Genomic DNA, 57157 nt, shown 5'->3' with positions numbered 1-57157 from the left:
CCCCCGGCGGCCTCATGTCCCATCATCCATCGTCCCTGTCCAGTACACCGTCATTGTATGTGGTGGCGACGCCGCTCGGGAATCTGCAGGACATCAGCATGCGGGCGCAGGCGGTCCTGGCGGGCGTCGACGCGATTGCGGCGGAGGACACGCGGCACAGCCAGCGGCTCCTCGATGCGCTCGCGATCGGCACGCGCCTCTTTCCGCTGCACGAACACAACGAGCAGGCGGCCGTCGGCCAGGTGATCCGGATGCTCGAGGACGGAAAGCAGGTCGCGTTGATCAGCGATGCCGGCACGCCGGCGATCTCGGACCCGGGGGCGCGGGCGGTCGCGCGTGTGCGCGAAGCGGGATTCCCGGTCGTCCCGGTGCCCGGGGCGTGTGCGGCGATCGCGGCGCTGTCCGCGTCGGGATTCGTCGACAGCGGCTTTCATTTCGTCGGTTTCCTGCCGGCGCGCGCGGCCGGCCGTCGCGCGGCGGTCGAGGCTTTGCGGGACATCGCCGTCCCGCTCGTATTCTACGAATCGCCGCACCGGATCGCCGAGTGCGTCGCGGATCTCTCTGCGGTGCTCGAGCCGGTGCGCGAGATCGTCATTGCGCGCGAATTGACCAAGCTCTACGAGCAGATCGTCCGGTTGCCGCTCGCCGAGGCGGGAGCGTGGCTCGCCGAGGATCCGAACCGTTGCCGCGGAGAATTCGTGCTGATCGTGTCCGCGGCGCCCGAAGTGGAAGGACTCGACGCCCAGGCGGAGAAGGTGCTCGCGCTGCTGGTCGCGGAGCTTCCGGTGAAGACCGCGGCGCGCCTCGCCGCGGAAATCACCGGAGCTCCGAAGAACGCGCTGTACGCCCGCGCGCTCGAACTCAAGGCCGGCTGAAGCTGCCTATAATCGGAGCGCCGAGTAACGACTTATTTCAGTTCCGAACGTCGTTCTCGAATGCGGCCTGCCCGATCGATCTTTTTTCCATCGAGACCATGCAAACGATTTCCCTGATCCGCCCCGACGACTGGCACCTGCACGTGCGCGACGGCGATGCGTTGTCTACGGTCGTGCCGCACACCGCCCGCCGTTTTGGCCGCGCGCTGATCATGCCGAACCTGCGACCGCCGGTGACGACGACGGAGCAGGCTCTCGCGTACCGTTCCCGTATCCTGGCGGCGGTGCCCGCGGGCCTGGATTTCGAACCCCTGATGACTTTGTACCTCACCGACAATACCGCGTCCGACGAGATCGAGCGTGCGAAGGCGAGCGGCGCGATCATCGCGGTGAAGCTCTATCCGGCGGGTGCGACGACGAACTCCGATGCGGGCGTCACGGCGATCGACAAGGTGTATCCCGTGCTCGAGCGCATGGAACGGCTCGGCATGGTGCTGTGCGTGCACGGCGAAGCGACCGACCCCGACGTGGACGTTTTCGATCGGGAGCAGGTCTTCATCGAACGCGTCCTCGCGCCGCTCGCGGCGCGCTTTCCGGCGCTGCGCATCGTGTTCGAGCACATCACGACGGCCGACGCTGCGCGTTTCGTGCTGGATGGCGGCCCGAACATCGGCGCGACGATCACGGCCCATCATCTGCTGCTCAACCGCAACGCGATCTTCGCCGGCGGCATTCGCCCGCATCACTACTGTCTACCGGTCCTGAAGCGCGAAACGCACCGCAGGGCGCTCGTCGCAGCCGCGGTCTCCGGTAATCCCAAATTCTTCCTCGGCACCGACTCGGCGCCCCATTCGCGCAGCGCCAAGGAGGCAGCCTGCGGCTGCGCCGGCTGCTACACGGCGCACGCAGGCATCGAGTTGTATGCGGAAGCGTTCGACCAGGCAGGCGCGCTCGACAAGCTGGAAGGTTTCGCAAGTCTTAATGGTCCGGCTTTCTACGGCTTGCCGCTCAATCCGGATCGCATCGCTCTGGTCAAGGACAGCTGGGAAGTGCCGGCGGCGTACGACTATCCCGGCGACGACGTGCTCGTGCCCTTGCGGGCCGGTGAGTGCGTCGCATGGCGCCTCGCGTGAAGGAAGCCCGATGACCCGACCGGCCCTCTTGCGCTCGATTTTCGCGGCCGCCGCGCTCCCGATGCTCGCCGCGTGCGAAAACAGCGCAACGGCCTACATGATCGACGGCAGCCAGCACGCGTTGATCCTCGTTCGCGAGAAACCGTATTTCTGGACCGATACGGTCAATCAGGCGGTGATCGCGTCGCGTTTGCCGCAATGCCAGCGGCGCGTCGCGATCCACCCCGACGCGACCGAATTGACGGACATCGAAGTCTTCGAAGCGGGCGATCGTCTCTGGGCGTTGCGGCAGGGCGAGCGCTGGTATCTCGTCAGCACGACCGAGTGCCAGGTGCAGGACTGGGACAACTCGACCAACACGCCGCCGGGGCCGTTGGTCGGCACGTTCCGGATCAAGGACGGGCGTGCGGCCTTTGTTCGGGCGGGAGACTGAAGTCCGCGTATAATCGCCGACGGAAGTTCGCCAGGCAGTCGCTGCGCATCTCGGTGCGTGGAGGAAAGTCCGGGCCCCGTAGAGCAGGATGCCGGCTAACGGCCGGGCGTCGCGAGGCGACGGAAAGTGCAACAGAAAGCATACCGCCGATGGCTCCGCGAGGAGATCAGGCAAGGGTGAAATGGTGCGGAGCGCAAGCTCCGGGCGGGCGCGAGTCTGCCGGGTAAGAGCCCACCGCAGGACTGGCAACAGGACTGGCATGGCAAACCCCATCCGGGGCAAGGCCAAATAGGGGAGCAATGGCGCTGCTCGCGCTGCTCCCGGGTAGGCTGCTCGAGCGCCGTGGTAACACGGCGCCCAGATGAATGACTGCCCGGCGGTCGCGGTCACCCCGCGGCCGCTCGACAGAACCCGGCTTATCGGCGGACTTCCTTTAATTCCATTTGCGATTTTTCGCTATCCCCGGTCGTCGGTAAGCCGTGGATCGGACCTCTCCTCGTTTCTCATGAAAACACGGTATATGCCTTGATTTTTCAGGGTTTATGCCGTCGCCCCCTGCTTTCCATAAGTCACTGTGTAACAAAGGAAAAGTCGCAAGCGTCGGCTTGACCGTGCACGTCCTTTACCCTAGAGTGGGAACCAGTGGGAAAAAGTGGGTCGAAGTGTCATTCGAGGCTTCGTTTTCGCAATTCAGGGGGGTAAATGTTCCAGGGAGCCATCGCGCTCAGTCTCGATGCCAAGGGTCGCCTTGCGATCCCCGCCCGGCATCGTGATTCCCTCGTCCCCGACGGGGCGCCCCTGGTCATCACCGCCCATCCCCACCAGTGCCTTCTCGTCTATCCCCGCTCGACATGGGAAGGAATCCGCCAGCAAGTCTCCGCGTTGCCCGGTCTCGATCCAGTGACGGCATCGCTGAAGCGGCTGTTGATCGGTTTTGCCCAGGAAGAAGAGCTGGACGCGGCTGGACGCGTCCTCGTTGCGCCGTCGTCGCGTCAGTGGGCCGGGCTCGACAAGCAGGTATGGCTGGTCGGGCAAGGCAGCCATTTCGAGCTGTGGTCGGATGCGGGTTGGCAAAAACAGCAGGAGGCGATGCTGGCGTTGTCGAGCGGCGCGCTTCCGACAGGATTCGAGAGTCTCGCGCTGTGACCGCTGAGCAACAGCATGTCAGCGTTCTGCTGGCGGAAGCGGTGGAGGCGCTCGCGGTCAAGGCGAGCGGCGTGTACGTCGACGGGACGTTCGGGCGTGGCGGCCACAGCAAGGCGCTCCTCGCGAAGCTCGGCGCCGAAGGGCGCCTGATCGCGTTCGATCGCGACCCGCGCGCGATCGAGGTCGGTCGCACGATTGCCGATTCACGGCTTGAAGTGGTGCATGCACCGTTCAGCGCGCTCGATGAAGAACTCGCTCGCCTCGGGATCGACGCTGTCGACGGAGTGCTGCTCGATCTCGGTGTCTCGTCGCCACAACTCGACGAGCCTGAGCGGGGGATGAGCTTCCGATTTGATGCTCCGCTGGACATGCGGATGGATACGAGCCGCGGCCAGACCGTGGCGCAATGGCTGACCGACGCGACGGTCGCGCAAATCACGGAGGTGCTCAGGGATTATGGGGAAGAACGGTTTGCTCATGCGATTGCAAAGGCGATTGCAGCTGCTCGGGCAGGGGGGGCTGTTGCGACCACTCGACAGCTTGCCGCGATCGTGGAAAAAGCGGTCCGCACACGCGAGCCGGGGCAGCACCCGGCGACGCGGAGCTTTCAAGCTCTACGGATTTTCATCAATCAGGAGCTCGAGGAGCTGACGTCCGTTCTGCCTGACGCGGTCGCGCGTCTGAAGGCGGGAGGGCGGCTGGTCGTCATCAGTTTCCATTCGCTCGAAGATCGCATCGTCAAGCGCTACATGCGCGACGAATCGCGCCCGGCGCAGTTGCCGGCTCGGCTGCCACTGCGTGCGTCCGAGTTGCCCGCTCCGCGGCTCCGGCTCGTCGGCAAGGCGCAGCGTCCCGGTGCCGATGAAGTTGCGGCCAATCCACGCGCCCGCAGTGCAGTGATGCGTGTCGCGGAACGGACGGAGGCGCCGACATGATCCGTGTGGATGCTTTCCTGCTGGCGGTCGCGGTCTGCAGTGCGCTCGGCGTGGTCGCCGCGCAGCACCAGTCGCGCAAGCTGTTTTCGGAACTCGAGCGCGAGCAGACGCGCGCTCATGGCCTCGACGTCGAGTGGGGGCAATTGCAACTCGAACAGAGCACCTGGGCTGCCCACGCGCGCGTCGAAAAGATCGCGGGCGAGCGCCTTCGCATGCGTCCGCCCGCCCGGGGGCAGATGATTTCGATCGGAGGGCCAGTCGTGGCTGCCCCTCCGGTCGTGAAACGGTGAGGACGCCGGCATGAAAAGGCGTTCAGTGACGTTCAATCACAATCCGCTGCTGAAGAACGGGCTCCCCGAATGGCGCCCGCGTCTGGTGATGCTCGGGTTGCTCGCCTGTTCGTTCGCGCTCGTGGGGCGCGCGCTCTACCTTCAGGGCTTCAATAACGAGTTCCTGCAGGCGAAAGGCGAATCGCGCTACGCGCGGGCGATCGAAGTGCCGGCGACGCGCGGACGTGTGACCGACCGGCATGGAGACATGCTCGCGGTCAGCACGCCGGTGCGCTCGATCTGGGCGATCCCGTCCGACGCGCGCCTTTCGCCGGCCGAGGCCCGCAAGCTCGCGCAACTGCTCGAGATCGACGTCGGCGAGCTGAATCGCCGGCTCGGCGGTGGCCGCGATTTCGCGTATCTCAAGCGCCAGGTGTCCCCGGAACTCGCCGGCGAAATCGCCGCGCTGAACCTTCCCGGAGTTCATCAGCAGCAGGAATACCGTCGCTATTACCCGGGCGGCGAGGTCATGGCGCACATGCTCGGCTTCACCGGTGTCGACGACCGGGGCCAGGAAGGCGTCGAACTCGCATTCGACAAGCGGCTGACCGGCAAAGCCGGCGCGCGTCGCGTCATTCGTGACCGCCGCGGCCAGGTGGTCGAGGACGTCGAGGCGATCCGCCCCCCGCGCGACGGGGAGGATCTCGTCCTCGCAATGGATTCGAAGATCCAGTACCTCGCGTATTCCGCGCTGAGTCAGGCGATGCAGACGCACAAGGCGAAGGCCGGCGCGGTCGTCGTTCTCGATGCCCGCAGCGGGGAAATCCTCGCCCTCGCGAACGCGCCGACCTACAACCCGAACAATCGGACGAACCTCAGCGGCGCGCAGTTGCGCAATCGCGTCTTCACCGACACCTACGAACCCGGCTCGACGATGAAACCTTTCGCCGTCGCGCTCGCGCTCGAGCAGGGGAACGTGAAGCCCAGCACCGTGATCGACACGGCCCCGGGGCGCATCACGATCGGGCGCGCGACGATCTCGGATTCGCACCGTCACGGCCTGCTCACCGTCTCGGAAGTGATCCAGAAGTCGTCGAACGTCGGCACCGTGAAGCTGGCGCTGAATCTGCCGCCGGAGCAGATGTGGCGGATGTTCAACGACCTCGGCTTCGGTTCGCCGCTGAACCTCGGCTTTCCGGGAGAGGCCGGCGGACGGTTGCGCCCGGCGCGGACCTGGAAGCCGATCGAGCAGGCGACGATGTCTTTCGGCCACGGCATTTCCGTGAGTCCGATCCAGATGGCACACGCCTACCTCGCGTTCGCGCGCGACGGCGAGTTGCTGCCGCTGTCGCTGACGCGGCTCCAGGCGCCCCCGTCGGCGGGCAAGCGCATCTTCTCGGTCGAGACCGCGCTCGCGATGCGGCAGATGCTCGAACTCGCGACCCTGCCGGGCGGCACTGCGACTCGCGCGCAGATCCCGGGCTACCGCGTCGCGGGCAAGACCGGAACCGCCCGCAAGCTCGAAGGCGGGCGCTATACGACCGCGAAATATGTCTCATCTTTTGTCGGATTCGCCCCGGTTTCGAACCCCCGACTTATCGTGGCGGTGATGATCGACGAACCTTCTGCCGGCCAGTATTACGGGGGAACCGTCGCGGCGCCGGTGTTCGCGCAGATCACCGAAGGCGCGTTGCGCGCGCTGGGCGTCGCGCCCGACGCGCCGCTCGTGCCGCTGCAAATGGCACGCAAGTCCGACGCGGCCGTCCGGGAGGAAATGTGAGCGCCGCCCGCGGACGCGAAATTCTCGAGCGCCTGCGCATCGCCGGTGTGCGCCCGCGTGGCGTGACGGCCGATTCGCGTCGCGTCGCGCCGGGTGATCTTTTCGTCGCCTGGCCGGGGTTCGCGACGGATGGTCGCCGCTTCATCGCGTCGGCGATCGAGCGTGGCGCGGCCGCGGTGCTGTGGGACGATGCGGGTGGATTCCGCGCCGAATCGTTGCCCGTTCCGAACTTTGCGGTGCCCGGCTTGCGCGGGGTCAGCGGCCATCTCGCGCACGAGGTGCACGCCTCTCCGTCGTCGCATCTGTGGGTCGTCGGCGTCACCGGGACGAACGGCAAGACGACCGTCACGCAATGGCTTGCTCGCGCGCTGACCGATCTCGACCAGCGTTGTGGGGTCATCGGCACGCTCGGCTGCGGATTTCCGGGCGAGTTGGCCGACTCCGTCAATACGACGCCCGATGCGCTCGAACTGCATCGCACGCTGGCCGGCTTTCGCGCCGAAGGCGCCGCGGCGGCAGCGATGGAAGTGTCGTCGATCGGTCTCGACCAGGAGCGCGTGAATGGGGTCGAGTTCGACGTCGCGGTGTTCACGAACCTCACCCGGGACCACCTCGACTATCACGGCACGATGGAACGCTACGCCGAGTCGAAGGCGAAGCTGTTCGACCTGCCCGGCATCCGGACGGCGGTGCTGAACCTGGACGATGCGTTCGGGCTCGCACAGGGGCGCCGGCTCGTCGCGCAGGGAATGCCGGTCATCGGCTACACGCTGAACGAGGCGATGGCGAAAGCGCTTCCCGGCGCGCGCGTGCTCGTCGTCGGCGGACTGCAGGACGAGCCGACGGGCCTGCGCTTCTCGCTCGACTGGAAGGGCGTGCGCAGCGACCTGCAGGTGCGGATGGTCGCGCCATTCAACGTATCGAACCTGATGGCCGTCATCGGCGCGTTGCTCGCCCGCGACCTGCCGGTTGACGATGTGCTGCGCGTCGCCTCGCGGCTCACGCCGCCGCAGGGGCGAATGCAGCTCGTCGGCGGCGTCGCTGAACCACTGGTCGTCATCGACTATGCGCATTCGCCGGACGCGCTCGCGAAGGTGCTCGAATCGGTCCGCGACACCGTGCGCACCCGCGGCGGCCGGCTCGTCTGCGTGTTCGGCTGCGGCGGCGACCGTGATCCGGGCAAGCGGCCGATGATGGGCGAAGTCGCGCGGGAACTCGCCGACCGCGTCATCGTGACGAGCGACAACCCGCGCAGCGAGGATCCGGTGAAGATCATCGACGCGATCGTGCAGGGCACCGGGTCGCAGGCCGAACGGGTCGTCGACCGCGCGCAGGCGATCGGCATCGCGATCGGGGAGGCGGGGTCGGACGACGTCGTCGTCCTCGCCGGCAAGGGACACGAACCGTACCAGGAAACGCTCGGCGTGCGAGTGCCGTTTTCCGACATCGAGCAGGCGCGCCTTGCGCTGCTCGCGTGGAATCGAAAGCAGGGGACTTCCCGATGATGTCGTTGCAGGAAGCGGCGCAAGCCCTCGGTGTCGAGGCGCCGGGCGAGGGCCGGTTCGACTCGGTCGGGACAGACAGCCGGAAAACCCAAGCCGGGCAGCTCTTCGTTGCCCTGCGCGGCGAGCGTTTCGACGGCCACGACTTCGTCGCGCAGGCCGCGGCGGACGGGGCGGTCGCGGCGCTGGTCGACAGCAAGTGGGCGGCGACGCAGGCGGCCGCGCCGCTTCCGCTCCTCGTCGTCGAGGACACGCGTCTCGCGCTGGGGACCCTCGCCGCGGCGTGGCGCGCGCGCTTCGACATCCCGGTCATCGGCGTCACCGGCAGCAACGGCAAGACGACGGTGAAGGAGATGTGCGCGGCGATCATGCGCGCGCAGGCACGCCTCGATGGCTACCCGGACGAAGCGGTCCTCGCGACCGCAGGCAACCTCAACAACGACATCGGGCTGCCGCTGACGCTCCTCGCGCTGCGTGCAACCCACCGCACGGCGATCATCGAGATGGGCATGAACCGTCCCGGCGAGATCGCTTACCTGACCGCGCTGACCCGACCGACGGTCGCGATCGTCAACAACGCGCAGCGCGCGCATCTGAAGGGCATGGGGACGGTGATCCAGATCGCGCAGGAGAAAGGCGCGATCTACGACGGCCTCGGCCCGGACGGCGTGGCGGTCATCAATGCGGACGATGCGCACGCCGGCTATTGGTGCGAGCTCAATGCGGGCCGTCGCATCGTGACTTTCGGGCTGACGGCGAAGGCGGATGTCGTCGGGCATTTCGCGTTACGCGGGCTCGGCTCGCAGCTCGAGATCGACGCGGCCGAAGGGCGGGTGGCTCTGACGCTGCAGGTGCCGGGCGAACACAATGCGCGTAACTCCGTCGGCGCGGCGGCGGCTTGTCTCGCGGCAGGCGCGAGCCTCGCGGCGGTCGAGCAGGGGCTCGCGGGCTTCACCGGCACGCGCGGGCGGCTGCAGCGCCGTCCCGGAATGAACGGCTCGGTGATTCTCGACGACAGTTACAACGCCAACCCCGACTCGGTGCGCGCGGCGATCGACGTGCTCGCAGCGACGCCGGGGCGCAAGGTGCTGGTGCTCGGCGACATGGGCGAAATCGGCTGGACGAGCGCGCAGGTTCATGACGAAATCGGCGGCTACGCGAAGAGCAAGGGTGTCGATGCGCTGTTCGCGCTCGGCGAAATGAGTGCCGTCGCGGCGAAGAATTTCGGCGACGGCGGCCAGCATTTCGACTCCGTCGAGGCGCTCGTCGCGGCGCTGTCGCGCAAGCTCGATCCGAGCACGGTCGCCGTCGTGAAGGGCTCACGTTTCATGAGGATGGAACGGGTGGCAGACGCGCTTGCCGCAGTGCACAATAGCGCCCCTTCCCCAGACACGAATTAACCATGCTGCTCGAACTCGCCCTCTGGCTCGGTCAGGATATCCGCACCTTCAACGTGTTCGGCTACATCACGCTGCGCACGGTTCTCGCCGCGATGACCGCGCTCGCGATCTCGTTCGTCTTCGGCCCGCCGGTGATCCGCTGGCTGACGGCGAAGAAGATCGGACAGGCCGTGCGCGACGACGGCCCGAAAACGCATCTGGCGAAAGCCGGCACGCCGACGATGGGCGGCGCGCTGATCCTGATCGCGATCGCGGTGACGATCCTGTTGTGGGGCGACCTGCGCAATCACTACGTGTGGGTGACGCTGCTGGTGACGCTCGGTTTCGGGGCGGTGGGCTGGGTCGACGACTGGCGCAAGGTCGTGCATCGCGACCCGAAAGGCCTCGCGAGCCGCTGGAAATATCTGTGGACGTCGCTGATTGCGCTCGGCGCGGCCGTCTTCATCGCGCTGAGCGCGAACGAGCCGGCCCAGACCGAGCTCATCGTGCCGTTCTTCAAGGCCGTCTCATATCCGCTGGGGATGATCGGTTTCGTCGCGCTGTCGTATTTCGTCATCAACGGCACCAGCCATGCGGTCAATCTGACCGACGGCCTGGACGGCCTCGCGATCATGCCGACGGTGATGGTCGCCGGTGCGCTCGCGATCTTCGCGTACGTCGCCGGCCACGCGGGATTCTCGAAGTACCTCGGTGTCCCGTACATCGCCGGCGCCGGCGAACTCGCGGTGTTCTGCGGCGCGCTCGCCGGTGCGGGCCTCGGTTTCCTGTGGTTCAACGCGTACCCGGCCGAAGTCTTCATGGGCGACGTCGGCGCGCTCGCGCTCGGTGCGGCGCTCGGCACCGTCGCGGTCGTCGTGCGCCAGGAGATCGTGCTCTTCATCATGGGCGGACTGTTCGTTGCCGAGACGTTGTCGGTAATGGTGCAGGTGCTTTATTTCAAGATCAGCGGCGGCAAGCGTGTTTTCCGCATGGCGCCGCTACACCATCACTACGAGCTGAGTGGCTGGAAGGAGACGCAGGTCGTGGTCCGCTTCTGGATCATCACCCTGATGCTCGTGCTGTTCGGCCTGTCGACGCTGAAGCTCAGATGAAGACGCTCTCCGACAGATCCGTTCTGGTCCTCGGGCTCGGCGAATCGGGCCTCGCGATGGCGCAGTGGTGCGCGCGCAATGGCGCCCGTCTTCGCGTCGCGGACACTCGCACGGCGCCGCCGGGACTCGAGGCGCTGCGCGCCGCGGCCCCTTCGGCCGACGTCGTCGCGGGCCCGTTGTCCGATGCGCTGCTCGAGGGCATCGATCTCGTTGCGCTCAGCCCGGGCATCGACGCGCGCATCGCGCTGCTCGCCGAAGCGCGCCGGCGCGGCATCGAGATCGTCGGCGAGATGACGCTGTTCGCGGACGCGCTGAGCGCGCTCGACGCACGCAAGAACACGCGCATCCTCGCGATCACCGGCACGAACGGAAAGACGACGACGACGACGCTCGCTGCTGCGCTGTGCAAAGCGGCGGGTGTCGATGCCGTCGCCGCCGGCAACATCAGCCCTGCGGCGCTGACGGTGCTGATGGAGCGCCTGGACGGCGGGCGCCCGTTGCCCGAGTGCTGGGTGCTCGAACTGTCGAGCTTCCAGCTCGAAACGACCGTGGGCCTCGATGCCGACGCGGCCACCGTCCTCAACGTCACCGACGACCACCTCGATCGGCACGCCGATCTGTCGACTTATGCGGCGGTGAAGGCGCGGATCTTCGCCGGCGACGGCGTGCAGGTTCTGAACCGGCAGGACCGTCGCGTGATGGCGATGCGGCTTCCCGGCCGGCGGGCAGCGTCGTTCGGCACCGATGCGCCCTCTGCGCCCGATGATTTCGGTCTCGTTTCCGCCGTTGATGGCGTCTGGCTCGTACTTGGGGACGAGCGCCTCGTGCGGATGGACGATTTGAAGATCGCCGGGCTGCACAACGCCGCGAATGCGCTGGCCGCGCTCGCGCTGGGGACGGCGATCGGTCTGCCTCGCGATGCGATGATCTCCGGCCTGACGGCGTTCCGGGGTCTGCCTCATCGCGTCGAGCCGGTCGCGCAGCGCGCTGACGGCGTCGTTTTCTATGACGACTCGAAGGGTACGAACGTCGGCGCGACGCTCGCCGCGCTCGAAGGACTCGGACGGCCCGTCGTGCTGATCGCAGGCGGCGACGGCAAGGGGCAGGATTTCACGCCGCTCCGTGACGCGGCAGCACGTCATGCCCGTGCCGTCGTGCTGATCGGCCGTGACGCAGGGCGGATCGAAGCGGCGCTCGATGGCTCCGGGATCCCGGTCGAAAAGGCGGCCGATATGGACGCCGCGGTCGCGCGCGCCGCCGTCGTCGCGCAGCCCGGTGACGCCGTCCTACTGTCGCCCGCCTGCGCGAGCCTCGACATGTTCCGCAATTACGCGCATCGGGCGGAAGTGTTTGTCGCCGCGGTGCGACGCGTGCCGGGAGTCGTTGCGACATGAAGATCGTCTCGGCACTCTCCGGACTTTTCGCGGCGCGCGAGACGAGCGGCGGCGTGCAGACGAGCCGCGCCGTCGACCGGCTGATGCGTCCATCGGACGCGCTACGCGAACTCGATCCGTGGCTGATCTGGTCGGCGGCCGGTTTGCTGCTGATCGGCATGGTCATGGTCTATTCCTCGTCGATCGCGACTGCCGAAGGCAGCAAGTTCACCGGCTATCAGTCGCATTACTTCCTCACGCGCCATGCGCTCTTCCTCGCGGTCGGCGTGGGCGCCGGGCTCGCCGCGTTCCAGCTGTCGATGCGCCAGTGGCAGCAGTTCGCGCCGTGGCTGTTCCTCGGCGGCGTCGTGCTGCTCGCGGTCGTGCTGATCCCCGGCGTGGGGCGCGAAGTCAACGGCGCGCAGCGCTGGCTGCCGCTCGGCTTCATCAACCTGCAGCCGTCCGAACTGATGAAGCTTTTCGTCGCGCTATATGCGGCCGACTACACCGTGCGCAAGCTGCCCGACATGGGGAGCTTCCGGCGCGGCTTTCTGCCGATGGCGATCACGATCGTGTTCGTCGGCTTCCTGCTGCTGCGCGAGCCCGACTTCGGCGCCTTCGTCGTCATCACCGCGATCGCGTTCGGCGTGCTGTTTCTGGGCGGCATCAACGTGCGCGTGTTCGCGCTGCTCGCGCTCGTTGCGGTGATCGGCTTCGTGCTGCTCGTATGGCTGTCGCCGTACCGGCGCGATCGGCTGTTCGGTTTCATGGATCCGTGGCAGGACGCGTTCGGCAAGGGATACCAGCTGTCGCACGCGCTGATCGCGTTCGGTCGCGGCGAATGGTTCGGTGTAGGACTCGGCGCGAGCGTCGAAAAGCTCTTCTATCTGCCGGAAGCGCACACGGACTTCCTGCTCGCCGTCATCGCGGAGGAACTTGGCTTCGCCGGCGTGCTGCTCGTGATCGCGCTGTTCGCGATCCTGATCCACCGCGCGCTGATCATCGGCCGCGAGGCGGTCAAGCTCGAACGCTACTTCCCGGGCCTCGTCGCGATGGGCATCGGCCTGTGGATCGGCGTGCAGTCGTTCATCAACATGGGCGTGAACATGGGCCTGCTGCCGACGAAGGGCCTGACCCTGCCGCTGATGAGCTTCGGCGGCTCGGGCGTCGTCGCGAACTGCCTTGCCCTCGCGATCCTCCTGCGGGTCGATTGGGAAAACCGCCAAGTCATGAGGGGGCGCTCATGACTTGGCGGTTTCGCGGAGCGCCGCAAGCTTTTCCCGCGGGGGCGCGCACGCAAATCTCCTCCTCTCTGAGGGGGCGCTCATGACGACCCTGCTCGTGATGGCGGGCGGCACCGGCGGCCACATCTTCCCGGGGATCGCGGTCGCCGAGGAACTGCGCAAGCAGGGTTGGCGCATCGTGTGGATGGGGAATCCGGACGGGATGGAAGCGCGCATCGTGCCGCAGCGCGGTTATGACCTCGTGTGGGTCCGATTCGGCGCGTTGCGGGGCAAGGGCCTCTTGCGCAAGCTGCTGCTGCCCCTGAACCTGCTGCGCGGATTTTGGCAGGCGCTCGTCGAGCTGCGCCGGATCCGGCCCGACGTCGTCCTCGGCATGGGCGGCTACGTGACTTTTCCGGGCGGCATGATGGCGGCGCTCCTCGGGCGTCCGCTCGTGCTGCACGAGCAGAACTCCGTCGCAGGACTCGCGAATCGCGTTCTCGCCGGCGTCGCGGACCGCGTGCTGTCGGGGTTCCCGGAGACCTTGAAGAAGGCCGGCTGGGTCGGCAACCCGGTGCGCGCGGACATCACCGCAGTCGCGGAACCCGCCGAGCGCTTCGCGGGCCGCAGCGGGCCGCTGAAGCTGCTGGTCGTCGGCGGAAGCCTCGGCGCCGCGGTGCTGAACGAAACCGTGCCGCAGGCGCTCGCGCGGATGCGGCCCGAGGCGCGCCCTCGCGTCACGCACCAGGCGGGCGCAAAGCAGATCGACGCGCTTCGCGCCGCGTACGCCGCGGCTGGCGTGGACGGCGAGCTGGTGGCCTTCATCGACGACATGGCTTCGAAATACGCCGAAGCCGACCTCGTCGTCTGCCGTGCGGGGGCTCTGACGGTCGCCGAACTCGCGGCCGTCGGCGCGGCGAGTCTGCTGGTGCCGTTTCCGTACGCGGTCGATGACCACCAGACCGGCAATGCGCGCTTCCTCGCCGACCGCGGCGCCGCGTACCTGTTGCCGCAGCCCGAGCTCGACGCCGAGCGGCTCGCGGGCATTTTCGAAAATCTCGACCGCGGTCGGCTGCAGGACATGGCGACGAAGGCGCGCGCGCTTGCGAAGCCGCGCGCGGCCGAAGCCGTCGCGCGAGTCTGCGAGGAACTCGCTTCCGGCACGAGGCCGGGGAGAAATACGTGAAACACAAGGTCAAGCACATTCATTTCGTCGGCATCGGCGGCGCCGGCATGAGCGGGATCGCCGAAGTGCTGGTGAACCTGGGCTATTCCGTCAGCGGCTCGGATCTCGGCGAGAACGCGGCGACCCGCCGGCTGCGCGCGCTCGGCGCTCGCGTGCTGACCGGCCATTCGGCCGAGAACATCCTCGACGCGGACGCCGTCGTGATCTCGACCGCCGTGCGCAACGACAACCCGGAGGTCGTCGCGGCGCGCGCGCGCCACGTGCCGATCGTGCCGCGCGCGCAGATGCTCGCCGAGCTGATGCGCCTGAAGCACGGGATTGCAATCGCGGGCACGCACGGCAAGACGACGACGACTTCGCTCGTCGCAAGCATTCTCGCGGAAGGCGGCATGGATCCGACCTTCGTGATCGGCGGCAAGCTCAACGCGGCGGGCGCGAATGCGCGACTCGGCAAGGGCGATTTCCTCGTCGCCGAGGCGGACGAGTCGGATGCATCTTTCCTGCTGCTGACGCCGGTGATCTCGGTCGTGACGAATATCGACGCCGACCACATGGATACCTACGGTCACGACTTTGCGCGGCTCAAGCAGGCGTTCGTGGACTTTCTGCAGCACTTGCCGTTCTACGGCGTCGCGGTGTTGTGCGACGACGATCCGCACGTGCGTTCGATCATGCCGCTCGTATCGAAGCAGATCGTGCGCTACGGCCTGTCGGAGAGCGCGACGATCCGGGCCGAGAACGTGCGTGCCGACAGTGGACGCATGTTGTTCGACGTTGTCCGCGTCAACGGGTCCGAAACCCGGCTCCCGATCGAGCTGAATCTGCCCGGGATGCACAACGTGCTGAACGCGCTCGCGGCGATCGCGGTCGCCACCGAACTGCAGGCCACGGACGACGCGATCGTGAAGGCGCTGTCCGAATTCCGCGGCGTCGGCCGTCGTTTCCAGCGCTATGGCGAAGTCGCGCTGCGCGACGAGAGCGGCGCCGAACGCGGCAGTTTCACGCTCGTCGACGATTACGGCCACCACCCGGTCGAGATGGCGGCGACGCTCGCCGCCGCGCGCGGGGCCTTTCCGGGACGCCGCCTGGTCCTTGCCTTCCAGCCGCACCGCTACACGCGCACGCGCGACTGCTTCGAGGATTTCGTCAAGGTGCTGTCGACGGTCGATGCGCTGTTGCTCGCCGAAGTCTATGCCGCAGGCGAAGCGCCGATCATCGCCGCCGACGGGCGCTCGCTCGCGCGCGCGATCCGTGTCGCGGGCAAGGCGGAGCCGGTGTTCGTCGAGGACATCGAGGAGATGCCCGCGACGGTCCTCGCGGCGGTCCAGGACGGTGACGTGGTGATCACGATGGGGGCGGGCTCGATCGGAGCCGTGCCCGGAAAACTGACGAGTGGCGAGGAGCCGGCGTGAACGGCGCCGGCGATGCTGACGGGATGAAAGTGAATCGGAAGTTCGGAAAGGTCGCGGTGCTGCTCGGCGGCACGTCGGCGGAACGGGACGTTTCGCTGATGTCGGGGAACGCAGTGCTCGCGGCGCTGCGCGCTGCCGGCGTGGACGCGCACGGCTTCGACCCGGCGGAGCAGGATCTGCATGTGCTGAAGGAGCAGGCTTACGAGCGCGCCTTCATCGCGCTCCACGGGCGCGGCGGCGAGGACGGCACGGTACAGGGGATGCTCGAGCTGCTGGCGATTCCCTACACCGGCAGCGGCGTGATGGCCTCCGCGCTCGCGATGGACAAGTGGCGCACGAAGATGGTGTGGGCCGCTTGCGGTCTGCCGACACCGCGCTACGCGATTCTGACGGCCGATACGGATTGGGAGGCGGTGGCGACCGACCTCGGGCTGCCGATTTTCGTCAAGCCGGTGCATGAAGGTTCGAGCATGGGCGCGACGAAAGTCGTCCAAGCCGGTCAGCTGAAGGCCGCGTGGGAACTCGCCGCGCGCTTCGACGATCTCGTGATCGCCGAGGAATTCATCAGCGGCGCCGAACTGACGATTCCGTTCCTCGACGACCGCGCGCTGCCGGTGATCCGCATCGAGGCGCCGGACGGCAAATACGATTACCAGAACAAGTACTTCAACGACGACACGCGCTACCTGTGTCCGAGCGGCCTGCCGGCCGCGCAGGAGCAGGCGCTGCAGGCGCTCGTGATGAAGAGCGCGCAAGTCCTCGGCTGCCGCGGCTGGGGCCGCGCCGACTTGATGCTGACCGACGACGGCCGGCCGTATCTGCTCGAGATGAACACGTCGCCCGGCATGACCGGCCATTCCCTGGTGCCGATGGCGGCAAAGGTCGCCGGCATGGATTTCACCGAGCTGTGCCTCGCGATCCTCGAAGGGGCGCGCCTTGGCTGACTTCCGCCCCCGCTCCGCGAGTGCCGAACGCGTGCCCGGCATCCGCCGGGCGCCGTCGCGCGCGCGCGAACGCGAGGGCCTGTGGCACAAGCCGGGGCTGCTGAACCTCGTCTCCGACCTGCTGATGCTCTTCGCGGCGGTCGCGCTCGGGTATGCGCTGGTCGTCTGGTTCATGTCCCGGCCGCTCTTTCCGCTGCGTGAAGTGGTCGTGCTGACGCCGCCGGCGCAAGTCACGAGTTCGCAGCTCGAATATGCCGCCCGCACCGCCATCCGCGGCAACTTCTTCTCGGTCGACCTCGAAGCGGTGCGCGCGAAATTCGAGAAGCTGCCGTGGGTGCGGCGCGCCGAGGTTCGGCGGCGCTGGCCGGACGTCCTCGAGCTGCGGCTCGAAGAGCATCAGGCGATGGCGTACTGGACGGTGTCCGACAGCGGCGAATCGCAACTCGTCAACAAGCAGGGCGAAGTCTTCGTCGCCGCGAGCAACGCCGACATGCCGGCGTTTTCCGGCCCGCAGGGGTCGGCCGCGTACCTGCAGGCGAAGTACCACGAGTTCAACCAGACGCTCGCGCCGCTCGGTGTCCGCCTCGTCGGCGTCGAATTGTCCGCGCGCGAAGCGTGGCAGCTGCGGCTCGCCGACGGCATGGTCATCGTCCTTGGTCGCGACCAGGAAAAGGCGCCGATCGACCAACGGCTCGAACGCTTCGTCTCGGCGTGGCCGCAGGCGCAGGAAAGCATAGGTGTGCAGATCGCGATGGCGGATCTGCGCTATCCGAGCGGATTCGCCCTCACTCCCGTGGCGGAAGAAAAAGGATCGAAAGGCAAGAAATGACGAAGGAATACAAGGACCTGATCGTCGGACTCGATATCGGCACCGCGAAGGTCACCTGCATGGTGGCCGAGGCGCGGCCCGACGGGCGCCTGAACGTGATCGGGCTCGGGACGCAGCCGACGAGCGGCCTCAAGCGCGGCGTCGTCGTCAACATCGAAGCGACCGTGGACGCGATCTCGCGCGTGATCCAGGAAGTCGAGCTGATGGCCGAATGCAAGATCCGCGATGTCTATACCGGGATCGCCGGCAGCCATATCAAGAGCTTCAACTCGAACGGCATGGTCGCGATCAAGGACAAGGAGGTCACGCCGATGGACGTCGAGCGCGTGATCGAGGTCGCGCGCGCGATGCCGATCCCGGCCGAACAGCAGATCCTCCACATCCTGACGCAGGAATTCATCATCGACGGCCAGGGCGGCGTGCGCGAGCCGATCGGCATGAGCGGCGTGAAGCTCGAGGTCAAGGTGCATATCGCCACCGGCGCGGTGTCGGCGGCGCAGAACGTCATCAAGTGCGTGCGCCGCTGCGGGCTCGAAGTGATGGACCTGATCCTGCAGCCGCTCGCGTCGAGCTACGCGGTGTTGACCGAGGACGAGAAGGACCTCGGCGTCTGTCTCGTCGATATCGGCGGCGGCACGACCGACATTGCGGTATTCACGCACGGCGCGATCCGCCACACCGCGGTGTTGCCGGTCGCCGGCGACCAGATCACGAACGACATCGCGATGGCGCTGCGCACGCCGACGTCGGAGGCCGAGGAAATCAAGATCCGCCACGGCGTCGCGATGCACACGCTCGCCGACCCCGAAGAAATGATCGAGGTGCCCGGCGTCGGGGATCGGCCGCCGCGTCCGCTGTCGCGTCAGCGGCTCGCGGACGTCATCGAGCCGCGGGTCTCCGAACTGTTCGAACTCGTGCAGGCCGAGCTGCGCCGCAGCGGCTACGAGGAACTGTTGTCGTCGGGCATCGTGCTGACCGGCGGCTCGTCGGTGATGGCCGGCATGGTCGAACTGGGCGAGGAAGTGTTCCACATGCCCGTGCGCATCGGGTCGCCGCAGTACGGGGGCGGACTGGCCGACGTCGTGTGTCACCCGCGTTACGCCACGGCGATGGGGCTCGTGATGGAAGGATATGCGCAACGCCGGCGCGGGATTCTCGCGCGGGAGACGCGCAGCGTGCGCCAGATGTTCGGACGCATGAAATCGTGGTTCGAAAAGAATTTCTGACAGGGTGGACGAGTGGTCCGGAAAATTTGAAATGAGTACCTGTGGCGGGCCCGCATTTAGTAATAAGATTCGCGGTTTTTACTAGATATGGGTCCGGCTGGGGATTCAGGTCGCTACAGCAGTTCTACAGGAGGCGCGGCAAATGTTTGAAATCGTTGAGAGGGAGCAGACCGGCACGATCATCAAGGTGATCGGCGTCGGTGGGGCCGGCGGCAATGCCGTCGATCACATGATTCGCGAAGGCGTGCACGGTGTCGAATTCATCGTCGCGAACACGGACGCGCAGGCGCTCAAGCGCTGCCTCGCGCCGAACAAGATCCAGCTCGGCAGCTCCGGCCTCGGTGCCGGCTCGAAGCCCGAAGCCGGTCGCGCCGCAGCACAGGATTCGCGTGACGCGATCGCCGCCGCGCTCGAGGGGGCGCACATGTGCTTCATCACCGGCGGCATGGGCGGCGGCACCGGCACGGGCGCGGCGCCGGTCGTCGCCGAGATCGCGCGCGAGATGGGCATCCTGACGGTCGCGGTCGTCACGAAGCCGTTCGACTTCGAGAACCGCCTGCGCGTCGCCGAGAGCGGTGTCGAGGAGCTCACGCGCCACGTCGACTCGCTGATCATCGTGCTCAACGACAAACTGCTCGAAGTCTACGGCGACGACGCCGGCTTCGAGGACTGCTTCCGCTCGGCCGACAACGTGCTGCGCAGCGCCGTCGGCGGCATCGCCGAAATCATCAACGTGCCGGGCCTCGTCAACGTCGACTTCCAGGACGTTCGCACCGCGATGGGCGAGATGGGCCGCGCGATGATGGGTTCGGCCGAAGCGTCGGGCATGGATCGCGCGCGGATCGCCGCCGAACAGGCCGCGGTGAGCCCGCTGCTCGAAGGGACCGAACTGTCCGGCGCGCGCTGCGTGCTGATCAACATCACTGCGAGCCGCTCGCTGAAAATGTCGGAAGTGCGCGACGCGGTGAAGACGGTTCAGGCGTTCGCGGCGCCCGAAGCCTTCGTCAAATACGGCACCGTGTTCGACGAGTCGATGGAAGACACCGTCCGGGTGACGGTCGTCGCGACCGGTCTCGGTTCGCCGCGCTCGGCGCGCCAGCCGGTGATGCAGATCGTGCAGGGCACCGGCACGTATGGACCGTCGATGGGCACGATGAACACGCAAAACCTCGACGTCCCCGCGGTAATCCGCAGCGGCCGGCGCACGACGGTCGAAGCGATGAGCGCGAACGGCATGGGCACTTACGACATCCCGGCGTTCCTGCGCAAGCAGGCCGACTGAGTCGTTTTTGCGTCGCGCCCGACGGGCGCCTCGATGCGGACCGCTGCCTCCGGTCCGCATCGGGCGCCCGTCGCCATTTCGTCACGCGGCGCACGCTTCGCGCAATTGATTGTTGCCTCGCGGCTGCGACGGGCACCGGTCCGGCGCGTCGAAGCCTCGTGATAAACTGCTGGCGTGAAACAGGAAATTAACAAGTGATGCGGCAGCGCACCCTCAAATCGATCGTCAAGGCCACTGGCGTCGGCCTGCACGGCGGACGCAAGGTCCAACTCGTGCTCCGTCCGGCGGCGCCGAACACCGGAATCGTCTTCCATCGCGTCGACCTGACTCCGCCGGTCGACCTGCCTGCCGACCCGTACTCGGTCTGCGACACGCGAATGTGCTCCGGGCTCGAGCGCGAGGGCGCGAAAGTCGGCACCGTCGAGCACCTGATGTCGGCCCTGGCCGGTCTGGGCATCGACAATCTCCATGTCGACGTCGACGCCCCCGAGATTCCGATCCTCGACGGCAGCGCCGGGCCGTTCGTCTTCCTGCTGCAATCGGCGGGCATCGAGGAACAGAAGGCGCCCAAGCGCTTCCTGCGCGTGAAGAAGGCTGTCGAATACCGTGAAGACGACAAGTGGGTGCGGCTCGAACCTTACGACGGTTTCCGCCTGACATTCTCGATCGTCTTCAACCACCCCGCGATCGAAAAGACGTCGACGAGCGTGACCGTGGATTTTGCCGAGCAGTCGTACGTCCGCGACGTCGCCCGCGCGCGCACTTTCGGCTTCATGCAGGACGTCGACATGATGCGCGCCAACGGCCTGGCGCTCGGCGGCAGCCTCGACAACGCGATCGTGATGGACGAATACCGCGTGCTGAACGCGGACGGGCTGCGCTATGTCGATGAGTTCGTCAAGCACAAGGTGCTCGACGCGATCGGCGACCTCTACCTGTGCGGCCATCCGCTGCTCGCCGCGTACAGCGCGCACAAGGCCGGGCACGCGCTGAACAACCAGATCCTGCGGGTGCTGCTCGAGGATCGCTCGGCGTGGGAAATCGTCACGTTCGAAAAGACCGCTTCGACGCCCGCGGCGGTGACTCATCAGTTCGAGCTCGTGCCGGCGGGCTGAGGATCATGCTCGTCATCCGGCTTTTCGGCGTTCTCGCGCTGATCGGGATCGGCGGTTCGCTGATCGCCTGGATGCTCACCGGCAACCCGCGCTATCGCGTGTGGGCGTGGAATTTTTTCCGCGCCGCGCTGATCGTCGTGTTCGTGTTTCTCGCGCTGCTGGCGCTGGAGCGGGTCTTTCTGCCGCTCGCGTGAGCGTTTCAGCCGCCGCGGCTACGCGCGATCAGCCGTTCGAGCGATTCGCGCAGCGGCGAGTCCGCCGGCAGCGATTCCGAAAAGTCGGCGAGACTGCGGCGCCCGACGTCCGACAGCTTCCGCTCGGGCGGCGGTCGCGGCGCGTCGTGCTGCTCGATGATCCTGACCTTGACCTGCACGCTCTTCACCGGCAGTCCGGCGGCGGCGAACTGTTCGGCCAGCGTCGGCGCGATCTGCTTCAGTCGCGCGGCGACGGCGCCGCCGTGCGCGAGCAGCACGAGCGTGTCGCCCTTCAGGTTCGCGACCGAGCACGCAGTCGCAAGCGCCGGCGGCACGTGCTGCTCGAGCACCGTCTGCAGCCGCCGCAGGCGGGCGGCATGGTCGCGGAGCCGCGCGAGCGCGTCGCCACTGCCGAGAAAACGCTGGATCAGCTGAGTCATCGATAAATGTCCGTATCGCCGGCGATGGTAGGGACCGCACGGCAGCGGCGCAAGCGTTCATGACGCACATGCCGCCTGACGTCCCGCCCCGTCCGCAACCGGCCCGGATACGACCCCCATGCTAAACTGCTGCCTTTGCCGAATCGACCCACCGACACCTCATGATCTCCGGCCTTCTCAAGAAAATCTTCGGCAGTCGCAATGACCGCCTGGTTCGCCAGTATTCGCAGACCGTCCGCGCAATCAACGCGCTCGAGCCGGAAATCTCCGCGCTTTCCGACGAGGCCCTGCAGGCGAAAACCGTGGAGTTCAGACAGCGCGTGGCGGATGGCGAGTCGCTCGACAGCCTGCTGCCGGAGGCCTTCGCGGTCGTGCGCGAGGCCGGCAAGCGCGTGCACGGGATGCGGCATTTCGACGTACAGCTGATCGGCGGCATGGTGCTGCACAACGGCAAGATTTCCGAGATGCGGACGGGCGAAGGCAAGACGCTCGTCGCGACGCTGCCCGCGTACCTCAACGCGCTCACCGGCAAGGGCGTCCACGTGATCACCGTGAACGACTACCTCGCGAGCCGCGATGCCGACTGGATGGGCCGAATTTTCGGATTCCTCGGCCTGACCACCGGCTGCAACCTCTCGCGGATGGCGCACGGGGAGAAGCAGGCGGCGTACGCGGCGGATATCACGTACGGCACGAACAACGAGTTCGGCTTCGATTATCTGCGCGACAACATGGTGTATTCGGTCGGCGAGCGGGTGCAGCGCGGGCTGAACTTCGCGATCGTCGACGAGGTGGACTCGATCCTGATCGACGAGGCGCGCACGCCGCTGATCATCTCCGGCCAGGCCGAAGATCACACCGATCTCTACCTCAAGCTGAACCAGGTCCCGCCGATGCTCACGCTGCAGGAAGGCGAGGGCGACGACGTCACGAAGCCCGGGGACTACACGCTCGACCTGAAGGCGCGCCAGGTGCTGCTGACCGAACAGGGGCACGAGAACGCCGAGCAGATCCTGACCCGCATGGGCCTGCTCGCCGAGGGCACGAGCCTTTACGACCCGGGCAACATCCTGCTGGTGCATCACCTGTACGCCGCGCTGCGCGCGCACGCGCTGTATCACCGCGACCAGCATTACGTCGTGCAGAACAACGAAGTCGTGATCGTCGACGAATTCACCGGCCGTCTGATGGCCGGGCGCCGCTGGTCCGACGGCCTGCACCAGGCGGTCGAAGCGAAGGAAGGCGTGCGCATCCAGGCGGAGAACCAGACGCTGGCGTCGATCACCTTCCAGAATTACTTCCGCATGTACGGCAAGCTCGCCGGCATGACGGGGACGGCCGACACCGAAGCGTTCGAGTTCCACTCGATCTACGGCCTTGAAACCGTCGTCGTGCCGACCAATCGGCCGATGGTCCGCAAGGACGAGAACGACAAGGTCTATCGCACCGCGAACGAGAAGTGGGACGCGGTGATCGCCGACATCCGCGGCTGCGTGGAGCGCGGCCAGCCGGTGCTCGTCGGCACGACTTCGATCGAGATCAACGAGTTCATGTCCGGCGAACTGAACCGGGTCAAGCTGCCGCACCAGGTGCTGAACGCGAAACAGCACGAGCATGAAGCCGAGATCGTCGCGCAGGCCGGGCGGCCCGGCGTCATCACGATCGCGACGAACATGGCCGGCCGAGGCACCGACATCGTGCTCGGTGGCAGCATCGAACGGCAGATCGCGGCCGTGCGGGCCGATGCCTCGCTCAGCGACGAGCAGAAGGAGTCGCGCATCGCGACCATGCGCGACGACTGGAAGAAGGTGCATGACCAGGTGCTCGCCGCGGGTGGTCTGCACATCATCGGCACCGAACGGCACGAGTCGCGCCGCATCGACAACCAGCTGCGCGGCCGCGCCGGTCGTCAGGGTGACCCGGGGAGTTCGCGTTTCTACCTGTCGCTCGAAGACCCGCTGATGAAGATCTTCGCCGGCGAGCGGTTGAACGCGATCATGGTGCGGCTGAAGATGCCCGAAGGCGAGGCCATCGAGCACGCGATGGTGACGCGTTCGCTCGAATCGGCGCAGCGCAAGGTGGAGCAGCGCAACTTCGACATCCGCAAGCAACTTCTCGAGTACGACGACGTCGCGAACGACCAGCGCAAGGTGATTTACCAGCAGCGCAACGAGCTGCTTGCGACCGACGACATCTCCGAGACGATCCGCGCGATGCGCCAGGGCGTGTTGCACGACACCTTCCGGATCCACGTCCCGGCCGACACCGTCGAGGAGCAGTGGGAGGTCACCGCGCTCGAACAGGTGCTGGCCGCGGAGTTCCAGCTCCGCGTGCCCGTTGGCCGCTGGATCAAGGAGGAGCCCAATCTCGACGACGAGACGATCCTCAAGCGGATTCTCGATGCCGGCGAAGAGGCGTACTCGACAAAGGTGGCGCAGGTCGATCTGGCCGCGTGGCATCAGTTCGAGCGCAACGTGATGCTGCAGAGCCTCGATACGCACTGGCGCGAGCATCTCGCCGCCCTCGACCACCTGCGGCAGGGCATCCATCTGCGCGGCTACGCGCAAAAGAACCCGAAGCAGGAATACAAGCGCGAAGCGTTCGAGCTCTTCGAAACCTTGCTGGATACGGTAAGGGCCGATGTCTCGAAACTGCTGATGACGGTTCAGGTGCGCACCGAGTCGCAACTCGAAGAAGCCGAGACGCCGCCCGAACTCGACAACGTGCAGTACCACCACGCGGACTATGACGAGGCGCTCGGGGGAGGCGGCGACGCGGCCGCGGTTGCCGCGCCCGTACAGGCCGGCCCGAAAGTCGGTCGCAATGACCCGTGTCCCTGCGGATCGGGCAAGAAGTACAAGCATTGCCACGGCAAGCTGAGCTGATCGGCCATGGTGAACGCAGTGGGGCGGCGCGAGCGCGCTGATCGCCGACACGGCGCTGCTCGCCGAGCCTACAGTTGCGGGTTCGAGCATGGCGAGAGGCGCTGACGCGGTTCCGCCCAAGCCGGGTCCGGCGCTTTACCCGGAACTCTCGCTCGGCATCCCGGAGGAGACTCTGCCGTCGGGGCGGCGCGAGAAGCGGACGCTCGCCCACTGGGTCACCCACATCCGCGAGCAGGAAATGCCCGCGCTCGGTGCGACCGTCGCACTGATCCATTCGGTGGCTGACGACGAGAAGGCGTCGACGAACCATCTCGCGCAAGTGATCCTGCAGGACGCGGCGATGACCGCGAAAGTGCTCAAGCTCGCGAACAGCGCGCTGTACAACCCGTCGCGCCAGACGGTAAGCACGATCAGCCGGGCGATCGTGGTGCTCGGATTCAACGTCGTCGTCGAAATCGCGGTCGCGATCCGGCTCGTCGATGCGCTGCTCGCGGGAGGCGTGCGCAAGCGGGTGATCGAGGAGATGGCACGCGGCTTTCACGCTGCCGTTCAGGCCCGGTCGCTTGCCAGCATGCGCCGGGACGGGCGCAGCGAGGAGGTGTTCATCGCCGCGCTGCTGTCGCGGGTCGGCGACATGGCGTTCTGGTGTTTCGGCGGCACCGTCGCGCAGTGTCTCGACGAGGTTCTCAAAGCGGGCGGCCAGACGTCGGACGAGGCGCAGATGAGCGTGCTCGGCTTTCGTCTGCGGCAGCTCACCGCGGGCCTCGCGCGCGAGTGGAAGCTCGGGCCCTTGCTGCTGTCGGTCGTCGAAGGCGGCGGCCGCGGCGGGCCGGAGCAGGCGATCGTCTTCGGCCAGCGGCTGGCGGTCGAAGTCGAGAGCGGTTGGGATGCGCCGGGAACGCGCAAGCTGATCGAGGAAATGGCTTCGTTCGCCGGCGTGGCACCGGAGGCGTTGCGCGAGACGCTCGCCGAGAACGGCATGGAGGCCGCGCGGATCGTCAGCTATTTCGGGGCACCCGAGGTCGCGCACCGTATCCCGCAGGCCGGGCGAATCGCGGCTGAAGAGCCGGTCGCGGTCGACGACGCCTTGACGCCCGATCCGCATCTGCAGCTGAGGATCCTGCGCGAAATTTCCGGCCGAATCGCCGCGGGGGCGAACCTCAACGAGATCCTGAACCTCGTCCTCGAAGGCATTTACCGTGGCGTCGGCTTCGACCGGGTCCTGTTCGCGCTGTTGTCGCGCAACCGTTTGCAGCTGATCGGCAAGACCGCGCTCGGCGCGGGAGCCGAGGGGCTGCGCCAGCGCTTCATCTTTTCGCTCGACGATACGCCAGGCGACTTGTTCAACGAGTTCTTTCGCAATCCTCGGGCGCTGCGCCTCGGTGCGGGGCAAACGCCTCCCGTGTTGCGCGTCGATCGATTGCAGCTCGTCACGAACACGACCCTTGCCTGCATCGCGCCGATCCAGGTCCAGGGACGCGCAATAGGTATGTTCTACGCCGACCGGCTGAACCCCGCCCGCGGTCTCGATGACGAAACCTTCGAAGCCTTCCAATTGTTCGCGCAGCAGGTTTCGCTCGCGGTGACCGCGGCGGCCTCGGCGCGACAAACCCAGTAAGACGCCGCCGTTCGTTCGGCGGCCCCGCGAATCGACATCACAACCCGAGGCTTCCGCGAAACCTCGACCAGAACATGGAGAACTGCCGTGCCCGTCAACCTGCCCGTCCTGCAGCCTGCCGACCTTCTGCCGGTCCCGGGTGTCCGCCTCGGAGTCGCCGAAGCCGGAATCCGGAAAGCGAACCGCCGCGACCTCACGCTGATCGAGCTCGCGGCCGGCAGCCGTGCCGCCGGCGTCTTCACGCTCAACCGTTTCTGCGCGGCACCCGTGCAGCTGTGCAAGCAGCACCTTCCGGGCGGCAGGATCCAGGCACTCGTGATCAATACCGGTGTTGCCAACGCGGGCACCGGTGAGCAGGGTCTAGCGAACGCGCATGCGACCTGCGTCGAGGCCGGCCGCCTCCTCGGTATCGCGCCCGAGCAGGTGCTGCCGTTCTCGACCGGTGTGATCCTCGAGCCGCTGCCGGTCGATCGGCTCGTCGCCGGACTGCCGGCGGCGCAGGGGGACCTGCGGGCGGACGGCTGGTTCGACGCCGCGCACGCAATCATGACGACCGACACGGCGCCGAAGGCCGTGTCGCGCCAGATCCAGATTGGCGGACGCACCGTGACCTTGACCGGTATCAGCAAGGGCGCCGGCATGATCAAGCCGAACATGGCGACGATGCTCGGCTTTCTCGCGTGCGACGCATCGGTCGCCCAGCCGCTGCTCGATTCGCTCGCCAAAGAGGCCTCCGAGGTGTCGTTCAACAGCATCACGATCGACGGCGATACCTCGACGAACGATTCATTCATCGTCATCGCGACCGGACAGGCCGGCAACGATGAAATCGCCGATCCGCTCGGCGCCGACTTCCACACGCTGCGCGAAGCCGTCATCGACGTGTCGATCCGGCTCGCACAGGCGATCGTGCGCGACGGCGAGGGCGCGACGAAGTTCATCACGATCGTCGTCGAAGGCGGTGTCGATCGCGACGAATGCCGCAAGGTGGCCTACGCGATCGGGCAATCTCCGCTCGTCAAGACGGCATTCTTTGCATCCGACCCCAACCTCGGCCGGATCCTCGCAGCGATCGGCTATGCCGGCATCACCGATCTCGATGTCGACCGACTGCGCGTGTGGCTCGGCGCCGCGAACGAAGAGGTGCTGGTCGCCGAACGCGGCGGCCGCGCCGCAACCTATCGCGAGGAGGACGGCGCGCGCGTGATGAAGGAGTCCGAAATCACGATCCGCGTCGATCTCGCGCGCGGCCAGGCCGGCGCCATCGTCTGGACCTGCGATTTCTCGTACGACTACGTGAAGATCAACGCGGACTACCGCAGCTAGCACGGTTCCCGCGACTCGCCCCGGGGCGCCGACGTGTCGACGACGGGAGCCGGGGCGATCGGCCTTACTCGCGCGGCGGCGGGACCGCCCAGTCGGTCAGTCCGGCTTTCGGTAGATCGGCGGCCCCATCTCCGTCACGTGCTGGAATGTTGTCGCTCCATCGGGTTCGATGATGCCTGCGAGCGCTGCATATTGTCGGGAACCCGGATAGAACTACCGAGACGCGCCGCGACTTTCTACGCGGCCCGCTGAAAGCGCCAGCGCGACGAGTTCGGCGATCGAGCGCTTTCCCGTCTTGTGCATGATGCTTGCCCGGTGGGTTTCGACCGTGCGCTCGCTGATTCCGAGTTCCGCGGCGATCGTCTTGGTGCGCTTGCCGGCGACGATCCCGTCGAGCACGTTGCGCTCTCGCGGCGTGAGGCTCGCGACGCGGACGGCCGCGCCGCCATCGGGCGATCGACGCTGGACACGACACTGGGAACAGGCCCGCAAGGCGTCGCGAGTGCGCTCGATCAGGTGCTGGACGTTGAACGGCTTTTCGAGAAAGTCGAACGCGCCGAGACGCATCGCGCGAACTGCGGTCGGGACGTCTGCGAAGCCGGTCAGGAAGATCACCGGGATGTCCGCGTGAACCCTCCGCAACCACTCGTGGACTTCCGGGCCGGACACCGCGGGCATCCGCACGTCAAGGAGGACGCAAGTCGGCCCGTCCGGCTTCCAGTGTCGGACCAGCAGGTCCCCCGACGCGAATTCGTGCACTCTCAAGCCGAGGCTCGTGAACACTTCAAGCAGAAAGGCCCGCATATGAACGTCGTCATCGACGATGCAGACCGATCCGTTCAGCGCCCAGGAATGCATATGGAGTTCGAGTTCGACGGAAATGGCGCGGATTGTAGCGGCTTTTGATGTCTATGGAGTTACGCCAATGACATATAACGAATGCGTTCGCGGAGCGGCCCGCGGCGGCGTGCGGGATATAATGACAGGAGCAAATAATTGGCAGGGAGATGTCTTGGTGAACTTTCCATTCTTGCATCAGGCAGGAGTCCGGGACGGACTCGAGCCGCTATTCGACGCGATGCTCGAGGGTGTGATCGCGCGCGACGGAGAGGGAAGGGTTCTTGCATCCAACTCGGCGGCTCATCGCATTCTCGGCCTGTCGCGCGAAGTGCTGCAGCAACATGATATCCAGAGTCTGCCGTTGAGCTATCTGCGCGAGGACGGGTCGCCCTTTCCGGCTGACCTGCATCCGGCGCTCGTCACGCTCCGTTCCGGGCAACCGCAGCGCAAGATCGTCATGGGCGTCGTGCAAGACGACCGGGAGCCGGTGTGGGTTCTCGTCAACAGCCAGCCTATGCGGGACGCAACGGGCCGGATGGCGGCGGTCGTCACGACCTTTGCCGACATCACGGGAATGAAGCACGCGGAGTCCGCGCTGCGGGCGACGGAAGCCCGCGGCCGGACTCTCGCCGAGGCGATCGCGCAGTCCGGAAGTGCCGTCATCATTACCGACCGCCACGGCTGCATCGAGTACGTGAACCCCGCCTGTTGCGCGGCGTACGGATATGCGGAGGGGGAGCTCATCGGCGCCTCGCCGAGAATCTTCAAGTCCGGCGAAACGCCGGCCGAGGTCTATGCAGCGCTATGGAGCACGATCCTCGCCGGCGGAACGTGGCGTGGCGAACTATCCAACCGCAGCCGCGATGGGCGTCTGATTCGCGAGACCGTGTCGGTGTCGCCGGTGCGGGATGAGGACGGGGTCGTGCGTCATTTCGTCGCCGTGAAGGAGGACATCACACAGTTGCGCGAAGACGAACGGCGACGCCACGAGTTGTTCGAGCGCGTCGCCCGGCTCGAGCGGACCGAACTCGTCAGCACGCTGACGAGCGGGATCGCACACGACTTCAACAACATCCTTGCGGCCATCCTCGGTTATACGCAACTCGCGGAAAACCAGATCAGGGCCGATGGGCGTCTGCCCGAGGTCGCGCGCCACCTCGATGAAATCCGCACTGCCGGACAGCGCGCGCGAGCGCTCATCCAGCAGTTGCCCGGTTTCAGGCAGACGGGATCTTGTTCCGCCCGAGCGACGCGTCTCGACGCCCTTGCCCGCGAAGTCGCCGGCCTGTTGCGTGCGACGCTGCCCGATACGGTCGCGCTTGTCACGGACATCGATCCGGCGCTGCCGTCGTTATCCGTCGACCCCGGCCACGTCCATCAGCTTCTTATGAATCTTCTCGTCAACGCGAGGGATGCGATCAACGGCGCCGGTACGGTCCGCCTTTCGGCCCGTCGCGAATCGATGAAGACGCATGCGGTCTGCGATTCGTGTGGTTGCGAGTTCTCGGGCGACTGGCTCGCGATCTCGGTGCGGGACGACGGACCGGGAATCCCTCCGGAACTGCGCGCTCGGCTTTTCGAGCCGTTTTTCACGACGAAGGAAGTCGGCCAGGGGACGGGGATCGGGCTGTCGGTCGTGCACAGCGTCGCGCATCTCTACCTGGGGCATGTTCGCGTCGTGTCGGCTCCGGCGACGGGCTGCGAGATACGCGTGCTGCTCCCGGCATCGATCCTGGTCAGGGAAGTGGACGCGGGCACGCGGGAAATGGACGAGGGCGCGGCCTCGGCGTGCGGTGCGCGCGCCGCAGCCGACTTCCGCGTGGCCTGACCGTCCTCAGTGCAGGACCCGCGGCATCGCGAGCATGAACGCGGGAATCTCGGCTTCGAAGCGATGTCCATCGTCGGCCGCCATTTCATAGGTGCCGTGCATCGTCCCGACCGGCGTTTCGATCACCGAGCCGCTCGAATAGGTGAACTGCTGGCCCGGAGCGAGCGTGGGTTGTTCGCCGATCACGCCCAGCCCGCGGACTTCCTGCGTCTTGCCGGTGCCGTCGGTGATGACCCAGTGACGGCTGATCAATTGGGCAGCCACGGTGCCGACGTTCGTGATCGTGATGTGATACGCGAAGACGTAGCGGTCGTCTTCGGGAGCCGACTGTCCGGCAACGAACTCGGCGGTGGCCTCGACCTTGATGCGGTATTTTTCCGATTCAGTCATGAGTTCTCTCTGACGCGGGTTGAGGTCCTGCTTCATCGGCGCAGACCGTCAGCTTGTCGAATGGACCGGCCGACGCTCGGCGGATGGCCCGGAGAGGTAAAATAGCACTTTTGCCGGAAAATCCGTTATGTCCGTTTCGTCCCTCATGGCTCTTTCCCCCCTCGACGGCCGCTATCACGGCAAAGTAGCGGGACTGCGCGATCATTTTTCCGAGCACGGCCTGATTCGCAATCGCGTCAGAGTGGAAGTCGCCTGGCTGAAGGCGCTCGCGGCCGAACCGGGGCTCGCCGAGATCGCGCCGTTCTCGGCCGCGACCGTCGCCGAACTCGACGCCGTCGTTGCGGAATTTTCCCCGGCCGACAGCGATGCGGTGAAGGCGATCGAGGCGACGACGAATCACGACGTCAAGGCGATGGAGTACTGGCTCAAGGAGCGGCTCGGGCACAACGCGGAAGTGACGAAGGTGTCCGAGTTCATCCATTTCGCCTGCACGTCCGAAGACATCAACAACACGTCCCATGCACTGATGCTGCGCGAGGGGCGTGACGCGGTGCTGCTGCCCGCGCTCGACGCGGTCATCGCGCGCTTTCGCGAGCTCGCGTACCAGCTCGCCGACCTGCCGATGCTGTCGCGCACCCACGGCCAGCCGGCGAGCCCGACGACGCTCGGCAAGGAGATGGCGAACATCGCCGCGCGACTCGTTCGTGCCCGCGGTGCGATCGCGCAGGTCTCGCTGACCGCGAAATTCAACGGGGCCGTCGGCAACTACAACGCCCACCTGTCCGCGTGGCCGGCTTTCGACTGGGAAGGTTTCAACCGCGCGTTCATCGAGTCGCTCGGCCTCGAATTCAACCCGTACACGATCCAGATCGAGCCGCACGACGCGATGGCCGAGCTGTTCGACGCGATCGCACGGACGAACACGATCTTGATTGACGCCTGCCGCGACATCTGGATGTACATCTCCTTCGGCTACTTCAAGCAGAAACTGAAGGAAGGCGAAGTCGGCTCGTCGACGATGCCGCACAAGGTCAATCCGATCGACTTCGAGAATGCCGAAGGCAACCTCGGGATCGCGAACGGTGTGCTGCGGCATTTTTCCGACAAGCTGCCGATCTCGCGGATGCAGCGCGATCTCACCGACTCCACGGTCCTGCGCAACATGGGCGTCGGCTTCGGGCACACCGTGATCGCGCTCGACTCCTGCTTGCGCGGGCTGAACAAGCTCGAAGCCGACCCGGCCCGGGTTGCCGGCGATCTCGAAGCGGCGTGGGAAGTGCTTGCCGAGCCGGTGCAGACGGTGATGCGCCGCTTCGGGATCGAAAATCCGTACGAGCAGCTGAAGGCGATGACGCGCGGCAAAGGCATCACGCGCGACGCGCTGCAGGATTTCATCAGGACGCTGGCGATTCCGGAAGCTGACCGCGAACGTCTGCTCGCGATGACCCCGGCGAGCTATGTCGGCAAGGCCGCCGAACTCGCGAGACGGATCTGACGCGTAATGTTGTGCTGGAACGCCGCCGCGGCGCGGCCTTCCGAGTTTGAGGGAACGAGGAAAATGGCATTCGCCGACAATCTCAAGCAGCTGCCGAAAGTGTCGCATCTGGCAGCGCTGAATCTGCTCGACGCGAACGACGCGATCGTCGCGTCGATCGAGAACAAACCGGGGCAGGCCGGTTCACTCGCCGTTTATAACCACCTCGCGCAGCTGTACGGCGCGATCGGACCCGAGGCGGCGAAGAAGGGGTTGGAGCTGTTCGCCGAGCATGCCGACGATGCGCGGGCGAATCCGGGCAGGCACCCGAACATCGACCGCTTGATCGGCCTCATCGAACGCCGCGAAACGCTGCGCGTGAAGCAGGTGTTCGAAGTCTAGAGGCGAGGCTGCGTCCGTCCCGCCTGTCGCATCTCCCCGCCGACCGGAAAGCACAGCGCATCCCGCTCGGTGGGGGTGGCGATTCACGAAAGCCCCATCCGCATCCGAAACGAGAGCTGCGAGCGGCCGCGCGGGTTTCCTTGCTGCCCGGCATATTTCGCGGGCGCCGACAGGGCGGTGTCGGTTCGAGCCCGAAGCTGCAACGCTCGCTTTCCGCTGGGCGGGTCCGCGGGAGGGCGAGTGCGCACGCGCCTCCTGCGCCTGCCTCCGCATCGGTCGCCGATGAACGCCAGCTCCGGCGCATCATCGCTCCGCTCCTGGCGGAATCTGTAGGTCGTTCCGCCGGATAGCGCCAAAGCGGGCACACCCGTCCTCTCGCGCGATGATCTTCATTCGACGCGATCGACTCCTCACTCGATTCGGACCCTCTCGCGTCCAGCAGAGCCCTGGCGGCTGTACGCGCCGCATCGATCCTCACGGGCTCCCCGGAGGTCGGGCCGGCAGCACGTCAATGCGTCGAAACCCATTCATTCGGCGTTCAGATATGGCGGCGTAGTGTGCGACTCCGAACCCACCGTCAGGAGCCCGTCATGAATTCGAACGTCCTTGCCCTCGCCGTCGCGGCCGCGGTCTCGATCGCAACAACCTCAGCCACCGCCGCAGTGCGGGACGCGCCGCCCTACGAGGCGGCGGTCCAGCAGCAGGATACCGGGGAGCCGTGGCGGGTCGATGCGACGGTGCGTCGCGGAATGGGGGACTTGCGCTCGACCGTCGACGCGGGGGTGGCCGGCCGGGCAATCGGCAGTATTTCGGGAGAACGCCTCGGGGAATTGGGGCGGGTCATCGAAGCGCGCGTCGGCGAGATGATCGCGTGTTGCGCGACCCGGGAAACGTCCGGGCGTCATCTCCATATGGTCCTTGCCGAAATGGCCGATGGCGCAACGCTGATGATGCAGGGCGGGCATGCCGACGCGCGACGCATGGGGCTCCTTAAGGTCGTGCAGGCGCTGAACCTTTACGGCGATCTGTTCGACCATTCCGGTTGGCAGCCACTTAACGAATCCATCGCGGTTTCCGCAAGGTAAGAGAGGGCGTCATCGCCTTGCAGTCGCGGCTTTATAGGTCGCCTCCCGAGCGGCATCGACAAGAACCCGGACCGGGGCGCGCACTCGTTTTATTCGGAGCAGGAGGAGTTTGGGAAATGAATGCAACAACCGCAAAGCAATTGCTTGCCGCTTGTGCCACCGTCCTCGTGGGGATCGCCGGCAGCGCGGAAGGCGCGCTACCCGAAAACGGTCACGATCGGAACGTCGCTTCGACCGAAAAATGGCAGACCGATCCGGCGCTGCAGCAAGGGATGCTGAGTATCCGTGACATCGTGGAGCAGAACCTGCCGGCGATTCGGGCAGGTGACTTCCGCTACCGCCAGTACAGTGATCTGGGCAAGGCGGTGGAGGCGCAGGTTGCTTATATCGCGAGCAACTGCGACCTGGAGCCCGAGGCGGACGCCGTATTGCACGATCTCCTGGCGGAACTCTGGGACGGCGTCGACGGTGTGGCGGGCAGGATGAATGTCGGCGGACGGAGCAAGGGCGCCGATCGCATCGTCAGCGCGCTGGACCATTACAGCCAACATTTCGACCACCCCGGCTGGACGGCGCTCGAATCCGGGCTCTGAGGATCGCCGCACGCGAGGCCGGTTTTCGACCTGGGCCTCGCGTGCGGCGCCGGTGACTAGGCGCCGCCCGATCCGAAGAAATCGCGGATGCCGAGCATGCCGATCTGGAATCCGATCGCGACGAGGATCAGCCCCATGAAGCGCGTGACGATCCGTTCGACGCGCGGTGTCACGAGACGCTGGCGGGACAGCGCGAGATGCAGCGTCGCCCACAGCACTAGCGCCGAGCCGGCCGCGGCGATCAGGGCGATCACCGGGAGGTAGAGGCGCGACGGGTAGGTCACCGACAGCGTGATCGCTGTCGTGATCGCGCCGGGCCCGGCGACGAGCGGCATCGCGAACGGGACGAAGACCCGATCGCGCGGATCCTCGGGGGACGCGGCGTCCTGCTGAATCATGCTCGGGCTGCCGCGCAGCATCTCGAGCCCGACGAGGATGATGACAAGGCCGCCGGCGGTGCGAAAGGCGTCGAGCGAGATGCCGAACAGTTCGAGGACGTAGCGTCCGCCGAGGGCGGCGCCGGCGAGGATCGCGAACACGGCGAGGCCCGCATGGCGGGCGGCGCGGCGCTTGCCGTCGAGCGGCAGGCCCGCGACGATGCCGAGGAATAGCGGTGCGGCGACGATCGGATTCGTGATCGCGAGCAGGCTGACGAAGGCCTGCAGGAACTCGTTCATCGCCGTCAGGCGTCAGACGACCGCCTCTTCCTTTTCCTTTTTCGGCTTGACGAACTGCTCGCGCGAGACGCCGAGCCACATCACCAGCGGGCTCGCGACAAGCACCGACGAGTAGATGCCGAACAGGATGCCGATCGTCAACGCCATCGCGAAGTAGTGCAACGTCGCGCCGCCGAACAGCAGCATCGCGAGCACCATCATCTGCGTGCTGCCGTGCGTGATCACGGTCCGCGAAATCGTCGACGTGATCGCGTGGTTCAGGACTTCGGGCGTCGTCATGTTGCGGCGCTTGCGGAAAGTTTCGCGCACGCGGTCGAACACGACGACCGATTCGTTCACCGAGTAGCCGAGCACCGCGAGGACCGCCGCGAGCACCGGCAGCGAAAACTCCCACTGGAAGAACGCGAAGAAGCCGAGAATGATGACGACGTCGTGAAGGTTGGCGATGATCGCCGACACCGCGAAACGCCATTCGAAGCGCAGCGCGAGGTAGACGACGATGCCGAAGATCACCAGCAGCAGGGCCATCGCGCCGTCGCTCGCGAGCTCCTTGCCGACCTGCGGGCCGACGAACTCGACGCGCCGCAATTCGGGCGTGGGGCCGGCGACGGCCTGCAAGGTCGCCATCGTCTGCTCCGACACGCGCGCGGAGTCGAGCCCTTCGCGGTTCGGCAGGCGGATCAACACGTCGCGGGCGCTGCCGAAGTTCTGCACCTGCGCGTCGGGATAGCCGCTGTCGGCAAGCGCGTTGCGGATCGGCTCGAGCTGCGGCGCTTCCGAGTACGTGACCTCGACGAGCGTGCCGCCGGTGAATTCCACCGACAGGTGCAGGCCGCGTGTTGCGAGAAAGAACACCGCGAGCAGGAAGGTGATGATCGAGATGACGTTGAACGTCAGCGCGTGTCGCATGAACGGGATGTCGCGCTTGATGCGGAAAAATTCCATGTCTCAGGCCTTTTGTTGCGTGAGCGGCAGCGCGCGGCGCTGCCGTGTGCGTTCGTGGTCGTTCAGTTGCCCGGCTTCCAGATCTGCCCGATCGACAGCGAAGTGACCTTGCGTCGGCGGCCATAGATGAAGTTCACGAGCATCCGGGAGATCAGGATCGCGCTGAACATCGACGTGAGGATGCCGAGGCAATGCACGACGGCGAAGCCGCGCACCGGTCCCGAACCGAAGACGAGCAGCGCGATGCCGGCGATCAGCGTCGTGATGTTCGAGTCGAGAATGGTGTCGAACGCCCGCTCGTAGCCCGCGTGAATTGCCGCTTGCGGCGTCATGCCGGCGCGCAGCTCTTCGCGGATGCGCTCGTTGATCAGCACGTTCGCGTCGATCGCCATGCCGAGCGTCAGCGCCATCGCGGCGATGCCGGGCAAGGTCAGCGTCGCCTGCATCAGCGACAGCAGCGCGACGAGCAGGAGCAGGTTCGCCGCGAGCGCGATCACCGACACGAGGCCGAACAGCGCGTAATACGCGATCATGAAGATCGCGATCGCGATGAAGCCCCACAGCGTCGAGTTGAAGCCTTTGGCGATGTTGTCGGCGCCGAGGCTCGGCCCGACGGTCCTTTCCTCGATGATCTCCATCGGCGCGGCGAGGCTGCCGGCGCGCAGCAGCAAGGCGACGTCGTTCGCCTCGGCGGTCGTCATCCGGCCCGAAATCTGCACGCGGCCGCCGCCGATCTCGCTGCGGATCACCGGCGCCGTGACGACTTCGCCCTTTCCTTTCTCGATCAGCAGGATCGCCATGCGCTTGCCGACGTTCTCCCGCGTCACGTCGCGGAAAATCCGGCTGCCGGCGGCGTCGAGCGTCAGGTGAACGGCCGGTTCGTTGGTCTGACCGTCGAAGCCGGGTTGTGCGTCGGTGAGGCGGTCGCCGGTCAGGACGACTTGCGAGCGCACGAGCAGAGGAGAGCCGCCGCGCTCGGTGTAGAGCTCGGTGCCGAACGGCACATTGCCAGCGAGGGCCGCTTCGAGTGCGCCGGGGGTGTCGTCGACCATCCGCACTTCGAGCGTCGCAGTCCGGCCGAGGATGTCCTTGGCTTTCGCGACGTCCTGGACTCCGGGCAACTGCACGACGATGCGGTCGAGGCCCTGCTGCTGGATCACCGGCTCGGCAACGCCGAGTTCGTTGATGCGGTTGTGCAGCGTGGTGATGTTCTGTTTGATCGCGAAGTCGCGGATGCGCTGCTGTGCGACCGGCGTCAGCGTCGCGATCAGCTTCAGGTCTTCGGCCCCGTCGTTGCGGTCCGTGAGCTGGAGGTCACTCGTGCTCGCTGCAATCGCGCTGCGTGCGGCCTCGCGCTGCGCCGCATCGCGGAAGCGCAACTGCACGGTGTTGCCTTCGCGCGTGATGCCGGAGTGGCGCACGTCCTTGTCACGCAACAGCGTGCGCAAGTCGCCGGAGGTCGAGTCGAGGCGCTTCGTGATGGCACCCGGCATGTCGACTTCGAGCAGGAAATGCACGCCGCCGCGAAGGTCGAGGCCGAGGTACATCGGCAGCGCGTGGATCGCGGTGAGCCACGCTGGTGAGGCCGGCAGCAGGTTCAGCGCGACGATGTAGGAGGGGTCTGAGGGATCGGGGTTGAGTCGTTTCTCGACGACGTCCTTCGCGCGCAATTGCGCATCGGGCGACTCGAAGCGCACCCGGATGCTGTTCTGGTCGACGAAGAGCCCGGAATACGGAACCTTTTCCGCTGCGAGCGCCTGTTCGACGGTGCTGGTCAGCGCCTGATCGAGCTTCACGGTTGCCTTGCCGCTCGAAATCTGGACCGCGGGCACTTCGCCGTAAAAATTGGGAAGGGTGTAGATCAGGCCAAACAACAGGACCAGACCGATGAGGATGTTCTTCCAGAGCGGATAGCGGTTCATGACTCGCGCGGGGTGAAAAGTGGGAGTGCGGCAGGACGCTCGCGGTGGAGGCGGGGCCTCCAGCCGCGCACCCCGGTCTCAGAGCGTTTTCAGCGTGCCCTTCGGGAGCACGGTTGCGACGGCCTGGGCTTGAACGACGATGTTGACGTTGTCGGCGACTTCGACGTGCAGGTAGTTCTCGCCGATCTGCGTCACGCGCCCGGCGATACCGCCTTGCGTGACGACTTCGTCACCCTTCGCGATCGCCGCAACCATCGCTTTGTGTTCCTTTGCGCGCTTCATCTGCGGGCGGATCATCAGGAACCACAGGACGATGAACATCAGGATCAGCGGCAGCATGCCCATCAGGCCGCCGGTCGGGTCGGACCCGGCTGCGGTCTGGGCGTAAGCGTTGGAAATGAACACGTCAAACTCCGGTTGGTTGCATAAGGCGGCCGATTATAGCAGCAGCAAAAGTCGCGCTCGGCGCATGGAAAAAGGGCACGGGTCCGGGGGTCAGGCCGTGCCGGTCGCACGTTCGGCGGCGAAACGCGTGACATATTGCGCGAATTCGCCCGCGTCGATCGCCGCCCGCAGTTCCGCGGTCAGCGTCTGGTAGTAGCGCAGATTGTGAATCGTGTTGAGCATGCTGCCGAGGATTTCGCCGGCGCGGTGCAGGTGGTGCAGATACGACCGGCTGAAGTTGCGGCATGTATAGCAGTCGCACGACGGGTCGAGCGGGCGCGTGTCCTGTCTATGGCTCGCGTTCTTGATCTTGATGTCGCCGAAGCGCGTGAACAGCCAGCCGTTCCTCGCGTTGCGGGTCGGCATCACGCAGTCGAACATGTCGATGCCGGCGGCGACGCCGGCCACGATGTCTTCCGGTGTGCCGACACCCATCAGGTAGCGTGGTTTGCCCGCGGGCAGCCGCGGGGTCGTGTGCGCGAGGATGCGGGCCATGTCTTCCTTCGGCTCTCCGACGGAGAGGCCGCCGATCGCATAGCCGGAGAAGCCGATTCCGGCGAGCGCCGCCAGTGAATCGTCCCGCAGGTCCTCGAACATGCCGCCCTGGACGATGCCGAACAGCGCGTTCGGATTGCCGAGGCGGTCGAATTCGTCGCGCGAGCGCCGCGCCCAGCGCAGACTGAGTTGCATCGACTGCGCCGCCTCGTCGTGCGTCGCGGGGTGGGGCGTGCACTCGTCGAAGATCATCACGACGTCGGAGTTCAGCACGGTCTGGATCCGCATCGACTCTTCCGGCGTCAGAAAAAGTTTCGCGCCGTCGACCGGGGACGCGAACTTCACGCCTTCCTCGGTGATCTTGCGCAATGCCCCGAGGCTGAACACCTGGAATCCACCCGAGTCGGTGAGGATCGGTTTGTCCCAGCCCATGAAGTCGTGCAGGCCGCCGTGCGCAGCGATGACGTCGAGCCCCGGCCGCAGCCACAGGTGGAAGGTGTTGCCGAGGCAGATCTGCGCGCCGACGTCCGCCAGCGCTGCCGGCGTCATCGCCTTCACGGTGCCGTAAGTGCCGACCGGCATGAAGGCCGGCGTTTCGACGGTGCCGTGCGCGAGGGTCAGGCGGCCGCGCCGCGCGTGCTCGTCCCGGGTGATCAGGTCAAATTGCATCGTGACGTTGGGTGACGAACATCGCATCACCGTAGCTGAAGAAGCGGTAGGAATGGGCGATCGCATGAGCGTAGGCGCGGCGCGTCGTTTCGGTGCCGGCGAATGCCGACACCAGCATCAGCAGCGTCGACTTCGGCAGATGGAAGTTCGTGATCAGCGCGTCGACGACCTGGAAGCGGTAGCCCGGCAGGATGAAGAGTTCCGTTTCACCTGCGCCCGCTTCCAGTGCGCCGTCCTGGGCCGCGCCTTCCAACGCGCGCAGGCTCGTCGTGCCGACCGCGATCACGCGGCCCCCGGCGGCGCGCGTCGCGGCGATCGCATCGACCGTCTCCTTGGGAATCACGAAGCGCTCGCGGTGCATGCGGTGCTCGCCGAGATCGTTGACGCGGACCGGCTGGAATGTACCGGCGCCGACGTGCAGCGTCAGCCACGCTCCGCGCACCCCTTTCTTCGCCAGCTCCGCGAGCATCCTCTGGTCGAAGTGCAGGCCGGCGGTGGGGGCGGCGACCGATCCCGGCTCGCGCGCGTACACCGTCTGGTAGCGCGACTCGTCGTGCGTATCGGCGGCTCGCTCGATGTACGGCGGCAGCGGCAGCTTGCCGTGCCGTTCGAGGAGGTCGAGAAGATTGTCGGAATCGGGGAAGCGCAGGTGGAAAAATTCGCCGACACGGCCGAGCACCGTGACGTCGAACGCGTCGGCGAGGTGCAGTCGCGCGCCGCTGCGCGGCGACTTGCTCGCTCGAACCTGCGCGAGCGCTTCGTGCGGGCCGACCGCGCGCTCGATGAGGACCTCGACGCGGCCGCCGGTTTCCTTTTCGCCGTAGAGCCGCGCGTGGATGACGCGGGTGTCGTTGAAAACGAGAAGGTCGCCGGGTCGTACGAGATCGGGCAGATCGGAAAAGCGGCGGTCATCCAGTTCGTCGCCATCCACCACGAGGAGGCGGCTGCCGCATCGCTCGGGTAGCGGGGCCTGCGCGATCAGTTCGGGCGGGAGCGGGTAATCGAAATCGTCGAGAGTCAAAGACATGCGCTTGCTGCGTGCGGGGATATTCGTGGATAATGCGGCGCTTCCCAGCCGGGATGGCGGAATCGGTAGACGCAGCGGACTCAAAATCCGCCGGTGGTGACACTGTGAGGGTTCGAGTCCCTCTCCCGGCACCAGTCAGGAAGAGCCTGAACGCGCGATAAAGCCGCGGATTCTATCAGAGTTCGCGTGCTGTCGAGATCGTGGCGGCATTGTTGCCGGTGGATTTCCGGCGCTGCGGTCGCCCCGGGTTTCATCGCGTTGCACGGCTGGCGCTCGGGATATTTCCGTCGCATCACGCTCCCCTTCGACGACGTGGCCGAGAGCGGTCACGCTCCGCCCGTCCGGGGGAGACCGGAGCGGCTGATCGCTAGGGTCGCCGGATGCGAAATGCGGCGCTCGACCGAGATCGCGTAGTACGCCTCCCGGACGTCTTCCGCCTCGCCGAGGCGGCGAACGTCGTGCTGACGGCAAATTTCATCCGCGATCAGCGTTGTCGCCGGAAACACCCCGACGCCGCGCTCCCCGAACGCCTTCATCAGCGCACTATCGTCGAACTCGCCGACGATCCGCGGCGCGATGCGCTGCTCTTCGAACCATTGCAGCAGCGGTCGGCGCACCGCCGCGTCGGCGCCGGGGATCAGCATCGGCGCGCGGTCTAGGCACGCGGGAAACTGGGGGCCGAGGCGGCCGGCGAGGGCCGGGGCGGCGAAGAAACTGATCGTCGATTCGCCGAGCTTGTGGCTGTACCCGCGCACGTCCATCCGGTCCGGCATCGGGCTGTCCGCGAGGACGACGTCGAGCTTGTGGATCGCGAGTTCGCCGAGCAAGCGTTCGAGCTTGTTCTCGTGACAGACGATGCGGACCGCCTCGGGCAAGTCCATCGACGGCGCGAGCAGCACCGATGCGATCGCCTTCGGCACGACGTCGGCGATGCCGACCCGGAACGGAACCGCGCGTCCGGCGGCGCGGCTCTTCAGTGCTTCCTCGAGTTCGCTGCCGACGCGGAAGATCTCCTCGGCGTAATCGAGCACCATTTGCCCGGTTTCGGTCAGCACGAGTCCGCGGCCCCGGCGGTGGAAGAGCGTCGCGCCGAGGCTTGCTTCGAGCGCACCGATCTGCCCGCTCAAAGTCTGTGGTGCAAGGCCCGAACGCTCGCTGGCGCGCACGATGCCGCCGGCGCGAGCGACGCTCCAGAAGTGATGAAGCTGCTTGTAGTTCAGCATCGACGCATCGTCACAGTACGAGAAAACCGGATAAACATTCAGTTGAACCCGTATTTTATCGAAGTGTCAGAGCCTTAGCATTCGGAACATTCGTTTGCGCTCGGCATTCACCCGGGGATCGGGTTCAATCCCGGCACGGAATGGGGGTGGGCCACCGGGTTCCGTTGCCGAACGCGCTCTTGGGCGCCGCTCGGTGAATGGGGCGCGATGCGCCGGTTCCGCGCCGCGACTGCGGATCGCGGTGACCGGGGCGCCGCGAGCAATTGATTGATTCGAATAATCGTGACTACAGGAGGTAGACGTTCCATGGAAAACCGAATCGGAACGATGACCCGTTCGGAGGCTTCGGTCCTCTCGACGAACCGGGTGATTCGCAACACTTACATATTGCTGTCGCTGACGCTGGCGTTCTCCGCGCTCACCGCGGGCGCGTCGATGGCGCTCGGGCTGCCGCATCCGGGCCTGATCATCACCTTGGTCGGCTATTTCGGCCTGCTGTTCCTGACGACGAAGTTCCGCGACAGCGGGCTCGGGATCCTGTGCGTGTTCGCGCTGACCGGCTTCATGGGTTACACGCTCGGACCGATTTTGTCGAAGTATCTCGCGCTGCCCAACGGCTCGGCGATCGTGATGCAGGCGATGGGCGGCACGGCGGCGATCTTCCTCGGCCTGTCCGCGTATGCGCTGACAAGCCGCAAGAACTTCTCGTTCATGGGCGGCTTCCTGATGGTCGGCATCCTCGTCGCGTTCCTCGCCGGACTGGGCGCGATCTTCTTCGAGATGCCGGGGCTGTCGCTGGCGGTGTCCGCGATGTTCGTGCTGCTGATGTCGGGCCTGATTCTCTACGAGACGAGCAACATCATCCACGGCGGCGAGACGAACTACGTAATGGCCACCGTGACGCTGTTCGTGTCGCTCTTCAACCTCTTTACCAGCCTGCTGCACCTGCTGGGTTTCGCCAACAACGAGTGACGAGGCGCTGCAGCGCGCCCGACGCAGACGGGGCGGTTCGCGAAAGCGGGCCGCCCCGTTTTGTTTGAAGGGCCGTCTCGCGCGGCAGAAGCCGCGGCGCGGTCGTCGAGCGTCTTGCTTGGTGAGAGCCGGGCTCCGTCGCCAAGCGCATCAGCCGATGCGTCGAATGTCGGGTCCCGAAGTCGAATCGGCCGCCTTGGTTGCGTCGAGTGATCACCCTGACCGGTGCGCGAACCGCTCCCCGTCAGGGGCGCCGCCGCGATCGCGCGGTCAGGCGAACCGGGCCCGGATCCTCACGAGCAGCTTTCTCGCCTCGTCGAGGAACAGCACGCTCGAGGCCACCAGCGCGCATGTCGCCCAGTCGATTGCGCCGAGATGTGTTGTGGTGAAGATCTCCTGCGCGGGCGGCCAGTGGACGACGACGACCTGCAGCGCGAGCACGCCGCCTAGCGCGAGCCACAGCCGGACGTTGCGCAGAAACAGCGGATTGAACGCGCTGCCGTACTCGCTGCGCGCGTTGAAGAGGTTGAAGAACTGGAACAGCACGAAGGTCGTGAAGGCCATCGTCAGCGCGTGCTCCTGCCCGTGCTCCTGCCCGTGCTCCTGCAGCGTCGAGTGGAACAGCCACAGCGTGCCCACCATCATCGTCGCGCCGTAGAGCGACAGCCGGCCCAGCCGCGCCGGCGTGAGGATGTGGGCATCCTGCGGGCGCGGCGGTGCGTTCATGATGCCGGCGCGCGGCGGTTCGACGCCGAGCGTCATCGCTGGCGGGCCGTCCATGATGATATTGATCCACAGTAGCTGGATCGCCGTGAAGGGCGACGGCAGTCCGGTCAGGGTCGCCGCGAGCACGGTCAGGATCGCGCCGATGTTCGTCGATAGCTGGAAACGGACGAACTTGATGATGTTGTCGAAGATCACCCGGCCTTCCTCGACCGCGCGGACGATCGTCGCGAAGTTGTCGTCGGTCAGGACCATCGTCGCGGCTTCGCGCGTCACCGCTGTACCGGTGATGCCCATCGCGACGCCGATGTCGGCCGCCTTCAACGCGGGCGCGTCGTTCACCCCGTCACCGGTCATCGCGACGATGTGGCCGGTCGCCTTCAGCGCCTTGACGATCCGGACCTTGTGCGCCGGCGACACGCGCGCGAAGACCGTCAGCGCATCGGCGCGCGCCGCGAGTTCCTCGTCGCTCATCGCATCGAGCTCGGCGCCGCTGACGACCCCTCCGCGCAGGCCGAGTTCGTGCCCGATCGCGGCCGCGGTGGCCTTGTGGTCGCCGGTGATCATCTTGACGCGGATGCCTGCCCGCGCGCAGCGTTCGATCGCCTCTGCGGCCTCGGGGCGCGGCGGATCCATCAGGCCGGCGAGGCCGAGGAAAGTCCAGCCGTCGGCCCACTTCCACAGGTCGCCCGTGGCGTCGAATTCGTCCTCGGAGATCAGCCGCCGTGCGACGGCGAGCACACGCAGCGCCTGTCCCGCCAGATGTTCGTTCTCGGCGGCGAGTCGCGCGCGCGCAGCCGCGTCGAGCGGCGCGGGTTCGCCGCGTTCGTCGAGCCACCGCGACGAGCGCGCGACGAGCACGTCGGGCGCGCCCTTGACGAACATCGCGATGCCGCCTTCGACGCGATGGAAGGTCGCCATGAACTTGTGGCGCGAGTCGAACGGAATCTCCGCGATCCGGGGTGAGGCGGCTTGTTCGGCCGGCGGTTCGATGCCGCCCTTCTGCGCGAGCACCCAAAGCGCCCCCTCGGTCGGATCGCCGACGAGTTCGCCCTCGCATACCTGCGAGTCGCAGCACAGCGCCATCGGGAGGAGCAGCGGAGCGAGCACGCGCGACTCGTCGACCGTGATCCCGCCTTCGGGCCGATAGCCCTCTCCCTGTACGGAAAAGCGGCTTCCTGCGAACCAGCCGGCGCGCGCAGTCATCTGGTTCAGCGTCAGCGTGCCCGTCTTGTCGGAGCAGATCACCGTCGTGCAGCCCAGCGTCTCGACCGCCGACAGCTTCTTCAGGATCGCGCGGTTTTGCGCCATCCGGCGCATGCCGATCGCGAGCGTCACGGTGACGACTGCGGCGAGGCCCTCGGGGATCGCCGCGACGGCGAGCGCGACGGCGCTCATCGCGGCCTCGGTCCAAGGGTTGCCGCGCAGCGAGTCGAGCACGAAAATCACCGTCACGACGACGCCGGCGATCGCGGCGAGCTTCTTGCCGAGCGTGTCGAGTTGGCGCTGCAGCGGGGTTTGGTCGTCGTTGCCGCTCGCGATCATCCCGGCGAGTCGACCCATCTCGGTCTGCATGCCGGTTGCGACAACGATCATTTCGGCACGGCCGCGCGTGACGACGGTGTTCATGTACAGCAGGTTCACCCGATCGCCCAAGGGAAGATCCGGATCGTCGAGCGCGTCGGTCCGCTTGCCGACGGTCTGGGATTCGCCCGTCAGCGCGGCTTCCTCGACTTCGAGGTTGTGCACGCTGATCAGGCGGCCGTCGGCGGGGACGCGGTCGCCCGCTTCGAGCAATACGACGTCGCCGGGAACGAGGTCGGTGGCCTCCACTTCGCCCAACCGGCCGTCGCGGCGCACGCGCGCGTGCGCCGCGAGCATCTCCTTGAGCGCCGCGAGCGTACGCTCCGCGCGGTGCTCCTGGTAGAAGCCGAGCGTGGCGTTCAGCACCACGACGACGAGGATGACGATCGCGTCCTCGAATTCGCCGATCGCCCACGCGAGCGCGGCGGCGAACAGCAGCACGATGACGAGGAAATTCGCGAACTGGTCGGCGAACTTGAGCCACGCGGGCCGCGGCTTCGCCTCGGCGAGACGGTTTTCGCCATACTGGCGCAGGCGGTCCGCGACCTCGGGCGAGGCCAGGCCCGTCGCCGGGTCGAGCCGAAGCGCTTCCGCAGTGGCACGCGTGGTCAGGGTGTGCCAGTCGCGGGTTTCTTCAGCATCGACCATGAAGCGGGCGCCCCGGCGCGGGGTTTTCGTGAAAGCGTGCCCCGGCGATCGGGCACGGCTGGGGTCAGTCGGGGCGGGAAGGGTCGGGTGAGTCGGCGGGCGTGGCTTCGACGGGCTTCGCGATCCGCGTCGCCAGCACCTTGTCGATGCGCTTGCCGTCGAGGTCCACGACTTCCAGGCGCCATTCGTCCCACTGCGACACGTCTCCGGTGTGCGGCAAGCGTCCGAGCAGCCACATCACCATGCCGCTCAACGTGTGGTACCGGCCGCGGTCTTCCTCGGGGACGCTCTTCAGTTCGAGCCGGTCCTTCAGTTCCGGAATCGGGATCATGCCGTCGAGCAGCCACGAGCCGTCCTCGCGCTGCACCGCCCAGGCCTCCTCGAGGCCCTGCGGCTGAAATTCGCCGGTGACCGCTTCGAGCACGTCCTGCAGCGTGACCATGCCCTGGATTTCGCCATACTCGTCGATGACGAACACCATGTGCGTGCTCGATGCGCGGAACTGGTCGAGCAGCTCCATGCCGGTCAGCGATTCGGGCACGTACACCGGCGGCTGCAGCTGTGCCGTGAGATCGGCCTGGCCGCCGCGGAGGGTCTGGTTGAAGAGCTGCTTCGACGAGATGATGCCGAGGATGTCGTCGAGACTGCCGCGGCAGACGGGGAAGCGCGAGTGGTCCGATTCGGCCATCCGCGCGAGGTTCTCGTCGAGCGGGCGATTGACGTCGAGCCAGACGAGGTCCGAGCGCGGCACCATCAGCGAGCCGATCTGGCGATCGTCGAGGCGGAACACGTTGCGCACCATCTCGTGCTCGCTCTTCTCGATGATGCCGGCCTCCGAGCCTTCTTCGAGCAAGGCGTGGATTTCTTCCTCGGTCACGCTCGGGCCGCCTTCGTCCCGCTTGCCGAGGAGGCGCAGCAGCAGCGCGGTCGACCACGTGAGCAGCCGGACGAACGGACGCGATGCGGTCGCCAGCGCTTTCATCGGGCGCGCGACCAGCAGCGCGATGCCTTCCGGATTGATCTGGCCGATGCGTTTGGGCACCAGTTCGCCGACGACGATCGACACATAGGTGATGACGACGACGACCAGCACTGTCGCGCCGACCTCGCTCGACTGTTGCTCGAGGCCGAGCTCCTGCAGCCACCTCGCGAGCGGCGCGGCGAGCGCGGCTTCGCCGAAGATGCCGTTGAGGATGCCGATCGACGTGATGCCGATCTGGATCGTCGACAGGAAGCGCGTCGGCTCTTCGCCGAGCTCGATCGCGACCTTCGCCGCTGCGTCGCCTTCTTCGGCGAGGCGGGCGAGCCGGCTGCGACGCGCGGCGATGAGCGCGATTTCAGACATCGCGAAGGCCCCGTTCAGCAGGATCAGCGCGATCAGAATCAGTATTTCCATTATTTCGGCAGATCCGGAACGGTCATCGGCAGGCCGTGCCGAAGCAGGGCGCGCGCCGCGCGTACGGGACGCTGGAAACCGGGGGGGAGAAGGTCTGCGCCGCGGGCATTGCGCAGTCGGACGACGCGCGTGTCGGAACGGCGCGCGGGAGCGGAGTGTCGAGGCGCGCGTCGTCGCGCCGGGAATATGGAAGTGTGTGTGCGAGGGCGGCGCGCAATGCGACGACCGCGCGCGGTCCCGGGCGGAGTCGCCCGAAAGAGGGGGAGTTCCGTCCGCGTACAACATCGGCCACGCGATTCGCGGGCGGCTCCGCATCGTGCCGCGGGAAGGCGCTGTCCGTCCCGACCGGCCGCGGGATATGTGTTGCGACTACTCATGGGGCGGGGAAGGGTGCTCCCCGCGGCTCCTTGCTGTTGTTCTGACCCGACGCATGATGCCTTATCGCCGTCGCGCATGTCACCTTTCCCGCTCGTTGACGGCGACGGTGGCCCGACGTCGGAATGCTTCTTCGCGTCGCGATCCGTCCGCGCGCGAAATGCAGCGGACGCAGTGGCAACGGCGCGGAAAATGTACGCAAGTGCGTGATGTGCGACGGCTTTCCGAACGGAGGCGTTACAATACCGCACATTTTTTTTGGGACCGGGTGGATGAAGACCACTTTTCTCGATTTCGAACAGCCCGTCGCCGATCTGGAAGCGAAGATCGAGAAGCTGCGCTTCGTGCAGGACGATTCCGCAGTCGATATCTCCGAGGAGATTTCGAAGCTGGAATCCAAGAGCCAGGCGCTGACGAAGGATCTGTACGGGAAGCTGACGCCGTGGCAGATCGCGCAGGTCGCGCGCCATCCGCAGCGGCCCTACACGCTGGATTACGCCCGCCTGATCTTCACCGATTTCGTCGAGCTGCACGGGGACCGCGCGTACGCCGACGACCAGGCGATCGTCGGCGGCATGGCGCGCTTCAACGGCCAGAGCTGCGTCGTCATCGGCCATCAGAAGGGCCGTGACACCAAGGAAAAGATCCTGCGCAATTTCGGCATGCCGCGCCCGGAAGGCTATCGCAAGGCCTTGCGCCTGATGCGCCTCGCCGAAAAGTTCGGTCTGCCGGTGTTCACGTTCGTCGACACGCCGGGTGCCTATCCGGGCATCGGCGCCGAGGAGCGCGGCCAGTCCGAGGCGATCGGGCACAACCTTTATGTGATGGCGGAACTGAAGGTGCCGATCATCTCGACGATCATTGGGGAAGGCGGCTCGGGCGGGGCGCTGGCGATTGCGGTCGGCGACCAGGTGATGATGCTGCAGTACTCGACGTACTCGGTGATTTCGCCCGAAGGCTGCGCTTCCATTCTATGGAAGAGCGCCGAAAAGGCGCCGGAAGCGGCGGAAACGATGGGAATCACGGCCGCGCGGCTGAAGTCGCTCGGGCTGATCGACAAGGTCGTCAACGAACCGCTCGGTGGCGCCCACCGCGACCATCGCACGACGGGACAGAACCTCAAGCGGGCGTTGCAGGACGCGCTGCGCCAGGTTTCCGATCTTTCTTCGGCCGAACTCGTCGAAAAGCGTTTCGAGCGCCTGATGAGCTATGGCCGATACAAGGAACAGAACGCCGCCTGATGCGCGGCTGACCGAGGCCGTTGCGCAGGTCCTGCAGACGGCAGGCGTCGCGCCGCGGCAAACGCTCTGCGTCGCCTTCAGCGGCGGCGTCGATTCCACCGTTCTGCTGCATCTGCTGGCCGGACTGCGCCCCCGCTTCGGCTTCGAACTCGCCGCTGCGCATGTCCACCACGGCTTGAGCCCCAATGCCGACACGTGGCTCGCGAGCTGCGCCGGGCAGTGCGCCGCGCTCGGTGTCCCGTTCCATCCTTTCCAGGTCGCGGTTCCGCGCGATCACCCGGCCGGGCTCGAAGCGGCGGCGCGCGAACTTCGCCACGCGGCGCTGTCACGCGTCGCGTGCGACTGGCTCGTGTTCGGCCATCACCTGGACGATCAGGCCGAGACGATGCTGTTCCGCCTGCTGCGCGGCGCCGGTGTGCGCGGCGCCGCCGCGATGCGGGCCGTCGAGGAGGGGGCGCCGGGCCGGTTGCGGCCGCTGCTCGGCGTGCGCCGCTCGGAGATCGTCCGCTTCGCAGAGGCGGCGTCGCTCGAATGGGTCGAGGACGAAAGCAACGCCGATCCGGGTTTCTCGCGCAACTTCCTGCGCCACCGCGTTCTGCCGCTGGCCGGCGAAGCCTTTCCGGGCGCGGTGCCGGCGCTCGCGCGCGCAGCCGACCATTTCCGCGAGGCGGGCGAGCTGCTCGACGAGCTGGCGGCGCTCGACGCGGCCGCCGGCGGCGAGGACACACTCGTGCGCGAGCGCCTGCTCGGCCTGTCGGACGCCCGCGTGCGCAACCTGCTCCGCTACCGGGTCCGAGGCATGGGATATGACGCACCCGCGCGGGCGCGCCTTGCCGAAGCGGTCCGACAGCTTCGCGACGCCGGCGAGCGGCCGCTCATCGTGTCGCTGGGTGCGGTGAACTGCTGCGCGTATCGAGGCGAAGTGTGGCTGGAGGCCGGGTTCGACGAGGCTGCGGCGGAGCCCGTCGCGTGGCGAGATGAGACGAGCCTGCGATGGGCAAGCGGGGAAGTGCGCTTCGCCCCGGTCGTCGGCGATGGTATCGGGCGGGCGGCGTTCGAAGGGCGCGATGTGATGCTGACGCCGCGCTGGCCGGGGCTCACGCTGCGCGGGGACGTCGGCCGGCCCCGTCGCACGTTCAAGAATCTTTGCCAGGAAGCCGGCATTCCCGCGTGGATGCGACCGCGCCTGCCGGTGCTCCGCGTCGGCGACGACGCGGCGTGGATCGCGGAAATCGGCGTCGCGGCGGAATTCCGCTGTGCGCCGGGCGAGCAGGGGGTGCTGCCGGTGTGGCGGCGACGGGAGCTGCCGCCGAAAGGGTGAGGCGGCGGGGACAGGACGTCCCGGCCGCGCGCTTCCGGGTCGCTCCCGGCTTCAGCCCGCGGACTTCCCGCCGAGCAGATTGATCATTTGCGCGAGTTCGACCGCGGAGCGGACCTGCATCTTGTCGAACACTTTCGAGCGGTGCGCCTCGACGGTACGCATCGAAATGTTCAGTTCGTCGGCGATCACCTTGTTGTATTTGCCGGCGAGGATCTGGTCCATCACTTCCCGTTCGCGCGCGGTCAGCAGCGCAAGCCGCGCCTCGATGGTCTCGCGGCTTGCCGCGGCGAGCTGGCGTTCGGCGTCGGTTTCGAGCGCGTGCAGCACGACGTCCACGAGGTCGCTGTCGTTGAACGGCTTCTCGATGAAGTCGAAGGCGCCCTTCTTCAGCGCGGCGACCGCCATAGGCACGTCGCCGTGGCCGGTGATGAACACGACGGGCAGCTGGTTGCCGCGCGCGCGCAGGATGTCGAAGCACTCGAGCCCGCTCATCCCTGCCATCCGGATGTCGAGCACCGCGCAGCCGCGCCAGTCCGGCTGCACCGCAGCGAGGAAGCTTTCGGCACTGGCCCACGTGGAGCAGGCGACGTTGCGCGTCTTGAACAGCCACTGCAGTGCATCGCGAATGGCTTCGTCGTCATCGATGATGTGGGCACAGACCGGACTCATTGGGTTTCCACGGGTAGCGACAGGATAAAGATGGTACCGCCCTCGGGATTGCTTTCGAAGCCGAGGCGGCCGTGATGGAGTTCGGCGATCGAGCGGCAGATGTTCAGACCCATGCCCATGCCTTCGGCCTTCGTCGTGAAGAAGGGCTCGAACAGGCGCCGCGCGGTCTCCGGGTCGATGCCGAACCCGCGGTCGGCGACGCGCACGACCAGATTGCCGCCTTCCTCGCGCGTGCTGATCGCAACCGTGCGGCGCCCGGCGGGATTGTCGCGCATCGCGTCCATGCCGTTGCGCAGCAGATTGACGACGACCTGCTCGATCATCACCGGGTCGGCCGCGATTTCGGACAGGTTCGGCGCGAGGTCGGCATCGATCCGCATCCCGCGGCTGCGCGCGTCGGCGTCGATCAGTTCGACCGCGTCGCCGATCACCTCGTTGAGGTCGAGGGCCTTGCGTTTCGGTTTCGAGCGGCGCACGAAATCATGCACGCGGCGGATGATGTCGCCCGCGCGGCTCGCCTGGCGGCCGAGCTTGCGGTGGGTGTCGCGCAGCTCCTCGCGGTCGATGTCCGGTTGCTCGAGGCGGTTCAGGCAGCCGGTGTTGTAGCTCGCGATCGCGGCGAGCGGCTGGTTCAGTTCGTGCGCGAGCGTCGACGCCATCTCGCCCATCGTGATCAGGCGCGAGGTCGCCTGCAGTCGTTCTTCCTGCTGCTGCGCGAGCTCGCGCGCTCGCTTCTGTTCGGTGATGTCGAGCATCGAGCCCATCCAGCCGGTGTGACGGCCCGACACGTCGATCAGCGGCGCCTCGAAGATCAGCGCGTCGAGCCGCTCGCCGTTCTTGCGTCGCAGCCGCAACTCGACGCCTTCGGGCGGGGACTCGCCGGCGAGGATCATGTCGTGCACTTCCTGCGTGTGCTCGAGATCGTCGGGATCCCAGTACGGCAGCGGCGGCAGGCGTCCGATCAGCTCTTCCGGCCCATAACCGACCATCTTGCAGAACGCGGGATTCACGTAGGTGATGCGGCCGGCGAGATCCCGCGCGCGCAGACCGGTCAGCAGCGAATCCTCCATCGCGCGGCGGAACAGTGACTCGCTGCGCAGCGCCTGTTCGGCGCGGTGACGGTGCGTCAGCTGGCGGCGCAGTTGCCAGACGCTCCAGACGATGATGCCCGCGAGCAGGACGATCGATGCGACGAGGAGCAGCGGCACCCAGCGGGTTTCGTCGCGATAGGCGGTGATCTCAAGGGTCAGCCCCTGGCCCGGCGGATCGAAGGGCATCGTGTAGCTCTGTTCGTTCGAGACCGGCGCGACCTTCGATTTCGCGACGATTTCGCGTCCGTCGGCATCGAGCACGCTGACGCGATAGCGCTCGGAGAACCACCATGGCAGCTCGCGCAGGATCAGGTCCTGCAGTGAGTAGATGCCGACCACGGCGCCGAGAAAGGCGTCGTTCGAGTAAACCGGGACGTGGACCTCGAACTCATGGCTGCCGTCCGCGACCTGGTATGTCGGGCTGTAGGTTCGCCTGCCGACGGCGCGGGCGAGGCGGAACACGGAGTCCGCCGGTACCGCGCCGGTGGACTCGCCGATCAGATGGTCGTCGGACATCGGCGGCATCGCGCCCTGTGTGACGCCGTCGGCGTCGAGCCACAGCACCCGTATCAGCCCGCTCTGCGGTCGCAATATCTGCCTCAGGCTCGCGTCCGTCTGGTCCTGGGGACGGCCACCCGAAAGCAGCTCGAGGCCGACCTGGTCGAGCAGCGCGACATTGCGGTCGAGCTGGAACTGGAGGTTCTGCTCCATCCACAGCACGTCGTTGATCAGGGTCATCCGTTGCTCTTCCTTGTCGTGCGAACGCGTCAGCCACACGAGGGCGACGATCACCGACAGGAACAGCGGCAGCGCGAGGTAGGGCAGCGTCCCAAGCCATTTCGTCGCCCTGGACGAATCGGTCACGCGGCGGCTGGGCATCTGATGGAGATCGGAGAAACGTCTTTTCGGCTCAGGGGTCATGGGCGGGACAAACTGCACGTCCAGTTGCGGACTTCCACAATAGTGGATCGCAGAATACAGGTACTAAAGTGCACTTGTATCTCGTGTCTTATAGCTTTTCTCGGATAACCGGCACGGGAACAAGTCGTTCCTCAGGAGGAGAAGGTAATGAAATTTCGTGCGCTTTTCGTCGGTCTGGTTGCAATGGGCCTGTCCGCCGCGTCGGTCGCCGCAGAACCGATCGTGATCAAGTTCAGCCACGTCGTCGCCAACGACACGCCGAAGGGCAAGGCCGCTGACAAGTTCAAGGAACTCGCGGAGAAATACACTAAAGGCGGCGTCAAGGTCGAAGTCTATCCGAACAGCACGCTGTACAAGGACAAGGAAGAAATGGAAGCGCTGCAGCTCGGCGCCGTCCAGATGCTCGCGCCGTCGCTCGCGAAGTTCGGTCCGCTGGGCGTGAAGGAATTCGAGGCATTCGATCTGCCGTACATCTTCGACGGCTACGACGACCTGCACAAGATCACGACCGGCCCGGTCGGCCAGAAGCTGCTTGGCAAGCTCGAAGCGCGCGGCATCAAGGGCCTGGCGTTCTGGGACAACGGCTTCAAGTCGTTCTCCGCGAACAGCCCGATCAAGAAGCCCGAGGACCTGAAGGGCAAGAAGATGCGCGTGCAGTCGTCGAAGGTGCTCGAGGAGCAGATGCGCGCGCTGGGTTCGATTCCGCAGGTGATGGCGTTCTCCGAGGTCTATCAGGCCTTGCAGACCGGCGTCGTCGACGGCACCGAGAACCCGCACTCGAACCTGTACACGCAGAAGATGCACGAAGTGCAGAAACACATGACGCTGACCGACCACGGTTATCTCGGTTACGCGGTGATCACCAACAAGAAGTTCTGGGACGGGCTGCCCGGCGAGACGCGCACGCAGCTCGAGCAGGCGATGAAGGAGTCCACCGAGTACGCGAACAGGATCGCGAAGGAAGAGAACGACAAGTCGCTCGAAGCCGTCCGCGCGTCCGGCAAGACCGAGATCTACAAGCCGACCGACGCCGAGAAGCTCGCGTTCAAGAAGGCGCTCGTGCCGGTGCATAAGAAGATGGAGTCGCGCATCGGCGCCGACACGATCAAGTCGATCTACGAAGCGACCGGCTTCGATCCGTCCAAGCTATAAATCCAGGCTGTTACAACACATCACCGAACGCCCGCCGGTCTTGGATCCTGACTGGCGGGCGTTTTCGTGACGGGAGTTCCCCCAATGAAAGTGCTCGATCACCTCGAGGAATGGCTCATCACCTTCCTCATGGGCGCGGCCACGCTGATCATCTTCGTGTCCGTCATCCACCGTTACGGCTCCGGCCTATCGATTCCGGGTCTGCAGGACTGGCTGCTGTCGCTGAACCTCGGCTGGGCGCAGGAGCTGACGATCATCATGTTCGTGTGGATGGCGAAGTTCGGCGCGGCCTACGGCGTGCGCACCGGCATCCACGTCGGCGTCGACGTGCTGATCAACCGGCTGTCGGCCCCCAACCGCGCCAAGTTCGTCGTCATCGGTCTGGGCGCCGGTGCGCTCTTCACCGGCATCGTCGGCACGCTCGGGCTCACCTTCGTGCTCGAGAACGGCGCCGAATATCAATTCCTGACCTGGTTCGGCATGGACGTCGGCGACCTCTACGAAGGCCCGACCACGCCCGACCTCGAATGGCCGACGTGGATCGTCTACTCGGCGATTCCGCTCGGTTCCTACCTGATGTGCTTCCGCTTCCTGCAGGTGATGGCCGGCTTCATCCGCACCGGTGAGCTGCCGACGCACGACCACGGCCACGTCGACGGCATCGAGGAGGAACAGATCCCGCTCGACGCGAACTACCTCGACATGGACGACAACCTGCATCCGCACGACCTGACGCACAAGCAGATGGGCGAGAACGGCAAGGGAGACAAGCAATGAGCGCCGCCATCATCTTCGTTCTGCTCCTGGTGCTGATGCTCACCGGGATGCCGATCTCGATCTCGCTGGGTCTGACGGTTCTGACCTTCCTCTTCACGATGACTCAGGTGCCGATCGAGTCGGTCGCGCTCAAGCTCTTCACCGGCATCGAGAAGTTCGAGATCATGGCGATCCCGTTCTTCATCCTCGCGGGCAACTTCCTGACCCACGGCGGGGTCGCGCGGCGGATGATCAACTTCGCGACCTCGATGGTCGGCCACTGGCACGGCGGCCTCGGTCTCGGCGGCGTGATGGCGTGCGCGCTCTTCGCGGCGGTGTCGGGCTCGAGCCCTGCGACTGTGGTCGCGATCGGCGCGATCCTGCTGCCGGCGATGGTCAAACAGGGCTTCCCGAACAAGTTCGGCGCAGGCGTCATCACGACCTCGGGCGCGCTCGGCATCCTGATTCCGCCGTCGATCGTGATGGTCATGTACTCGGTGTCGACCAACACCTCGGTCGGCGCGCTCTTCATGGCCGGCGTCGTGCCGGGCCTCCTGCTCGCGGCCTTCCTCGGCTTCACGACCTGGTGGCGCGCGCGCAAGTTCGGCTACCCGCGTCAGCCGAAGGCGACCTGGGGCGAGCGCTTCAAGGCCTTCCGCGAATCGGCCTGGGGTCTGTTCCTGATCGTCGTCGTGATGGGCGGGATCTACACCGGCATCTTCACGCCGACCGAAGCGGCCGCGATGAGCGCGGTGTATGCGTTCTTCGTCGCGGTGTTCGTGTACAAGGACCTCGGCATGAAGGACGTGCCGAAGGTGCTGCTGAACTCCGCGAACATGAGCGCGATGCTGCTCTACATCATCACCAACGCGGTGCTGTTCTCGTTCCTGCTCACGCACGAGAACATTCCTCAGGCGATGGCGGAGTTCATGATCGGCACCGGGGTGGGCGTGATCGGCTTCCTGATCATGGCCAACATCCTGATGCTGATCGCGGGCAACTTCATGGAGCCGTCGTCGATCGTGCTGATCCTCGCGCCGATCCTGTTCCCGATCGCGGTACAGCTCGGGATCGACCCGGTGCATTTCGGCATCATCATGGTGGTGAACATGGAGGTGGGCATGTGCCACCCGCCGGTGGGCCTGAACCTCTACGTCGCCTCGGGCATCACGAAGATGGGGATTACCGAGCTCACGGTGGCGGTATGGCCGTGGCTCGTGTCCATGCTGGTGTTCCTGGTGCTCGTGACCTACTGGCCCGCGATGTCGCTCGCGCTGCCGCGTGCACTCGGGATGATGTAAGCCCGGCCTCGGCCGACGTTCGAAAAAACCCGCCGTCGTGGCGGGTTTTTTTTGCTCTGCCGAGATCGCGGTCGCCGGCAGGGGAGAGCGCCCGATATTGCGCTCCGCATTGGAGTCGCCGCCGCGCCGGCAACGAGCCGCGCGGCACAGCATGTGGCGGCCCTCGACCCGTTTCGCCCGTCATCGGGTCGCGCTCGATGGTCTCGCGCGCGGATCGTGCGACATCCAGGAACGGCGCTAGTCGATGATCTCGGGCGCCTGCACAGCACGGGCCCCCTCGGGAGGCTTGCGGTACTTGAACGTCCCCATCCCTTTCGCGACGAGGTGACCGCGACCGTCGCGAACTTCGGCCTCGCAGAAGCAGACGGACTTCCCGCCGCCGACCACGCGAGCGTCGGCGATCACCCGGCCGAAGCCGGGACTCATGAAATTGACCGATACGCCGGTGGACACGACCGACAGGCGGAATTCCTGTCGTGACATCGCCGCGCGCGCCATCGTGGTGTCGATCAGCGCCATCAGCACGCCCCCGTGCACGGCGCCGTGCATGTTGCTGAAATCGGGGCGGTGTTCGACCGCCATGCGTGCCGTGCCGTCCGCGATGCTGATCTCCTCGATCTGGAGCAGGTCGGTGAAGGGATTTCTGAAATTCGGCGGCGAAGTCATTCGTCTGTCCTTCTGAAATTCGAGGGAGGAGCACCGCCCCCCGATTGGCGAACGCATCGTCATGCGCGAGACGACTTAGCGTCAATTCAGGTTTTCTTTATCCCCCGTTTCGATCGCGTGAAGTCGGGACGAATCCTTGTTATTCCTCAGCATTGCCTTTGCGATTCCTGAAGCCTCTATTAAGAAAACGCGAATTGCACGCAGCATGGAAGCAACTAGACTCGTCCCGACGGCCGAAGGAGCTCCCCTCCGGGAACCGGGACTTCGCGGTCAGCCTCCCGAGCGACGGCGGGTGCCGTGTTCATCGGATTCGAAGCGCATGTACCGCGGCAGCACGGCAACAGGATCGCGCCGGGATGGAAGTGCCGAAAGGGGTGCTGCCGGTTTCGATCGATTGAAACCCTGCCGACGACGGAGCGGAATGCGGTCGCGAAGGCGACGCACGTAAAACCCGGAGATGCGATCGCTGCAAGGGACTTGCGGGTCGAGTTCAATCGAGTATCGGCGCGACGACGATGTCATGGCCGCCGGTTCGATTTTAATGGAGTAGAGACATGAAGATTCTGGTCCCCGTGAAACGCGTGGTCGATTACAACGTGAAGGTGCGCGTCAAGAGTGACGGCAGCGGCGTGGATATCGCCAATGTGAAGATGTCGATGAACCCGTTCGACGAGATCGCCGTGGAAGAGGCGGTGCGGCTGAAGGAAGCG

Annotated in this window: 50 protein-coding genes, 1 tRNA gene, 1 other RNA gene and 1 pseudogene (1 of these 53 cut by a window edge); 37 read left to right on the top strand and 16 right to left on the bottom strand. The window is 66.2% G+C overall.

All coding sequences use genetic code 11. The features are described 5' to 3' along the window. Positions 1-26: the beginning of a YraN family protein gene (locus ROZ37_RS13865; RefSeq protein ID WP_312660138.1), read on the bottom strand. The gene continues 397 nt to the left of window position 1, outside the view; 26 of the gene's 423 nt are visible here — the first part of the coding sequence; the start codon lies at positions 24-26; the stop codon falls past the left edge of the window. Positions 27-98: 72 nt separating this feature from the next. Here ROZ37_RS13865 and rsmI point away from each other — a divergent pair, with 72 nt between their 5' ends. The 21 genes from rsmI to ROZ37_RS13760 all read left to right on the top strand — a co-directional run bounded on the left by rsmI (position 99) and on the right by ROZ37_RS13760 (position 21348). Beyond that, positions 99-875 carry a 16S rRNA (cytidine(1402)-2'-O)-methyltransferase gene (gene rsmI, locus ROZ37_RS13860; protein ID WP_312660136.1) on the top strand — a complete coding sequence of 259 codons (777 nt, stop codon included), beginning with the start codon at positions 99-101 and terminating at the stop codon, positions 873-875. 98 nt (positions 876-973) lie between these two features. After that, entirely contained in the window at positions 974-2008 is a 1035-nt protein-coding gene (gene pyrC / locus ROZ37_RS13855; RefSeq protein WP_312660134.1) for a dihydroorotase, read from the top strand. 10 nt (positions 2009-2018) lie between these two features. Beyond that, positions 2019-2441 (top strand): hypothetical protein, encoded by a 423-nt coding sequence (locus ROZ37_RS13850; protein ID WP_312660132.1) that lies wholly within the window; start codon positions 2019-2021, stop codon positions 2439-2441. Positions 2442-2463: 22 nt separating this feature from the next. Beyond that, positions 2464-2876, top strand: an RNA gene (gene rnpB / locus ROZ37_RS13845) — RNase P RNA component class A. Between the two features lie 267 nt (positions 2877-3143). Then, positions 3144-3587, top strand: a complete 444-nt coding sequence (gene mraZ / locus ROZ37_RS13840; protein ID WP_312660130.1) for a division/cell wall cluster transcriptional repressor MraZ — start codon at positions 3144-3146, stop codon at positions 3585-3587. Continuing rightward, entirely contained in the window at positions 3584-4522 is a 939-nt protein-coding gene (gene rsmH / locus ROZ37_RS13835) for a 16S rRNA (cytosine(1402)-N(4))-methyltransferase RsmH (protein ID WP_312660254.1), read from the top strand. The genes mraZ and rsmH overlap by 4 nt, the downstream gene beginning before the upstream one ends. After that, the gene (gene ftsL, locus ROZ37_RS13830) at positions 4519-4812 is read left to right on the top strand and encodes a cell division protein FtsL (protein WP_312660127.1); all 294 of its coding nucleotides are present in this window, start codon (positions 4519-4521) and stop codon (positions 4810-4812) included. The genes rsmH and ftsL overlap by 4 nt, the downstream gene beginning before the upstream one ends. A 10-nt stretch (positions 4813-4822) precedes the next feature. Further along, positions 4823-6571: a penicillin-binding protein 2 gene (locus ROZ37_RS13825; RefSeq protein WP_312660124.1), complete on the top strand. Its 1749-nt coding sequence runs from the start codon at positions 4823-4825 to the stop codon at positions 6569-6571. Then, positions 6568-8076, top strand: a complete 1509-nt coding sequence (locus ROZ37_RS13820) for a UDP-N-acetylmuramoyl-L-alanyl-D-glutamate--2,6-diaminopimelate ligase (protein ID WP_312660122.1) — start codon at positions 6568-6570, stop codon at positions 8074-8076. The genes ROZ37_RS13825 and ROZ37_RS13820 overlap by 4 nt, the downstream gene beginning before the upstream one ends. Further along, positions 8073-9473: a UDP-N-acetylmuramoyl-tripeptide--D-alanyl-D-alanine ligase gene (murF, locus tag ROZ37_RS13815; RefSeq protein ID WP_312660119.1), complete on the top strand. Its 1401-nt coding sequence runs from the start codon at positions 8073-8075 to the stop codon at positions 9471-9473. The genes ROZ37_RS13820 and murF overlap by 4 nt, the downstream gene beginning before the upstream one ends. A 2-nt stretch (positions 9474-9475) precedes the next feature. After that, positions 9476-10564, top strand: a complete 1089-nt coding sequence (gene mraY, locus ROZ37_RS13810) for a phospho-N-acetylmuramoyl-pentapeptide-transferase (protein ID WP_312660116.1) — start codon at positions 9476-9478, stop codon at positions 10562-10564. Continuing rightward, the gene (gene murD, locus ROZ37_RS13805; protein ID WP_312660114.1) at positions 10561-11958 is read left to right on the top strand and encodes a UDP-N-acetylmuramoyl-L-alanine--D-glutamate ligase; all 1398 of its coding nucleotides are present in this window, start codon (positions 10561-10563) and stop codon (positions 11956-11958) included. Before mraY ends, murD begins: the two co-directional genes overlap by 4 nt. Further along, positions 11955-13184 (top strand): putative lipid II flippase FtsW, encoded by a 1230-nt coding sequence (ftsW, locus tag ROZ37_RS13800; protein ID WP_312660113.1) that lies wholly within the window; start codon positions 11955-11957, stop codon positions 13182-13184. The genes murD and ftsW overlap by 4 nt, the downstream gene beginning before the upstream one ends. Before the next feature lie 79 nt (positions 13185-13263). Continuing rightward, positions 13264-14346: an undecaprenyldiphospho-muramoylpentapeptide beta-N-acetylglucosaminyltransferase gene (murG, locus tag ROZ37_RS13795; RefSeq protein ID WP_312660112.1), complete on the top strand. Its 1083-nt coding sequence runs from the start codon at positions 13264-13266 to the stop codon at positions 14344-14346. Next, the gene (murC, locus tag ROZ37_RS13790; protein ID WP_312660110.1) at positions 14343-15758 is read left to right on the top strand and encodes a UDP-N-acetylmuramate--L-alanine ligase; all 1416 of its coding nucleotides are present in this window, start codon (positions 14343-14345) and stop codon (positions 15756-15758) included. The genes murG and murC overlap by 4 nt, the downstream gene beginning before the upstream one ends. 29 nt (positions 15759-15787) lie before the next feature. Next, positions 15788-16702: a D-alanine--D-alanine ligase gene (locus ROZ37_RS13785; RefSeq protein ID WP_312660253.1), complete on the top strand. Its 915-nt coding sequence runs from the start codon at positions 15788-15790 to the stop codon at positions 16700-16702. Beyond that, positions 16695-17531, top strand: coding sequence for a cell division protein FtsQ/DivIB (locus ROZ37_RS13780; RefSeq protein ID WP_409449963.1), 837 nt, complete (start codon positions 16695-16697; stop codon positions 17529-17531). The genes ROZ37_RS13785 and ROZ37_RS13780 overlap by 8 nt, the downstream gene beginning before the upstream one ends. Then, on the top strand, positions 17528-18757 hold the full coding sequence (gene ftsA / locus ROZ37_RS13775; RefSeq protein WP_312660109.1) for a cell division protein FtsA: 1230 nt from the start codon (positions 17528-17530) through the stop codon (positions 18755-18757). Before ROZ37_RS13780 ends, ftsA begins: the two co-directional genes overlap by 4 nt. Before the next feature lie 142 nt (positions 18758-18899). Further along, positions 18900-20039: a cell division protein FtsZ gene (gene ftsZ / locus ROZ37_RS13770; RefSeq protein WP_312660108.1), complete on the top strand. Its 1140-nt coding sequence runs from the start codon at positions 18900-18902 to the stop codon at positions 20037-20039. Positions 20040-20233: 194 nt separating this feature from the next. Continuing rightward, positions 20234-21154: a UDP-3-O-acyl-N-acetylglucosamine deacetylase gene (gene lpxC, locus ROZ37_RS13765; RefSeq protein ID WP_312660107.1), complete on the top strand. Its 921-nt coding sequence runs from the start codon at positions 20234-20236 to the stop codon at positions 21152-21154. A 5-nt stretch (positions 21155-21159) separates the two neighbouring features. Continuing rightward, positions 21160-21348, top strand: a complete 189-nt coding sequence (locus ROZ37_RS13760) for a hypothetical protein (protein ID WP_312660106.1) — start codon at positions 21160-21162, stop codon at positions 21346-21348. A gap of 5 nt (positions 21349-21353) precedes the next feature. Here the strand turns inward: ROZ37_RS13760 and ROZ37_RS13755 are convergent, their stop codons facing one another. Further along, positions 21354-21788, bottom strand: coding sequence for a DciA family protein (locus tag ROZ37_RS13755; RefSeq protein ID WP_312660105.1), 435 nt, complete (start codon positions 21786-21788; stop codon positions 21354-21356). A 161-nt stretch (positions 21789-21949) separates the two neighbouring features. Here ROZ37_RS13755 and secA point away from each other — a divergent pair, with 161 nt between their 5' ends. From secA to argJ, 3 genes are all read left to right on the top strand, one after another. Next, positions 21950-24673, top strand: a complete 2724-nt coding sequence (gene secA / locus ROZ37_RS13750) for a preprotein translocase subunit SecA (RefSeq protein WP_312660103.1) — start codon at positions 21950-21952, stop codon at positions 24671-24673. Between the two features lie 88 nt (positions 24674-24761). Beyond that, entirely contained in the window at positions 24762-26291 is a 1530-nt protein-coding gene (locus ROZ37_RS13745; protein ID WP_312660101.1) for an HDOD domain-containing protein, read from the top strand. Between the two features lie 87 nt (positions 26292-26378). Beyond that, the gene (gene argJ, locus ROZ37_RS13740) at positions 26379-27617 is read left to right on the top strand and encodes a bifunctional glutamate N-acetyltransferase/amino-acid acetyltransferase ArgJ (protein WP_312660100.1); all 1239 of its coding nucleotides are present in this window, start codon (positions 26379-26381) and stop codon (positions 27615-27617) included. 213 nt (positions 27618-27830) lie between these two features. On the opposite strand, the gene ROZ37_RS13735 is transcribed toward argJ, so the two are convergent. Further along, positions 27831-28475 carry a response regulator gene (locus ROZ37_RS13735; protein WP_312660099.1) on the bottom strand — a complete coding sequence of 215 codons (645 nt, stop codon included), beginning with the start codon at positions 28473-28475 and terminating at the stop codon, positions 27831-27833. A 157-nt stretch (positions 28476-28632) separates the two neighbouring features. Here ROZ37_RS13735 and ROZ37_RS13730 point away from each other — a divergent pair, with 157 nt between their 5' ends. Continuing rightward, a complete protein-coding gene (locus ROZ37_RS13730; RefSeq protein WP_312660097.1) occupies positions 28633-30285 on the top strand; it encodes a PAS domain S-box protein in 1653 nt (550 codons plus the stop codon). Between the two features lie 6 nt (positions 30286-30291). Here the strand turns inward: ROZ37_RS13730 and apaG are convergent, their stop codons facing one another. Further along, positions 30292-30675 carry a Co2+/Mg2+ efflux protein ApaG gene (gene apaG, locus ROZ37_RS13725; protein WP_312660095.1) on the bottom strand — a complete coding sequence of 128 codons (384 nt, stop codon included), beginning with the start codon at positions 30673-30675 and terminating at the stop codon, positions 30292-30294. 127 nt (positions 30676-30802) lie between these two features. On the opposite strand from apaG, the gene purB reads away from it, so the two are divergent. From purB to ROZ37_RS13705, 4 genes are all read left to right on the top strand, one after another. Continuing rightward, positions 30803-32170: an adenylosuccinate lyase gene (gene purB, locus ROZ37_RS13720; protein WP_312660094.1), complete on the top strand. Its 1368-nt coding sequence runs from the start codon at positions 30803-30805 to the stop codon at positions 32168-32170. A gap of 63 nt (positions 32171-32233) precedes the next feature. After that, positions 32234-32551 (top strand): DUF2322 family protein, encoded by a 318-nt coding sequence (locus ROZ37_RS13715; protein ID WP_312660092.1) that lies wholly within the window; start codon positions 32234-32236, stop codon positions 32549-32551. 590 nt (positions 32552-33141) lie between these two features. Then, positions 33142-33636, top strand: coding sequence for a hypothetical protein (locus tag ROZ37_RS13710; protein WP_312660089.1), 495 nt, complete (start codon positions 33142-33144; stop codon positions 33634-33636). Between the two features lie 116 nt (positions 33637-33752). After that, positions 33753-34229, top strand: coding sequence for a hypothetical protein (locus tag ROZ37_RS13705; protein ID WP_312660087.1), 477 nt, complete (start codon positions 33753-33755; stop codon positions 34227-34229). Positions 34230-34285: 56 nt separating this feature from the next. Here the strand turns inward: ROZ37_RS13705 and ROZ37_RS13700 are convergent, their stop codons facing one another. The 6 genes from ROZ37_RS13700 to queA form a co-directional block, all read right to left on the bottom strand. Continuing rightward, positions 34286-34906, bottom strand: coding sequence for a MarC family protein (locus ROZ37_RS13700; RefSeq protein WP_312660084.1), 621 nt, complete (start codon positions 34904-34906; stop codon positions 34286-34288). A gap of 12 nt (positions 34907-34918) precedes the next feature. After that, positions 34919-35851: a protein translocase subunit SecF gene (secF, locus tag ROZ37_RS13695; RefSeq protein WP_312660083.1), complete on the bottom strand. Its 933-nt coding sequence runs from the start codon at positions 35849-35851 to the stop codon at positions 34919-34921. Positions 35852-35913: 62 nt separating this feature from the next. Beyond that, the gene (gene secD, locus ROZ37_RS13690; protein ID WP_312660082.1) at positions 35914-37773 is read right to left on the bottom strand and encodes a protein translocase subunit SecD; all 1860 of its coding nucleotides are present in this window, start codon (positions 37771-37773) and stop codon (positions 35914-35916) included. Between the two features lie 78 nt (positions 37774-37851). Then, entirely contained in the window at positions 37852-38178 is a 327-nt protein-coding gene (gene yajC, locus ROZ37_RS13685) for a preprotein translocase subunit YajC (RefSeq protein ID WP_312660080.1), read from the bottom strand. A gap of 90 nt (positions 38179-38268) precedes the next feature. Continuing rightward, on the bottom strand, positions 38269-39381 hold the full coding sequence (gene tgt / locus ROZ37_RS13680; protein WP_312660079.1) for a tRNA guanosine(34) transglycosylase Tgt: 1113 nt from the start codon (positions 39379-39381) through the stop codon (positions 38269-38271). Then, a complete protein-coding gene (queA, locus tag ROZ37_RS13675; RefSeq protein ID WP_312660077.1) occupies positions 39371-40408 on the bottom strand; it encodes a tRNA preQ1(34) S-adenosylmethionine ribosyltransferase-isomerase QueA in 1038 nt (345 codons plus the stop codon). The genes tgt and queA overlap by 11 nt, the downstream gene beginning before the upstream one ends. 47 nt (positions 40409-40455) lie before the next feature. Here queA and ROZ37_RS13670 point away from each other — a divergent pair. Continuing rightward, positions 40456-40542 (top strand) — tRNA-Leu (locus ROZ37_RS13670). A gap of 192 nt (positions 40543-40734) precedes the next feature. Here ROZ37_RS13670 and nhaR read toward each other — a convergent pair. Then, entirely contained in the window at positions 40735-41631 is an 897-nt protein-coding gene (gene nhaR / locus ROZ37_RS13665; RefSeq protein WP_312660075.1) for a transcriptional activator NhaR, read from the bottom strand. Positions 41632-41937: 306 nt separating this feature from the next. On the opposite strand from nhaR, the gene ROZ37_RS13660 reads away from it, so the two are divergent. Then, entirely contained in the window at positions 41938-42603 is a 666-nt protein-coding gene (locus ROZ37_RS13660) for a Bax inhibitor-1/YccA family protein (RefSeq protein ID WP_312660073.1), read from the top strand. Between the two features lie 270 nt (positions 42604-42873). Here the strand turns inward: ROZ37_RS13660 and ROZ37_RS13655 are convergent, their stop codons facing one another. Both ROZ37_RS13655 and ROZ37_RS13650 read right to left on the bottom strand, forming a co-directional pair. Then, entirely contained in the window at positions 42874-45558 is a 2685-nt protein-coding gene (locus ROZ37_RS13655; protein ID WP_312660072.1) for an HAD-IC family P-type ATPase, read from the bottom strand. A gap of 64 nt (positions 45559-45622) precedes the next feature. After that, complete coding sequence (locus ROZ37_RS13650; protein WP_312660071.1) at positions 45623-46954, bottom strand: hemolysin family protein; 1332 nt, start codon at positions 46952-46954, stop codon at positions 45623-45625. Between the two features lie 647 nt (positions 46955-47601). On the opposite strand from ROZ37_RS13650, the gene ROZ37_RS13645 reads away from it, so the two are divergent. Both ROZ37_RS13645 and tilS read left to right on the top strand, forming a co-directional pair. Continuing rightward, positions 47602-48570 (top strand): acetyl-CoA carboxylase carboxyltransferase subunit alpha, encoded by a 969-nt coding sequence (locus tag ROZ37_RS13645; protein WP_312660070.1) that lies wholly within the window; start codon positions 47602-47604, stop codon positions 48568-48570. Continuing rightward, positions 48539-49891 carry a tRNA lysidine(34) synthetase TilS gene (gene tilS / locus ROZ37_RS13640; protein WP_312660068.1) on the top strand — a complete coding sequence of 451 codons (1353 nt, stop codon included), beginning with the start codon at positions 48539-48541 and terminating at the stop codon, positions 49889-49891. Before ROZ37_RS13645 ends, tilS begins: the two co-directional genes overlap by 32 nt. A gap of 51 nt (positions 49892-49942) precedes the next feature. On the opposite strand, the gene ROZ37_RS13635 is transcribed toward tilS, so the two are convergent. Together ROZ37_RS13635 and ROZ37_RS13630 are read right to left on the bottom strand one after the other, a co-directional pair. Continuing rightward, entirely contained in the window at positions 49943-50560 is a 618-nt protein-coding gene (locus ROZ37_RS13635) for a response regulator (protein WP_312660067.1), read from the bottom strand. Then, a complete protein-coding gene (locus ROZ37_RS13630; RefSeq protein WP_312660066.1) occupies positions 50557-52530 on the bottom strand; it encodes a PAS domain S-box protein in 1974 nt (657 codons plus the stop codon). The genes ROZ37_RS13635 and ROZ37_RS13630 overlap by 4 nt, the downstream gene beginning before the upstream one ends. Positions 52531-52719: 189 nt before the next feature. Here ROZ37_RS13630 and ROZ37_RS13625 point away from each other — a divergent pair, with 189 nt between their 5' ends. From ROZ37_RS13625 to ROZ37_RS13615, 3 genes are all read left to right on the top strand, one after another. Then, positions 52720-53724 (top strand): TRAP transporter substrate-binding protein, encoded by a 1005-nt coding sequence (locus ROZ37_RS13625; protein WP_312660065.1) that lies wholly within the window; start codon positions 52720-52722, stop codon positions 53722-53724. A gap of 84 nt (positions 53725-53808) precedes the next feature. Further along, entirely contained in the window at positions 53809-54501 is a 693-nt protein-coding gene (locus ROZ37_RS13620) for a TRAP transporter small permease (RefSeq protein WP_312660064.1), read from the top strand. After that, positions 54498-55781: a TRAP transporter large permease subunit gene (locus tag ROZ37_RS13615; protein WP_312660062.1), complete on the top strand. Its 1284-nt coding sequence runs from the start codon at positions 54498-54500 to the stop codon at positions 55779-55781. Before ROZ37_RS13620 ends, ROZ37_RS13615 begins: the two co-directional genes overlap by 4 nt. A 237-nt stretch (positions 55782-56018) precedes the next feature. Here ROZ37_RS13615 and ROZ37_RS13610 read toward each other — a convergent pair whose 3' ends face one another. After that, the gene (locus ROZ37_RS13610; RefSeq protein WP_312660060.1) at positions 56019-56447 is read right to left on the bottom strand and encodes a PaaI family thioesterase; all 429 of its coding nucleotides are present in this window, start codon (positions 56445-56447) and stop codon (positions 56019-56021) included. 554 nt (positions 56448-57001) lie between these two features. Between ROZ37_RS13610 and ROZ37_RS13605 the strand changes: the two are divergent. Further along, positions 57002-57157: pseudogene (locus ROZ37_RS13605) on the top strand (electron transfer flavoprotein subunit beta/FixA family protein); the annotation flags it as partial.

This window comes from Aromatoleum sp. (assembly GCF_032027225.1).
Taxonomy (GTDB): Bacteria; Pseudomonadota; Gammaproteobacteria; order Burkholderiales; family Rhodocyclaceae; genus Aromatoleum.
This window is presented reverse-complemented; position numbering and strand designations above follow the sequence as displayed.

Bases quoted from the DNA above. Each gene is read 5' to 3' on its own strand.
- secD (WP_312660082.1), bottom strand. From the start codon at position 37,773: ATGAACCGCTATCCGCTCTGGAAGAACATCCTCATCGGTCTGGTCCTG.
- ROZ37_RS13755 (WP_312660105.1), bottom strand. From the start codon at position 21,788: ATGACTCAGCTGATCCAGCGTTTTCTCGGCAGTGGCGACGCGCTCGCG.
- ROZ37_RS13650 (WP_312660071.1), bottom strand. From the start codon at position 46,954: ATGGAAATACTGATTCTGATCGCGCTGATCCTGCTGAACGGGGCCTTC.
- pyrC (WP_312660134.1), top strand. From the start codon at position 974: ATGCAAACGATTTCCCTGATCCGCCCCGACGACTGGCACCTGCACGTG.
- ROZ37_RS13635 (WP_312660067.1), bottom strand. From the start codon at position 50,560: ATGAGTCCGGTCTGTGCCCACATCATCGATGACGACGAAGCCATTCGC.
- purB (WP_312660094.1), top strand. From the start codon at position 30,803: ATGTCCGTTTCGTCCCTCATGGCTCTTTCCCCCCTCGACGGCCGCTAT.
- ROZ37_RS13620 (WP_312660064.1), top strand. From the start codon at position 53,809: ATGAAAGTGCTCGATCACCTCGAGGAATGGCTCATCACCTTCCTCATG.
- ROZ37_RS13630 (WP_312660066.1), bottom strand. From the start codon at position 52,530: ATGCCCAGCCGCCGCGTGACCGATTCGTCCAGGGCGACGAAATGGCTT.
- ROZ37_RS13715 (WP_312660092.1), top strand. From the start codon at position 32,234: ATGGCATTCGCCGACAATCTCAAGCAGCTGCCGAAAGTGTCGCATCTG.
- ftsL (WP_312660127.1), top strand. From the start codon at position 4,519: ATGATCCGTGTGGATGCTTTCCTGCTGGCGGTCGCGGTCTGCAGTGCG.
- mraY (WP_312660116.1), top strand. From the start codon at position 9,476: ATGCTGCTCGAACTCGCCCTCTGGCTCGGTCAGGATATCCGCACCTTC.
- ftsZ (WP_312660108.1), top strand. From the start codon at position 18,900: ATGTTTGAAATCGTTGAGAGGGAGCAGACCGGCACGATCATCAAGGTG.
- ROZ37_RS13745 (WP_312660101.1), top strand. From the start codon at position 24,762: ATGGCGAGAGGCGCTGACGCGGTTCCGCCCAAGCCGGGTCCGGCGCTT.
- rsmI (WP_312660136.1), top strand. From the start codon at position 99: ATGCGGGCGCAGGCGGTCCTGGCGGGCGTCGACGCGATTGCGGCGGAG.
- murG (WP_312660112.1), top strand. From the start codon at position 13,264: ATGACGACCCTGCTCGTGATGGCGGGCGGCACCGGCGGCCACATCTTC.
- ROZ37_RS13655 (WP_312660072.1), bottom strand. From the start codon at position 45,558: ATGGTCGATGCTGAAGAAACCCGCGACTGGCACACCCTGACCACGCGT.
- mraZ (WP_312660130.1), top strand. From the start codon at position 3,144: ATGTTCCAGGGAGCCATCGCGCTCAGTCTCGATGCCAAGGGTCGCCTT.
- ROZ37_RS13610 (WP_312660060.1), bottom strand. From the start codon at position 56,447: ATGACTTCGCCGCCGAATTTCAGAAATCCCTTCACCGACCTGCTCCAG.
- ROZ37_RS13700 (WP_312660084.1), bottom strand. From the start codon at position 34,906: ATGAACGAGTTCCTGCAGGCCTTCGTCAGCCTGCTCGCGATCACGAAT.
- ROZ37_RS13850 (WP_312660132.1), top strand. From the start codon at position 2,019: ATGACCCGACCGGCCCTCTTGCGCTCGATTTTCGCGGCCGCCGCGCTC.
- tilS (WP_312660068.1), top strand. From the start codon at position 48,539: ATGGCCGATACAAGGAACAGAACGCCGCCTGATGCGCGGCTGACCGAG.
- apaG (WP_312660095.1), bottom strand. From the start codon at position 30,675: ATGACTGAATCGGAAAAATACCGCATCAAGGTCGAGGCCACCGCCGAG.
- secF (WP_312660083.1), bottom strand. From the start codon at position 35,851: ATGGAATTTTTCCGCATCAAGCGCGACATCCCGTTCATGCGACACGCG.
- murD (WP_312660114.1), top strand. From the start codon at position 10,561: ATGAAGACGCTCTCCGACAGATCCGTTCTGGTCCTCGGGCTCGGCGAA.
- ftsW (WP_312660113.1), top strand. From the start codon at position 11,955: ATGAAGATCGTCTCGGCACTCTCCGGACTTTTCGCGGCGCGCGAGACG.
- secA (WP_312660103.1), top strand. From the start codon at position 21,950: ATGATCTCCGGCCTTCTCAAGAAAATCTTCGGCAGTCGCAATGACCGC.
- ROZ37_RS13710 (WP_312660089.1), top strand. From the start codon at position 33,142: ATGAATTCGAACGTCCTTGCCCTCGCCGTCGCGGCCGCGGTCTCGATC.
- ROZ37_RS13615 (WP_312660062.1), top strand. From the start codon at position 54,498: ATGAGCGCCGCCATCATCTTCGTTCTGCTCCTGGTGCTGATGCTCACC.
- ROZ37_RS13660 (WP_312660073.1), top strand. From the start codon at position 41,938: ATGGAAAACCGAATCGGAACGATGACCCGTTCGGAGGCTTCGGTCCTC.
- ROZ37_RS13645 (WP_312660070.1), top strand. From the start codon at position 47,602: ATGAAGACCACTTTTCTCGATTTCGAACAGCCCGTCGCCGATCTGGAA.
- nhaR (WP_312660075.1), bottom strand. From the start codon at position 41,631: ATGCTGAACTACAAGCAGCTTCATCACTTCTGGAGCGTCGCTCGCGCC.
- ROZ37_RS13825 (WP_312660124.1), top strand. From the start codon at position 4,823: ATGAAAAGGCGTTCAGTGACGTTCAATCACAATCCGCTGCTGAAGAAC.
- queA (WP_312660077.1), bottom strand. From the start codon at position 40,408: ATGTCTTTGACTCTCGACGATTTCGATTACCCGCTCCCGCCCGAACTG.
- ROZ37_RS13735 (WP_312660099.1), bottom strand. From the start codon at position 28,475: ATGCATTCCTGGGCGCTGAACGGATCGGTCTGCATCGTCGATGACGAC.
- murF (WP_312660119.1), top strand. From the start codon at position 8,073: ATGATGTCGTTGCAGGAAGCGGCGCAAGCCCTCGGTGTCGAGGCGCCG.
- ROZ37_RS13625 (WP_312660065.1), top strand. From the start codon at position 52,720: ATGAAATTTCGTGCGCTTTTCGTCGGTCTGGTTGCAATGGGCCTGTCC.
- tgt (WP_312660079.1), bottom strand. From the start codon at position 39,381: ATGCAATTTGACCTGATCACCCGGGACGAGCACGCGCGGCGCGGCCGC.
- ROZ37_RS13760 (WP_312660106.1), top strand. From the start codon at position 21,160: ATGCTCGTCATCCGGCTTTTCGGCGTTCTCGCGCTGATCGGGATCGGC.
- ftsA (WP_312660109.1), top strand. From the start codon at position 17,528: ATGACGAAGGAATACAAGGACCTGATCGTCGGACTCGATATCGGCACC.
- ROZ37_RS13705 (WP_312660087.1), top strand. From the start codon at position 33,753: ATGAATGCAACAACCGCAAAGCAATTGCTTGCCGCTTGTGCCACCGTC.